Source organism: Sphingomonas japonica (assembly GCF_006346325.1).
Lineage (GTDB): Bacteria > Pseudomonadota > Alphaproteobacteria > Sphingomonadales > Sphingomonadaceae > Sphingomonas > Sphingomonas japonica.
Genome location: NZ_VDYR01000001.1, coordinates 1,582,886 through 1,639,279 on the forward strand (window position 1 = coordinate 1,582,886; position 56,394 = coordinate 1,639,279).

The following is a 56,394-nucleotide window of genomic DNA, read 5'->3' on the forward strand; positions in this document are numbered from 1 at the left end:
CGGTTGAGGACGAAGCCGAACAGCGCGAAGCTGCACAGCATCACCCAGATCGGATAGTTGAGCCCGAGAAACGCGCCCGATCCCAGTTCGTAGAAGCGCTCTGCCGGGATCGCGACCGATTCCCCGCCCGACGCGAGGAAGGCCAGCCCGCGCACGATCTCCATCATCGCCAGCGTCACGATCAGCGAATTGACCTGCAGCCGGGCGACGACGACGCCGTTGACGAAGCCGACCGCCGCGCCCCCGAGCAGTCCCGCGACCACGCCAAGCAGCACGCTGCCGCTATTCGCGATCACCACTGCCGCCAGCACGCCCGACAAGGCCACCGTCGATCCGACCGACAGATCGACTTCACGCATCGCCAGTACCAGCATCATCGTCGCCGCGATCGTCCCGACCAGCGTAACCGACAGCAGCAGGCCGCGCAGGTTCCGGGGTCCGAGAAAATCGGGAACGAACAGCGACAGTGCGAAGACCAGGACGAGCAACGCGGCAAGCGGCGCGAGCCGGCGCAGGAGAGCGGACGAGGTCATAAAGCGTTCTCGATCGATCGTACGGGTTCGGGAAGCGCCAGCCGCAGCACACGGTCTGGCGACAAGTCGGCGCGCGCGACGACGCCGGAGATCGCACCGTCGCGCATGACGATGACGCGGTCGGCGAGACCCAGCACTTCGGCGAGGTCGCTCGACGCGAAGACGACGGTGCCGCCGCGCTCGGCAAAGCCGAACAGCTGGTCGTACAGTTCACTGCGCGCGCCGACGTCGATTCCGCGCGTCGGTTCGTCGAGCAGCAGGATATCGGACCCGGCGAACAGCCAGCGCGCCAGGATCGCCTTTTGCTGGTTGCCTCCCGACAGGCTGGCGATTGCGGTTTCGGCGCTGGCGGTTCGGATCCCAAGCTCGGCGATCTGCGCCGCCGCAGCTTCGCGTTCCGCGCGGGGGCTTGTCCATGCCGAACCGCTGCCAAGGTTGCGCCACGCGAGCGCGATATTTTCGCACACCGACGCGCGTGGGACGATCGCCTGGTCCTTGCGGTCCTCGGGCGCGAGTGCCAGCCCGGCGGCGATCGCGGCGCGCGGATCGCCCGGGGCGATGGCGTTCCCGTGTGCCGACACGGTCCCGGCGGTGGGATGCTCGGCGCCGAAGAGAAGGCGGAACAGCTCGGTCCGCCCCGCCCCCACCAGTCCGAACAGCCCGACGACCTCGCCGCGATGCACCGACAGCGTAGCCGGTGCCGATAGGCCCTTCCCCGTCAGGCCATCGACCCGAAGTGCGGCTCTGCCGGTCGTGCGCGGGCGATAACGATAGATATCGGCAACCTCGCGCCCGGCCATCGCGGTGATGAGCCGCGCCTCATCGGCCGGACCGACATTCGCAGCATCAAGCACATGCCGCCCGTCGCGCAGCACCGTCGCGGTGTCGGCGAGTGCGAACACTTCCTCCATGCGGTGGCTGACGTAAAGGATCGCGCAGCCCTGATCGCGCAGTTCGCGGATGATCGCCATCAGCCGCTCGGTCTCGCGCGTGCTCAGCGAACTGGTCGGCTCGTCGAAGGCGAGGATGCGCGCGTTGCGCAGCAAGGCGCGGCCGATCTCGATCATCTGGCGCTGGCCGATCGACAGGTCGCGCACGCGCGTCGCTGGATCGATCGCCTCGCCGAGCCGATCGAGCACGGCGCGTGCGCGATCGTGGAGCGCCCGGCGGTCGAGCAGTCCCCCGCGTACCGGCAACGCGCCGAGCATCAGGTTCTCCGCGACGCTCAGGTCGGGGGCGAGCTGCAGTTCCTGGTGAATGATCGCGACGCCCGCCGCCTGGCTGTCGCGCGGCGAGGCGAACTCGGCGGGGCGACCATCGATGGCGATGCCGCCCGAATCGGGGCGATATTCGCCGGCGAGAATCTTGAGCAGCGTCGATTTGCCCGCACCATTCTCGCCGATCAGCGCGCGGACCTCGCCTGCGCCGACGGCAAAATCGATGCGGTCGAGCGCCAGCACGCCGGGAAAGCGCTTGGTGACGCCGCGATATTCGATCAGCGCGGTCATGCCGCTTCCCGCGCGAGCACGGCGCGGAAATTGCCGCGATCGATCAGGATGCCGGGGGTCAGCGTTTCCGCCGGAGGGCGCAGGCCTTGCGTGATCCAGCGATACATCGCGGCGCTGGTATCATATCCGTGGCGCCGCGCGCTCAGCAGCACTGACGCGAGAAAACCGGTCGGGTGCGGGCGTTCGAGCTCGGCGATCGCCGCCTGCGACCCGCCGATGCCGACCCCGATCACCTGGCGGGCGCCCAGCCGCAATCCCTCGGCTGCGCGCACTCCGCCGACTACGGTCTCGTCGTTCAACCCCAGGATGATCCAGTTGGTAACGCCGCCCGAGCGAGTCAGCACCGGCGCCGCCGCAGTGAACGCGCCCTCGGTATCCGTCGTGCGCTGCGGCGCGTCGAAGATGCGCGCTTGCGGCACGCCGCCCGCGACCAGCGCGCGCACCGCACCCATCGTGCGGTCGCGCCCGGTCTCGAGACTGTCGTGCGCGATCCGCAGAACGCCAAGCGTGTCGAGACTCCAGCCGCGCCGCTTCGCCTCGGCCAGCGCCGCCTCCCCTGCGGTCGCACCGATCGCGACGGCGGAGATGCCGACATGCGGAATACTCGCGATCGGTGCCCCTCTGGGACCGGTCAGGCGATCGTCGACCGACAGGATCTTCATCCCGGTGCGCGCCCCGAAGCCGGCAATCGCCGGCCCAAGCCGCGGATCGGGCGCGCAGATCACCAGGCCTTGCGCATAACGGGCGTAGAGCGTGCCCAACGCCGCCAGCACGCGGTCGCCATCCTCGCCACCGATCCGCAGCAAATCGAAACCGAGCGCGTGCGCCGCGCGTCCGGCGAACGCCCATTCGTCCTGGAACCACTGCACTTCGGGCATTTTCACGACGAAGCCGATGCGGATGCCGTCGGCGGCGCCCGCGCAGCCGCCGAGCATGGCAATGCTGGAGAGCGACGTGCCGATCAGCACGCCCCGCCGCGTCACGCCCATTCGAGAATCCTCCCCTTTCTTGATCGCCATCATGCGGGATCGATCGACATTCGTCAATTTATATCATATTTATTATCGGATAGAAGATGCTGGAGGCGGGTGATCGTACGGGCTACCGTCGCAGCGCCCGGCCGGGTAGGACAGACGCGATGGATGTTGCAACCAAGGCGACGCGCCCGACGCCCCCCGACGACGGCCGCAACCTGACCGGGCGGATCGTCGAGGATCTCGGCCGCTCGATCGTGACCGAGACATTTCGGCCCGGCGTCGCTTTTCCGACCGAGGCCGAGCTGTGCCTGCGCTATCAGGCCAGCCGTCCGGTGGTGCGCGAAGCCGTCAAGATGCTGACCGCCAAGGGCCTGCTGCTCGCCCGCAAGCGTGCCGGGACGGTGGTGCAGCCCGAGGACAGCTGGAACCTGTTCGATCCCGACGTACTCAGCTGGATGCTGCAACGCGATTTCTCTATCGACCTGCTGATCGACTTTACCGAGATCCGTATGTCGATCGAGCCGCGCGCCGCCACCCTCGCCGCACACAGCGCCGACGGGCCGCAGCGCCGCGCGATCCTCGAGGCGATCGATCGCATGGTCGAGGCCGAACATGCCGATACCGATGCGCTCGACGCCGACATCGCGTTCCATATCGCCGTGCTCAATGCCAGCAACAACCGCTTCATGCGGCAGTTCACCGACCTGATCGAAACGACGCTGCGCTACTCGATCCGGCGAACCAACGAATATAAGGGCGTGTCGCGGGCGAGCGCGCGCGATCACAAGAAAGTCGCCGACGCGATTATCGGCGGCAATGCCGACGGCGCGGCGACGACGATGCGCGACCTGATCCAGGGCGCGCTCGAACTGTTGCTCGCTGCCGGTCGCCACCCGCCGCGGCCCTAAAGCTCAAGGCTCGCCGCAGCGCGTCGTCGGCTCGGGAACGTGTGCGACGGGTATCGATGCGGGGCGCTTCTCGCCCGGACGATAGCTCGGCAGCTTCGCGACTTCGGCGGCATCGAGCAGCACCGGGCGCATCTGTCCGGCAGCGTACAGCGCGGCCTGGTCATCGAAATGCGGCGAGGCCGGGTCGCCGCTCTCGCCGCCTGCCGACACCGCCCAGGCGCGGGTCTTGGCGCCGAACTCGACCACGGCGACGAAGCTGTTGCCGCTGGTGCCATAGGCGCAGCGCTGCCCCTGCGGCCACTCTACCCCGAACGCGGCGAGCGAGCCGAAATTGCCCGAGGTGAAGCCGACCGGAAAGCTGGGCCGGCCGTCGTCGAACCGCGGTGCGATCGCCCCGTCCAACCGCTGGAAGCGATTGACCCGTCCCCAGGCGACGCGCCACCCGCCCCAGTCGCGCTGTATCCGCGCGAGCGCGGTATCGAGCGCGTCGAGCCGCGCCGCATCGGTGGTGCGCTCGTCCCAATATTGGAACAGCGGCATCGATGCCGCCGCCGCCTTCGGCCCTTCCTGCTCCCACAATGCCTCGCCCCACATCACCGCCAGCGTGGTCGCCTCCGAAGTCGTCGACCAGCGCTTGTCCCAGCTATCGAGCATCGCGACCGGGCCGGCCAGCCGCGCGCGGCGCGGATCGGCGGCGGGCAGCGCATCGAACCCGCGCTTGAGCCATGGCACCTGCGTTTCGAACAGCGGCAGCGCCGGATCATAGGCGAGGCGCTGCAACCCGCCGGGCGTCAGCGCGTCGTCGGCGGCGAGCATCCGCGTCGCGTGGATACCGCGCGGATTTTCCCCCTCCTGATCCATGTAGCGCGGATAGGCGCTGGCATTTGGGCTGGAGCGGCCAGCTACCGACCACGGCCAGTTGTTCGAATTGGCGACCCAGCCCGATGCCGGCCGCACGACGCTTGGCAGCGTGTTCAGCGGATGCAGTCCCTTCCAGTCGGTCGCCGGATCGCTGCCGTCGACCGGCTTGCGATAGTCGAAGCGGTCGTCGCGCACCGGCACGAACTGCGGATGCAGATAGCCAATCGATCCATCGGCGGCGGCGACAATGGTGTTGTTCGAGGAGTTGGCCTTGCGATCCGATATGTCGACGAACGCATCGATCGTCGCCGCCTTGGTACGCAGGAACGATTGCTCGAGCGCGGCACGCGGCGAATCGAGCATCGCCACCGCGATCAGCTTGCCGCCCTCGCGCCGGATGATCGGCCCGTGATGCGTCGCCAGCGTCGTGAAGCTGCGCTGAGCCAGCGAACCGTCGGATTGCCGCACGCGCACCACGATCGGGCGCTCCTCGACGCCGCGCCATTCGCTGCCATAGCGATATTCGAGCCGACCGCCGCGGTGTGCCACCGTCTCTGTGAACTCGTCGATATTGTCGACGCCGCTCGACGTGTGCATCCAGCCGAGCCGCGGATTGAACCCCTGATAGACGAAGAACTGCCCCCAGGTCGATGCGCCATAGACGTCGAGGCCGGCGTCGCTCGTCACCTGCGCTTCGGAGCGGAAATAGAAGGACGTGTGCGGGTTGATCAGCAGCAGCGCCTTGCCGTCGCGGGTGCGCGGCGCAGCGATGGCGATGCCGTTCGACCCCTGCGGCTCGCGCATCCGCCAGCGATCGGCCGACGCGACCTGCACGCGGCCATCACCGTACAACTCCGCTAGCGCCCTGAGGTCGATGCCGCGTTCGATATCGCCGCCGATGCTGCCTTCGGAGAAGGCCAGCGCCATCCACGGCTCGAACCGTGTCAGCACGCGGGGGCGCACGTCGCGGTGCGTCGCCAGATAGTGGTTCAGGCCGCCTGCCCATGCGTCCATCAGCGTGCGCAGCCACGGCGGCGATGCGGCATAGTCGCGGCGCAGATCGGCTTCGTCGATATACAGCCGCTGGCGCACGTCCTGCCACAAAGCGGTCTCGCCCTCGGCCTCGGCCAGCCGCCCCAGCGCGACCAGATAGTTGCGTTCGATCCGGGGAAAATCGTCCTCCGCCTGGGCATAGATCATCCCGAACACCGCATCGGCGTCGCTCTGCCCGTGGACATGTGCGATGCCGCGTGCGTCGCGTGCGATCGTCACGCGCGCGGCATGGTCGGGGGTTTGCGGAGCGGCGGCGAGCGGCGGCGCGACCGCGCCCAGCAGCACGATCACGGCACCGGCATTGCTTCGAAACCCCATCGCACGCTCCCCTTCCAGCTTGCCACCCGTTTAAGTCATATATATTCGATCGCGCAACGCCAGGATTGGAGAAAGCCATGCGCGTCGTTCATCGCCCGATCGCCATTCCCGACTTCGGGGTGATCGATCCGCCGCCCGCACTGAACGCGAGCATCTATCGCGAGCGTTGTCGCCGTGCGTTCGCCGCGGCGCAAGCCGATTGGCTGATAGTCTATGCCGATCGCGAGCATTTCGCGAACATCCTGTTCCTGTCGGGATTCGAACCGCGGTTCGAAGAGGCGTTGCTGCTGCTCGGCAAGGACGATCGCACCATTCTGATCACCGGCAACGAATGCGTGCCCTACGCAGACGTCTCGCCGCTGCCGGAACTCGAGGTGTGGCTGGCGCAGACGATGAGCCTGCTCGGCCAGGATCGCAGCCAGGCGCCGCGCCTGACCGACGTGCTGCGCGACTGCGGCATTTCGGGAAGCGACAGTGTCGCGCTGGTCGGCTGGAAATATCTCGGCGCCGATGAATGGGAGGAAGGCCCGGCGCCGTCGTTCGTCCCCGCCGCCTATGTCGCCGCGCTCGATCGGGTGGCAGGCAGCGTCATCGACCGCAGCGACATCCTGCTCCATCCCGAGACCGGGCAGCGCTCGATCATCGACGCCGACCAGATCGCAGTGTTCGAAGCCGCCGCCGCGCGCGGCTCTGAAATGGTCTGGGCGATCGTGACGGGCACGCAGCCGGGCGAGCGCGAGAGCGATGCCGCCGCACGGTTCGGCTATCGCGGCATGCCGTTCAACGTCCACACCATGCTGACCAGCGGCGGCCCGCGCGAAGGCAGCGTCAACGGCCTGAAAAGTCCGGGACAGCGCCGCATCGCCAGGGGCGACGGCATTTCCACCGCGGTGGGACTATGCGGCGGGCTGACCGCGCGCGCCGGACTGGTGACCGACGAGGATGCCGAATTCGTCACCGTCGCCAGCGGCTATTTCGCCGCGATCGCTCAATGGTATGCGGCCGCCGATATCGATGTTCCGGGCGGCGAGATCCACGATCGCGTCACCGGCCATCTCGCCGACGCCGGGCTGCGCTCGCTGCTCAATCCCGGCCATCTGACCGGACATGAGGAATGGTCGCACACGCCAATCCGGCCCGGTTCCTCCGATCGTATCCGATCGGGAATGCATATGCAGGTCGACATCATCCCGACGCCGATGCGCGACGGCTGGGCGCTCAATTGCGAAGACAGCGTGGTGTTCGCCGACGCCGCATTGCGCAGCGAGCTTGCCGAGCGGCATCCGCAGATGTGGGGCCGGATGCAGGCGCGCCGCAGCTTCATGCGCGATACGCTGGGGATCGCCGTGTCCGAATCGGTATTGCCGCTGTCGTCGGTGCCGGCATGCCTCGCGCCGCTGTGGCTGAGGAGCGATTGCCTGCTGGCGGTGGAATAAGCGCTACTCCAGCCCCCGCTCCGTTCGTTTCGAGCGGAGCTTTGGCTCGGCGGTACCCGCCACCCTACACGCCGCCGGCGACCACCTCGCGTCCCTGCCCTTCCAGCGCCTTCGTCACCGCGGCGACGCACGCATCGGCCTTGTCCGGATCGGTCGAGCGCACCACGAAGTTCGCGCCGACCTTGCCGTCACGAAAGAACGGATAGCTGCCGATCGATACGCCCTCCTGCGCGCGTTCGGCATCGCGCAGCAGGTCGGCGACCTCGCTTTCGGCGACCCAGCAGCCGATCGTGCGGCTGACTACCGGCAACCCGCCCTCGAGCGTACCGGTCAGCGCGTCGAGCATGCCGGCGGTGATGTGCGGAACCCCCGCCAGAATGAACAGATTGCCGATGCGGATGCCCGGCGCACCCGACAGGCGATTCTCGATCAGGTCGGCGCCTGCAGGCACCCGCGCCATGCGCAGCCGCGCCTCGGTCAGCCCGCCGCGCGTCTCGTAGTGGCGTTCGAGGATGGCGCGCGCCTGCGGATGCACCACGACCTCGACACCAAGCGCCGCGGCGATCGCATCGACGGTGATGTCGTCATGCGTCGGCCCGATCCCGCCCGTGGTGAAGCAATAGTCGTTGCGCGCCCGCAGCGCGTCCACCGCCTCGACGATCGCCTCCTGCCGGTCGGCCACCACCCGCACTTCGGCGAGGCGGATGCCCTGGACGTTGAGCCAGCTCGCGAGCTGCGCGACATTCTTGTCCTGCGTGCGCCCGGACAGGATTTCGTCGCCGATGACGACAAGCGCGGCGGTCCAGATGCGATCGGTCATGCCTGCTGCGATAGCCCAAGGCACGGCCCTCGCAAAGCCGCCCTTCGCACGTTATATCGGCCATCATGACCGATTATGTGACCGTGACTTCCGACGCGCCGACCACTCGCACCGGCGCAATCAAGCTGCATCCGCGCGCCGATTTCGAGGGTATGCATCGCGCGGGCAGGCTGGCGGCCGAAGTGCTCGACGCGCTGGTCCCACATGTCGTCCCCGGCGTGACCACCGGCGAGCTCGACGCGATCGCATTCGGCGTGATGCAGTCGGCAGGCGCGGTTCCGGCGACGCTCGGCTATCGCGGCTATACCCACGCCAGCTGCATCTCGATCAACCATGTCGTGTGCCACGGTATCCCGTCCGAGCGCACGCTTAAGGACGGCGACATCGTCAATATCGACGTGACCCCGTTGCTCGACGGCTGGCACGGCGATTCGAGCCGGATGTATCTGGTCGGCGATGTCAGCATCAAGGCGCGGCGGCTGGTCGACGTCACGTATGAATGCCTGATGCTCGGCATCGAACAGGCGCGGCCGGGCAACACGATGGGCGACGTCGCGCATGCGATCCAGCGCCATGCCGAGAAGCATCGCTATGGCGTGGTCCGCGATTTCTGCGGGCATGGCCTGGGGCGGCTGTTTCACGACGCGCCCGAAGTCGTGCATGTCGGCAAGCCGGGCACCGGCCCCGAGCTCAAGCCCGGCATGTTCTTCACGATCGAACCGATGGTCAATATCGGGCGGCCCGACGTCAAGCTGCTCGACGATGGCTGGACGGCGGTGACGCGCGACCGGTCGCTGTCGGCGCAGTTCGAGCATTCGGTGGGGATCACCGAGGATGGCTGCGAGATTTTCACGCTCAGTCCCGGCGGGTTCGATCGGCCCCCTTACGCCGCCTGACCGCCGGGATACGAGGGGGCTTCCGCTGCGCCTGATTGGCGCTACCATCGCGACCGGGAAGAAGAGGGTCGCGTATCATGGGGTATCAATTTTTCATCCTGCCCGTGCTGGCAGTGCTGGCTGTCGGCTGCGCCAAACAGCCGGGCCCGCTACCGATCGAAAGCGCCAGCGGCGTCGACAGCCCCGCCCCCGACTGGCGCAGCGTCGCGACGCAGACCGACCGCGACCGCTTGCGACGCTGGCGCGATGCCTGGATGACGGCGCTGCCCGCCGCGCGTTCCGCGAACAGCGGTGCAGTCGCCCGCGAGGGTGCGCTTTTCCAGCCAGACAACGCGTTGCCCGGCGCGATGCCGCCCGCCGGCGACTATCGCTGCCGCGTGTTCAAGCTAGGCGGCGCAGGCACGGCGATGCGCGATTTCACCGCCTATCCGTATTTCGATTGCCGCGTCGATGACGAGGGCGACGTCAAGAGCTTCTACAAGCTGACCGGGTCGCAACGGCCGATCGGGCATCTGTTCAGCGACGGCGGATCGCGCGCGGTGTTCCTCGGCACGCTGATGCTCGGCGACGAACAGACCGCGCTCGAATATGGCCGCGACGACCAGCGCGACATGGCGGGCTTCGTCGAGCGCGTCGGCGAGCGGCGCTGGCGCATGGCGCTGCCCTGGCCCAAGTTCGAATCCCAGCTCGACGTGGTGGAGCTGGTGCCGGCGGCATGATCAACGCCGCCCTGCTAGCCTCCGCGCTCCTGATCGCCACTCCGGCCAGCGCCGACCCGGTGCGCGATGCTACGGTTGCGAGGTTGCCCGAGCTGATCGAGCTGTACCGTCATCTCCATGCACACCCCGAGCTTAGCGGCGCCGAAGTCGAGACCGCCAAGCGGATGGCCAGCGAAGCCAGGACATTGGGATTCTCGATCACCGAAAAGGTCGGCGGCACCGGCGTCGTCGCGGTGCTGGAGAACGGCCCGGGGCCCGTCCTGCTGATCCGCGCCGACATGGATGCGCTGCCGGTGACCGAGGACACGGGGCTGCCGTTCGCTTCCAAAGTCCGCGCGACGACCGAGGAGGGGATCGAAAGCGGGGTGATGCACGCCTGCGGTCACGACACCCATATGGCGAGCTGGGTGGGGACGCTCGCCAACCTTGCGGCGATGAAAGACCGCTGGTCAGGGACGATCGTGGCGATCGCGCAGCCCGCCGAGGAACGCGGCAAGGGCGCCAAGGCGATGCTCGACGACGGCCTCTACTCGCGCTTCCCCAAGCCCACGCACGCCCTCGCCTTTCACGACAGCGCCGGGCTGCCGGCTGGGACGATCGGGGTGCATGCCGGCTACACGCTGGCCAACGTCGATTCGGTCGATATCGTCGTGCGCGGCGTCGGCGGGCACGGCGCGTATCCGGCGACCACCAAGGATCCGGTAGTGCTGGGCGCCAGGATCGTTATGGCGCTGCAGACGCTGGTTTCGCGTGAGGTCGATCCGCAATCGCCAGCGGTCGTCACCGTCGGCAGCTTTCGCGCCGGATCGAAGCACAATATCATCGCCGACGAGGCTGTGCTGCTGCTGACCGTGCGCAGCTATACCGACGCGGTGCGCAAGCAGTTGCTCGACGGCATCGCCCGGATCGCGCGCGGCGAGGCGATCGCGGCCGGCATTCCCGAAGACCGCATGCCGGTAGTGACCGTCAAGGACGAGTTCACGCCATCGACGTACAACACGCCGCAGCTGAGCGAGACGATGCGGGCGGTGTTCGCTGCGCGCTTCGGCGACGCGCGCGTGGTCGATCCGGGGGCGGTGATGGGCGGCGAGGATTTCGGCCGCTTCCATCTTGCCGACCCGTCGATCGAGAGCCTGATGCTGTGGGTCGGCGGCGTGCCGCAAGCCAAGTGGCAGACTGCACAGAAAGACGGCTCAGCGCTGCCGTCGCTGCATAGTGCGAAGTGGGCCCCCGACGCCGAAACGGTGGTTGCCACAGCTACCGAGGCGATGACCGCCGCAGCGCTCGAGGTCCTGAAACGATAGAGGCGGCGAGGTCACCCCTGCGACGTGCCGGGGTGACGATCCGCGTCAAGCGTCCTGCTGACGTTCGCTTTCCTCGTGATAGCCCGAGGAGGGGTGCGGCTCGTCGCCACCCGGGCGCGTGTTCGACGGCGGATCGGATGCATCCATCGATTCGTCGAGCGCGCGGTCGAGCACCGCGTCCTCGTCGTCCGGATCGCGCTCCACTCGCTTCTCGATCCTGCGATCGGTACCGGCGTCGCCTGCGGGATCGGGCGGGGCCACGGAAAGGCTGTCCATCGCCCTGTCGTCGATTGGGTTGGTGTCGGTCATGGCAAAACTCCTCATCCGCGATCAACGGGCGATCGCGTGCGCCGTTCCCAAACGAAAAAGGGCCCGGCGATCAGACGCCGGGCCCTTCGATCTCGGGATTGCGAGACGCGATCAGTCGCGGCTGCCGAGGAACGACAGCAGGAACTGAAACATGTTGACGAAGTCGAGATACAGCGACAACGCGCCCATGATCACGGCCTTGCCCATCATGTCGGTACCGGCGACGTGGCTGTACATCAGCTTGATCCGCTGCGTGTCATAGGCGGTTAGCCCCGCGAACAGCAGCACGCCAATCGCGCTGATCACCAGGCTCATCGTTCCCGACTGGAACCACAGGTTGAGCAGGCTGGCGACGATGATACCGACCAGGCCCATGATCAGGAAGGTGCCGAACGCCTGCAGGTTGCGCTTGGTGGTGTAGCCATAGAGCGACAGCGACAGGAACGCTGCGGCGGTCGCGAAGAAGGTGATCGCGATCGACGACCCGGTATAGACCAGGAAGATCGTCGACATCGACAGGCCCATCACACCGGCAAAAGCCCAGAAGATCATCTGCGCCGCGCCGGTCGACAGGCGGTTGATGCCAAAGCTCAGCACCATAACGAACGCCAGCGGCGACAGCATGATGATGTATTTGAGGATGCCGCCGCTCATGAACACGGCCGCGGCCGGCGACGAGGTGCCGCCCATCGAGAACAGCAGCGCAACGATGCCCGTCAGCAGCACGCCCGACGCCATATAGTTGTAGACAGAAAGCATGTAGGACCGGAGCCCCGCGTCATACGCGACCGAGCGCGTATCGGCGCCCGTCGCAAAGGGCGCGGCGGTCGTCCGGGGGTCTGACCAGTTAGCCATCGAAAACTCCTTTGCCCGGCACTTCGCCGGATAGGCCGAATATCGCCCCTGCCCCCCGGTTTTTCAAGCGAAACCGGTGGGCAGTCTTTGTAACAAAGGGTAACGCGGCATTGACATGCATCGCCTGTTCGTCGCGCTTCGGCCTCCGCCCGACATCCGCGCCCGCCTGATCGCGGCAATGGGCGACGTGCCCGGCGCGCGCTGGCAGGACGACGAGCAGCTTCACATCACGCTGCGCTTCGTCGGCGAAGTCGATGCGCGGACAGCCGACGATATAACGGTTGCGCTGGCGGCAGTTCGGTTTCCGAAAATCGTCGTCGCGCTTAATGGCGTCGGCACCTTTACCAAGCGCAGCCGCGTCAACGCGATCTGGGCAGGCGTGGCGCCGCACGACGCGCTGGCGGCGCTGCACCGCAAGATCGATCATGCGATCGTGCGAGCCGGCCAGCCGCCCGAGCGGCGCGCCTACCTCCCGCACATCACGCTCGCCCGGCTCGGCGCGAGCGCAGGACCGAGCGAGCGCTTCGTCGCCGAGCACACTGCGATGACCAGCGCGCCGTTCGCGCTCGAACATTTCACGCTGTTCGAAAGCCATCTTGGCAGCGACGGCGCACGATATGTCCCGATCGAGCGCTATCCGCTGGGTTGAGCCGCATCCGCGCGCTCGGGCACGCGCCACAGATAGATCTTGCCGAGCAGCGACCCGCCGATCACCGCCTCGGGCTCCCATCCGTCGATATCGTGATAATAGCCGACGACGCGCGATCCCGGCGCCAATTCCGCGCGCAGCTTGGGCGCGAGCCGGTCGTTGATCGATGGCCACAGGAACAGCGTGACGACGCTGACACCGGACAGGTCGGCGTTGAAGATGTCGCCCTCTTCGAAGGTCACTCGATCGGCGACCCCGGCGGCGGCGGCATTGGCGCGTGCGACCGCGACCAGCCGGGGTTCGAGTTCGATACCGCGCCCGCGCGCGCCGTAGCGGCGCGCCGCGGCGATCGGCACGCGGCCGTCGCCCGAGCCGAGATCGAGCACGGTGTCCGCCGCCGTCACCTTGGCAAGGTCGAGCATCTTGACGACGACGCCCTCCGGCGTCGGCTGGTAGCCGATATCGGGCTTGCGTTCGGGCCGCGCGGACGCATCGGCGCCGGGCGGAAGCGCCGGCAGCGGCCAGGCGCAATTTGCGAGCAACAGCGCGCACGCCAGTATCGCCATGTGTCGCATCCGCAATCCCCAGCCGCCAATGGATCACAATACCCGCCGATATGGCGCCGTCCCGATCCGTGGATCGAGGATGAGCGATTTCACAAGGCGTTGAAAGACCCGAGCTACGGAATCAAAAAAGGGGACCGACATTGCTGTCGGTCCCCGTGTCGCCAGCTCCCGGTCGCGCACATCCTTGCGGATCATCGCGCCCTGGTGTCGGCGGCAGCACCCGGGTCGCACCGGCGAGGGCGACGATCCGAATGTTCGGTCACCGGGATGGACGGCTCGGCGCGGTGACGCGCGGCGCATTCCATCCTCGGCGGCCAGCAGTTCCGGGCAAGCCCTTCGCTGCCTTGTGGCCGCGACGCGAATCCGGTCTTCCGAAGAAAAGCGCATTCCGCCCGATCGGCCACCCGATACACGCCGAAGCGCCGATCGGTCTGGGCTCCGTCCCTGCTCCACCATCCCGCCACTGTCCTTGCAGAGCAGCGGCGATCGGCGGTGGCAGTTCCTTCGCCCGAACTGTCCCGACGCGGTTTCCATATAGGCGCCACCGTCCGAACAATCCTGTATCCCGCGGATTTCCTCAACTTTCGCCGGATCCGTCCGCCGTCTACAGATAGGATGGTGTCACCATCGACGAGTCGCGCCAAGCACGAAATCGACCCCGCGGCCTGTGGATAGCGTGAATATCGGGGACGAACCCCGTCGCTGGTCGTGCGTCGCCGCCGGATATATCCGGCGATGCGGGCGCGAGCTAAATCTTCGGTCTGCTCACCGCCTTTTCCCCATGCGCTCTCAATAGCTTGCGCGGCACGACCCGAGCCTGTCGGTTCGTTCATGCAACCCGCGGGCAGGATGCTCGTTACGCTTCCGACGATTCAACCGAGTGAATGGAGTATATCATGCGTAACCTCATGTTGATGGCGGCAGCAGCGTCGCTCGCGGTGCCGGTCGCAATGGCCGTACCGACCGACAAGGCGGAAGCAGCTGCGCAGAAGCACAAGCGCTATAAATACCGCGAGTGGAAAGGGCGCGACGGCCGTCGCTATTGCCGCAAGCCCGACGGAACCACCGGCTTGGTGGTAGGCGGCGTCGCAGGCGCGCTTGCCGGACGGGCGATCGACACCCGCGGCGATCGCACCTTGGGTACGCTGCTGGGTGCCGGTGCCGGCGCGCTCGCCGGACGCACGATCGAGCGCGAAGGCAGCGGCTGCCGCTGACGACAATGGGGCGGGTCGCTGATCCGCCCCTTTTCACAGGTTCAACAGGAGGAAGATGATGCGTAAGGCAGCAATGATTCTCGGCGCGACGGCGATGCTGTCGCTGGGTGCATGTTCGCAATATGGCGGTGCCGGCGGCGGCTTGTTCGGCGGTCTCGGCGGCGGTGGCGATCCGTATTATGCCGACCAATATTATCGCGACGGGCCGAACTACCAGACGCGCCGTCTCGGCCGCAACGACCAGGTCTTCCGCGGTCGCGACAACCGCTATTACTGCAAGCGCGACGACGGGTCGACCGGCCTGATCGTCGGTGCGATCGCCGGCGGCGTGCTCGGCAACATCATCGCGCCGGGCGGATCGAAGACGCTCGGGTCGCTGATCGGCGGCGCTGGTGGCGCGATCGCGGGCGAGCAGATCGACAGGGGTGATGTGCAGTGCCGGTAAACACCGGGTCGGCGCGGTATGAAGGGCTGGGCAAGGCCGGGGTCGGTCATGTCTCGACAGGGTCGGGCGCGTTATCCGACCAGCCTTATGGATTTGGGACCCGGTTCGGCGACGAACCGGGGACCAATCCCGAGGAGCTGATCGCCGCGGCCCACGCATCGTGCTTCACGATGGCACTGAGCTTCGCGCTCGATGCGGCCGGGTACAAGGACGGCACGCTCGACACGAGCGCAAAGGTGACGCTCGACAAGGACGGAGACGGGTTCAAGGTGACGCGCTCCGCATTGACGCTGAAAGCTCGGGTCGCCGGGATCGATGCGGCTGAATTCGAGAAGATCGCGCTCGATGCCAAGGCGAACTGCCCGATCTCCAAACTGCTCAACACCGACATCACGCTCGAGCATAGCCTCGAGACGTAACGTCGAAAATGCGGCGTTAACCGGGAGCGTGTAGGCGCGAAGCATGCTTCGTGTCCTCACGCTCTCGACGCTGTTCCCGGACGCGACGCGGCCCAATTTCGGGATCTTCGTCGAGCGGCAAACAAAGGGCCTGGCGGCACGCCCGGATGTCGAGCTGCGCGTGGTCGCGCCGGTCGGATTGCCGCCCTTCCCGCTCTCGCTCGGACACCGACATCGCATTCTCGCCAGTCTGCCGTTTGCCGAGCAGTGGCGCGGCTTGACCGTGACACGGCCGCGCTTCGCCGCCATCCCCGCCACTGCGGGGCGATTTCACACGGCGATGCTGGTGCGGGCATTGCTCCCGCATCTGGAACGTCTGCGGGGTTCGTTCGCATTCGACATCATCGATGCCGAGTTCTTCTTTCCCGACGGGCCCGCCGCGATCGCGCTGGGGCGGCATTTCGGTGTGCCGGTATCGATCAAGGCGCGCGGCGCCGACATCCATTATTGGGGAACCCGTCCTGCGACTGCCCCGCAAGTCCGGAACGCCGCGCGGGCAGCCGGCGGAGTGCTTGCGGTATCGGAGGCATTGCGCGCCGATATCGCTGCGCTCGGCGTCGATGCAGCCGGTATCCGCGTCCACCGCACCGGAGTCGATCTCGACCGGTTCGCGCCGGGGAACCGCACGGCGCTCAAGGAAGCAATCGGCGTCTCCGGTCCGCTCGTGGCGTCGATCGGCGCGCTGATCCCGCGCAAGGGTCACGCGATCGTCATCGACGCGGTCGCCAAACTGCCGGGCGTGCAGCTTCACATCGCCGGCGAAGGCCCGGAGCGCGGCAAATTGGCGGCGCAGATCGCTTGGCTCGGCATCGGAGATCGCGTGCGGCTGCTGGGATCGGTGGCGCACGAGGCGCTGCCGACGCTGCTCGCCGCGGCCGACGTGATGGCGCTGGCATCGGCGTCGGAAGGTCTCGCCAACGCCTGGGTCGAGGCGCTGGCGTGCGGAACGCCGATCGTGATCACCGCGGCCGGCGGCGCTGCCGAACTGGTCGATCGCCCTGCCGCCGGGCGGATCGTGGCGCGCGATGCCGGGGCGTTTGCGGATGCGATCGGCGCGTTGCTGTCAGCACCGCCCGCCGCCGCCGATGTCCGGGAGGCGGCGATGCCCTTCACCTGGCAGGCCAATAGCGACGCGCTGTTCGCGCATCTGAGCTCGATCGTCGCGAACGCTCAGTCTAGCGGGTAAAGTGCGGCGGCGATCCAGCGCAGTTCGGCGCGCAGCACACCCCAGGCGCGCGCAGCGGCGCGGCTGTCCATGAATTCGAGCCCGATGCCGCGCGCGTCGAGCGCCTCGATAAGCGCGCGCGGCGGACGACGCATACTGCTGCCGGTTCCGAGCAGGATGAACTCGGGCGCAGGATCGATCGCGAGCAGCGGCGCCAGTGCCTCGATACCGAGCTCGGCAAGCGGCGGCGGACTCCACGCATCGGCGCGGAGAGGCGTGATCGTCAGCCCTTCATAGACGCCGTCATCGACTTTGAACCCCCGCCCGACGATCGCGGCGATCAGCGGGCCTTCGCTCGGCCCCGCCTTATCGATCCGCATCAGGGAAGATCTTTGGCCGCCACGCGCTCGGCGCCATGCGGGTTGACGTCCTTCGGCACGAAGCTGTCGGGCTTCAGCTTCAGCCAAAGCAGGATCGCCGCGGAGACATAGACCGACGAGAAGGTGCCGATAACGATGCCGAGGAGCATCGCCGCGGTGAAACCGAAGATCACTTCCGGCCCCAGTACCAGCAGGATCGCCAGAGTGATGCCGATCGACAGCGACGTGACGACGGTGCGCGACAGCGTTTCGTTGATCGACAGGTCGAGGATCGAAACGATGTCCATCTTACGGTATTTGCGCAGATTCTCGCGGATGCGGTCATAGACGACGATGGTGTCGTTCAAGGAATAGCCGATGATCGTCAGGATCGCGGCGACGATGTTGAGATCGAATTCGAGTTGGGTGATCGCGAAGAACCCCAGCGTCAGCACGACATCGTGGAATAGCGCGAAGAGCGCGCCAACGCCGAACTGCCATTCGAACCGGAACCAGACGTACAGTGCGATCGCCGCCATCGCCAGCGCGAGGCTGATCGCGCCGGTGCGGAACAGTTCCTCGCTGACCTTGCTCGAGACGCTCTGGACGCCGCCGATGGTCGCGCCGGGATAAGTCGTCTCGATCATCGAACGCAGCTTGACCGCGGCCTGGTTGGCGGCATCGACGCCGCCCTCAGGCACCGGCGTGCGGATGCCGATTTCCTGCGGCGAGCCGAATTGCTGAATCGTCGCTTCGCCGAAGCCCAGCGCCTCGACGCGTTCGCGCACTTCGTCCTGCGACACCGGCTGCGCGAAGGTCACGCGCAGGCTCTGCCCGCCGACGAAATCGATGCCGAGGTTGAACCCCATCACGAAGCACAAAACTATGCTGGCGCCGAGCATCAGCAGCGACGTGACCATCGCCACCACCCGATATTTGAGGAACGGGATGTTGGTATGGTCGGGAACCAGTTTCAGCGGACGCATGGATCAGGGCCTCAGATGTGCAGCGTCTTGGGACGGCTGCGCTTGAGATAGTCGGCGACCAGCAGGCGCGTGAAGGTGACGCCGGTGAATACCGAGGTGACGATGCCGATCGCCAGCACTACCGCAAAGCCGCGGATCGGACCGGAGCCGAACACGAACATGATCGCCGCCGAGATGACGTTGGTGATGTTAGCGTCGAAGATCGCGGTCGACGCTTCCTTGTAGCCGAACTCGACCGCCTGGATCGCACCGCGCGGTCTGCGCAATTCCTCCCGGATGCGTTCGTTGATGAGCACGTTCGCATCGACCGCCGCGCCGATCGTCAACACGAAGCCGGCAATGCCGGGCAGAGTCAGTGTCGCGTTGAAGAAGCCCATGATGCCAAGGATCATCACCGCGTTCACCAGCAGCGCCAGCGTCGTGTAGACCCCGAATCGCAGATAGGTGACGATCATGAAGACCATCAGCGCGACCGATGCTACCACGCCGGCGAGCACGCCCGATTGGATCGATTCGGCGCCGAGTTCGGCGGAGATCGAACTTTCCTGAACCACCTTGAGCGCAACCGGCAGCTTGCCCGAGCGCAGTGCGATCGCGAGGCTGTTGGCGCTCTCGACGGTGAAGCCGCCCTGGATGGTGGCGGCGCCGCCGAGGATCGGTTCGTTGATATTGGGGGCCGAGATGACCTCGTCATCGACGATGATCGCGAACGGGCGACCGGCATTTTCCTGCGTCACGCGTGCAAACCGCCGACCGCCTTCGGAGTTGAAGGTGATCGCGACCATCGGCTGGCCGTTCTGCGGATCGAATTCCTGACGCGCGTCGGTAAGCTGGTCGCCCGACAGGATCGTCGCGCGCTTGACCGCGATCGGCCCGCCGCCCTCGGCATAGGGCAGGATCTGGCTGCCGATCGGCGCGCGGCCGGCAGCGACTTCCTGCGGATTGGCATTGACGTCGACCAGCTTGAATTCAAGCCGTGCGGTGCGGCCGAGCAGTGCCTTCAAGGCTTCGGGATCTTCGAGCCCCGGCACCTGCACGACAATGCGGTTGCCGCCTTCGCGGATGATCGTCGGTTCGCGCGTGCCGAGTTCGTCGATGCGATTGCGCACCACCTCGGTCGCATCGCCCATCGCCTGCTCGATCGCCTGGTTGATCCCGGCCTCGGTCTGGGTCAGCACGAAGCGCGTCGAATCGACGACCTCGATATTCCATTCGCGCTGGCCGGTCAGACCGGCGCCGCTGCCGGTTACCGACAGCAGCCGTTCGCGAGCGGCATCGACCTGCGCGGCGTCGCGCACCAGAAAGCTCAGGCGTCCGCCGCGGGTCGAGATGTCGCCGATGGCGATGCGCGGCGTGGCGCGGCGCATTTCCGACGCGACCGTCTCGCGCATCGCTTCCAGCCGGGTTTCGGCGACGTCGGCGGTGTCGGCTTCGAGCAGGATGTAGCTGCCCCCGGCGAGATCGAGGCCGAGGTTGATCTTTGGCGCGGTAACCCACGCCGGCAGCTGGCGCGTGACCGAGGCAGGCAGGAAGCTGGGGATCGCGAGCAGGAAGCAGGCGGCGATCGTGAGCCAGACCGCCCAGACCTTCCAGCGGGGAAAGTCGAGCATCAGTCGTTCGCTGGCTTGCCGCCGCCGAGCGGCGTCACTTCGGACACGGTGCCCTTGAGCACCTTGACCTTGACGTTGGGGGCCAGCTCGACCTCGAACACCGTATCCTCAACGCGCGAAATCTTGCCGACCAGCCCGCCGCCGGTGACGACGCTGTCGCCCTTCTTGGCATTGGCGATAGCGTTCTGAAGCGTCTTCATCCGCTTCGACTGCGGCCGGATCATCAGGAAGTAGAAGGCGACGAAGATGAGGACGAGCGGCGCGATCGAGATGATCGAGGCGAGGCCGCTATCGGCGCTCGCGGCCCCTGCGGTCTGGGCGAAAGCTGTGCTGATCATGGTTCCCGGATGCCTGAAATGGCGGGGCGGAGCGCCCCATCGTTCAAGCCGGGCGCGCTATCACGCGCTGGCCAAGGGTGCAACCATAGCGCTGGCGCGGCACACGCCCCCTTGCCTCCCCCGCCCGATCGCCGTACACGCGCGCCCTTGGTCGGGGCGTAGCGCAGCCTGGTAGCGCATCACACTGGGGGTGTGGGGGTCGCAGGTTCGAATCCTGTCGCCCCGACCAGATTTTCCATTCTTTAGAGATGTTTTGGCGAGGGCTGCTGGCCCCGTCGGCGATTGGCGCGCCGTTGCCGGATTAGAACATACCGCAAACAAACGCTTTCCTACAGCTAACCTTATAGGTTATCTGCTCGTTGCGAGTCGGGGAGAGTGGCATGAATATCGACGAACTGATCGACGAGGTGATCGATCGCGAAGGCGGGTTTGTTGATCATCCGGCGGACCGTGGCGGCGCGACGCGCTTCGGCATCACGCAGGCGGTCGCAAGGGCGCACGGCTTTGTTGGGTCGATGCCGGCATTTCCGCGCGAGGCGGCGGTGGCGATCTATCGGCAGCGCTATTGGATCGCGCCCCGCTTTTACCAGGTCGCCGAACAGGCGCCCGACATCGCCGCAGAACTGTTCGATACCGGCATCAACATGGGCCCGTCGGTCGCGACCGGTTTCCTGCAGAGGGCGCTCAACGCGCTCAATCGCGGCGCGCGCGATTATCCCGACCTGACGCTCGATGGCGTGATCGGCCCGCGAACGCTGGCTGCACTCGGCGGGTTCCTGGCGACCCGGGGGGATGCCGGCGAGACGGTGCTGCTCAAGGCGATCGAAGCGCTGCAAGGCGAGCGCTATCTTCGCCTTGCCGAACAGCGGCCGGCCAACGAGGCGTTTCTCTACGGCTGGCTCGCCAACCGGATCGGTTAGGTGCGTCGTCCCAGTTTGTGCAACTTCCTACCGGCGAAGGACACCGTATGAGCATCATCGAAGGCATAGTCGGACCGATCGCCGGACTGATCGACAAGATCATCCCCGATCCCAAGGCGCGCGACGCCGCCAAGCTGGAATTGCTCAAGCTGCAGGGCAGCCAGGAAATGGAGGGGCTTCGCACGCAGTTGTCGGCGATCGTCGCCGAGGCGCAGTCGGCCGATCCGTGGACCAGCCGGGCGCGGCCGAGTTTCCTGTACGTGATGTACGCCCTGCTGCTGTGGTCGATCCCGATGGGGCTGATCGGCGCGGCGTCGCCCGACATGGGCGCGGCGATCGCGCGCGGTATGACCGCATATCTGCGCGGCATTCCCGAAGAGCTCTACGCGCTCTTCGGGACGGGGTATCTCGGCTATACCGCGGCGCGGGCGTGGGGGAAGGCGAAGGGCGTCGAGCGGTAGGGTTCAATCCGCCGCATCGAGCCAGCCGCCAGCGAATCCCAGCCTCCTGAGCCCGCGCACGACATGCGGGTTCCTGCGCATCACCTTCCACACCAGTTCGCTGCGGTGATTCTCGAGCATCAGCAGGATCGGGCCCTGGTCGATGCCGAGATGGTCGTTCGCCACCCAGCCGGTCCGCGGATCGACGGTGCCGTCGCGATTGGGGGTGTCGGCGAAGGTGAAGCTGGGGTTGAACGCGTCCTTGAAGCCATATCGCGTGTAGAGCCGCTCGCCATATTGCGCCCGCATCGCCATCAGCGCGGACAGCGTCTCCTGCGGCGCGAAAGGGATCGAGCCGCCGGGCGCGGTGGGCACGATGGTGCCGTCGTCGATGACGTCGAACGGGCTGACCCCGCGCGCCGAATAGCCCATGAAGGTGCGTTCGCGGCCATTGACGGTTGCCTTGCGATAGCCGGGGCCATCGGATGCGGTCCAGCCCCAGATGCTGCCCGAATAGCCGGTCCAGCGGTTGGGATTGTCGGCGCCATATGCCTGTTGCGACAGCGTGGCGCGGCGGCTGTTCTCGAAATAATCGATGCCCTTGGCAGCCATATAGGCGTCCTGGATGCCGCGGAAATCGACCCAGACGTGCGAATATTGATGCCCGAAAAGCGGCTCGAACGTCAGATGTTCCTGCCGGTAATAGGTGCCCCAGTCGCTTTCCAGCCGCTGTGCCCAGCCGCGATCCCATGCCGCCTTGTCGATCGCATGGCTCGGCGATCCCGCGGCGAGGATATAGACCAGCATGCCTTCATTATAGCCGACCCAGTCGTGCGTCTCGAAGCCGCGCTCCGGCTTCCAGCCCATCGTGATCGCCTCGCCATTCTCGGAATTGCGCGACGGCTCGCCGGTATTCTTGCGCTGGGCCCAGGTCCAGTCGACGCGCGCGTAGATCGCCTCGGCAAGGGCGCGGATGCGTGCCTCGGTCGGGGTGTCGGCGTCGTAGAAGCTCTGTGCGAACAGGATGCCGCCGAGCAGCAGCGTGGTGTCGACGGTCGACAGCTCGGTGTTCTTGTAGCGGCGGCCTTTGTTGTCGAGGAAGTGGTAGAAAAAGCCCTTGTGCCCGCCCATCCCGGTCTCGGCCCCGCCCTGGGGCAGGTCGTGATAGAATTGCATGCAGGCAAGCGTGCGCTTCGCGGCCTCGTCGCGCGTGACATAGCCGCGATCGACGCCGACGCCGTAGGCGGTGAGCGCGAAGCCGGTCGCGGCGATGCTGGAAAACGGATTGGACGGCCAGCGATCGGGCGCGAGGCAGGTGTCCGGGGTGGTGGTGTCCCAGAAATAGGCAAAGGTGCGGCGCGAGAGATCGTCGGCGAAGGCGTCTTGCTGCGCGGGGGAGTAGGTCGTCGTGCCGGCGGTTGGTTCGGAGCGCAGCGTTGGCGTGCAACTGGCAAGGGTGACGCTGGCCAGCGCCGCGGCGGCAATCGAACGGAACTTCACGCAGACATCTCCCGGGTGACTGCGAGAAGCGATGGCGCTGCCCGCCGGTCACCCGGGCGACGGGCAGCGCTCTCGATATGGCTAGAAGCTGAACCCGGCCGACACCTTGATCGTACGCGGCGGATTGCCGCCAGTATCGAAGCCGTTCTGCTCGCCGAAGATTGTTGGCGAACCGTCGTCGCGTGAATCGTCGGCGGGGTTGCCATTGTAATTGATGTAATTGCGATCGTTGAACAGGTTGATGATGTCGACGCGGAAGCGGATCTGGGTTTCGTCGGAGATGAAGCCCAATGGAATGTACTTCGTGACGGCCAGATCCATTTGGCGGCGGCCCCAGCGATCGCCGTTACCCTCTGCCTCGGTGCCGACCAGTATGCGTTCGAACGGAGCAAAGCCCTGGTTGATAAAACCCTTGAGGAACGGCGGCGATTCGAGGGTGAACTTGGCAGACAGCGACAAGTCGATCGGCAGATCAACGCTGCCTGCAGCAACGAAGCGATGCCGCGGCACGCCCGACGAACGCAGCACCGGATAATCCTCGATCGACGGGAAATCGAGCGAGAAGGTCTCGCCAAATGCCCGGTTCTCCTCGGCTTGGGTATAGGTGTAGGTCGCGTCGATGCTCCACGGCGAAGCCACGGTGTACCGCTTGACGAGCTTTACGTAAGCGGCGTCGGAACTCGTTTCCAACCCGTTGTCGCCGATGATGATCGAACCGAACCCCGGAGGCGCGAAGCCGAACGGCGAATTGGGAGCCGCGCCCGGTTCGAAGAAATTGCCATCGGGCCGGCGATTCCCGAGCAGATAGACGAAGCCGTCGCGGCTTTCGATGTGGGTGTAGCCGACTTCCAGATCGACCGGATCGAACCGGGTTTTCAGCCCCAGGCTGAACTGATCCGAATAGGGCACCTTGAGGTCGTTGTTGATGAAGCGCAGCTCGCGACCGCCGCCCGACGCATTGGCGGCAAGCTGGTCGCGGCCTTCCTGGGTCAGATAGATCGGATCGAACGGAAGGCAGGTCGCACCGGGGTCGCATTCGTTGAGCGGATCGTCGGTGATGAAGTTGAACGTCCGGGTCGGAAACGCGCCGGTGCTGGTTTCCTGCTGGAGGAAATCGAACTGGTTGCGATCGTACGAGCGGCCATAGCCGCCGAACACGATGAAACGGGCATCCGCGTCGAGTTCGTAGCTGAACCCGATGCGCGGCTGGAACGCGCCCAGGAACACCTCGCGCTCGTTGCCGGTCGAGATATAGTCGTTGATGTCGTAATCGGCATTGACGAGGTTCGGGTAGTTTTCCGGCGAGACCGCGGCAAGCGCGTCGGCGGGGTGCGCGTAATTGAGGAATGCCGGAGTGCGTTCGTAATCCCAGCGGATGCCGAGGTTGAGCGTCAGCCGTTCGGTGACGTCCCAGTCATCCTGAACATAGACGCCGAACTGGAAATTGTCGGACCGTACCACCGGGCTGCCCGATGGCCCGAGCGCGCCGAACTGCACGCGGTATGGGATCGTGTCGTTGAACGTGCCGTCGCCGAACAGGTCGCTGTTGTAGGTGTAGAGCGGGTTGAAGTTGTTCTGTTCGACCGAATTGAGCTGGATCCAGCTGGCCTTGGCGCCCAACTTGATCGTGTGACCATCGAACCCGGTATAGGTGAAATCGTCCTGGACGGTGGTGCCCTTTTGCCCCTTGTCCTGGAAATTGCTGCTGCCGCCGATGCGGAACAGATCAGCGCGGGTGATGACGAGATTGCCCTCGTCGTTGATGTTCGACCGGGTCGTTTGAAACAGCGACGCATTGCCGAATTCGGCCGGGGTCGGGTTCCATTTCACATCCTGGTACGAAACCTTGAGGTCGTTGACCCAGGTCTCTCCAGTATGCTCCCAGCGGAACGTGCCGCGCAGTTCCTCGGTATCGACCAGCGAGCGGGTCGAGGCGGCGGCGATGCCGTTGTTGAGATTTTCGCCGGTTTCCTTGCGGTACTTCACCGACACTTCGAACAGGTCGTTGTCGGTCGGCACAAGGTCGATCTTGCCGAAATACAGGTCTTCGTTGAAGCTGCGGTTGGTGCTGCCGAAGATGCCCTGATATTCAGCCGGGATCGAGGCGACGGTGCGGTTGTCGCCGGGGAAGATGTCGACAGGCACCTGCTGGCGCTTGCCTTCGTAGGTGACGAAGAAATGGGCGAGATCGCGGATGATCGGCCCGCCGAGCGCGCCGCCGAACTGCATGTCCTGCGTCTCGATCTTGCTCGCGCCGGGCTGGAACTCGCTGGGGCGCAGCGCACGGAAATCCTGGTTGGTGAAGTCGATGAAGCCTTCGCCGTGGAATTCGTTGGTGCCCGATTTGGTGACGGCGGTGATCGCCACCGACGACACCTGATCGAACTCGGCCTTGTAGTTCGAGCTGATGACCTTGTACTCGCCGACCGCGAGCTGCGGGAACGGATTGCCCTGCGTCGAGTCCTGTCCGGTGATGCCGTTTTGAAGGACGTAATCCTTCTGGCTGACACCATCGATGAACACGTTGACCGAGTTGGAACGCTGCGCGCCGCCCTGGATGCGCGAATTACCGTTCGAGGCGGTAACAAACGCTACCCCCGGTGCCAGGTCGGCGAAGGCGAGGAAGTTGCGGTTGTTCTGCGGCAACTGCTCGATCAGGCGCTGTGAGATGGTGGTGCCGACCTCGCCGCCGTCGAGCGTGACGAGGCGGTTGGCGGTGACGATGATCTCGCCCTCGGCAGCGACGTCCGTGACGCTCGCTTCGGAAGCGGCCTCGGCTGCGGCATCGAGGTCGGCGTCGCTGGTCGCGGGAGCCGGCGTAGCGGCCGCGGAGAAATCGAAATCGAGCTGCGCTGCCTGGCCAACGGTAAGCGTGATGACGTCGGTCTGGCGGCTGCCGGTGGGAAGCACGATCTCGAGGCGGTACTGGCCGGGGCGCAGCGACGCGAAGTTATAGCTGCCGTCGGCGCCGACGGAGGACGTGCGGCGGATGCCCGAATTCTGATCGACGGCGATGACCTGCGTCGCCTGGCCGCCCTCGCCTGCGGTGATCGTGCCCCGGATCGAAGCAGTCGATTGCTGGGCGGCAGCGGGCGTGATCGCGACCGCGCCGATCGCGGTGCCGAGCAGCAGCGCGGCGGCGGCGCGGATCGTGCGGCGAGTGCGACGGAGCTGGAGTTGGTGAGCCATTTCAGTGGATTCCCCTGGGAAAAACGGCACCTTGGCGGTGCTCGCAGTCGTGAAGGACGGCGATATGCCCCGCGTCAAGCACATCGATGTAACCGGTTCAATCGCCAGTCGGCCCCCTGCCCGATATTGATCGGGCGACGTTGCCGATCGGCAACAGGCGCGGTTACGTAGCGGAAATGCCCCGCCTACCCGATTGTTTCAGGACAGGATCGATCTGCGCACGAAGTTGTGCGGGCTGTGGCTATTGCGCAACTATTGTCGTGCGTGAGGACTGTTTCAGCGCTGATAGGCCTTGGGCAGCGCGCCTTCCTTGGGATCGAGGTAGCGCTGACGCAGCCGGGTCTGGCGGTTCTCGAGCGGTTGTTCGACGCCGTCGATGAATACCGCCGTCGCCGCCGTGCCGATCTCGAGCGGGTCCCCGTCCCAGATCACCACGTCGCCGCGACGTCCCGGCGCCAGAGAGCCGAATTCGGCGCCCATCCCCATCACCTGCGCGGGAAGGGAAGTGATCGCCGCAAACGCTTCGCCCCAACTGAGACCGGCAGCGCCGGGGATGCGCCCGAGCGCAACGAGGTTGCCGGCATATTGCTTGGCATAGCGTGCCTGGCGCGCATCCTCGTCGTTGATCATGCCAAGCGCGGTCGTGACGCCCGCCGCCTTGAGGCGGCCCATGTTCGATTGCGTCGCTGCGAGTTGTTCGAAACTGGCGGGCAGATCGGCGAGCGCGCTGGCGATCACCGGGACACCCGCGGCGGCGATCTGCGGCGCCACCGTCCACGCTTCGGTAGCGCCGACCAGTACCGGCTCGATCGCGTCGAATTCGCGCATCAGGTCGAGCAGGCTGAGGATGTCGGCGGCGCGCTCGACATGGACGAGCAGCGGAACGCGGCCTTCGAGCACCGGTACCAGCGCCTCGGCATCGGCGCGGGTGAGCAGCGCCTGCTTGCCGCGATCAAGGAACGACGCCGGATCGCGCGCATAGGCCTGCGCCTCGAACAGGGCATTGCGCAGCTGGACGATCAGCGCGGCGCGGCTGCCGCCGGCCTCGCGCGCGCCATCCTCGCCGAACTCGAGAAACTGGAAGGCGCGCGGCATCGTCACCGCGGCCATGTCGTCGCCAAGATCGATCACCGCCCCCTGCCCGGCGAAGATCGAACTTCCGACCTGCGGCGCGACGATCGCGCGGGTCACGCCCTCTGCGCGGTTGATCGCGATCGGGGTCGCGCGCGGATTGACCACCGGCGCGACGTCGATCGCGGCATTGAACGGCGATCCGTTGGCGAAGGCGTCGTTGGTGGGATTGACCGCGTCGACCTCGACGATGCCGAGCCGCGAGAAACCGGCGACGATGCCCGGCGACACCCATTTGCCCGCGGCATCGATCGTGCGCATCCCGGTCGGCACCGCCACGCCGGTCCCCGCAGCGACGACACGTCCGCCGCGGATGACGACGGTGCCGCCATCGACCGGACCGGAGCCGTCGCCAACGACCAGCCGGGCATTGGTGATCGCAACGTCCTGTGCAGAAGCCGGGACGGAAGCAAGCGACGCCGCGCCCAAGAACGCAAACGGGGCGAGCAGCAATCGCTTCACTTCACATCCCCTTCGCCGGGCTGGCCAAGTTCGAAATCGGACACCGGCCGTAAGCGCGGATCATTGGCGTCGTAAAGCAACGCGCCGTCGATCCAGACGCGTTCGGGGCGGGTATAGACGCTGAACGGATCGCCGTTCCACAGCACGACATCGGCCATCTTGCCAGGCTTGAGGCTGCCGGTCTGTGCTTCGATGCCCAGCGCGCGCGCCGGGTTGATCGCCAGCCAGCGCCACGCCTGTTGTTTCGTCATGGCCATCCCGGCGCGATTGGCGGCGGCAAGCACCTTGGCCACTTCCTGGTTCAAGCGCTGGATACCGTTGGCGTCGTCGGAATGGATCATCGCGCACGCGCCCTCCTTTTCGAGGATGGCGAGATTCTCGGTGATCGCGTCGTAGCTTTCCATCTTGAAGCCGTACCAGTCGGCCCACACCGCCGAGCACACGCCGTTGGCCTTCAAAAGGTCCGCGATCTTGTAGCTTTCGACGGCGTGGTGGAAGGCGGTGACCTTGTAGCCGAACTCCTTGGCCATATCCATGACGACCGCCATCTCGTCGGCGCGATAGCAGTGGTTGTGGACGAGGATGTCGCCCGCCAGCACGCCGCGCAGCGTGTCCATGCCGATGTCGCGCGATGGGGCGCTGCCCTCGCCATCCTCTTCATATTTGTCCCATTTGGACTTGTATTCCTGTGCCTTGGCCCAGGTCGCGCGATCGACCGCGACATTGCCCATCCGCGTCGAGGGCTGGCGTCCCTTGCTGCCATAGACGCGCTTGGGATTCTCGCCGCACGCCATCTTGAGGCCGTACGGCGCGCCGGGGAACTTCATGCCCTGCATCGTGCGCGCATAGACGTTCTTGAGCGTCACCGAGCGTCCGCCCATCAGGTTCGCCGACCCCGGCAGGATCTGAAGCGTCGTCACGCCGCCATTGGTCAGCGCGCGCGCGAAGCCGGGATCCTGCGGCCAGACGCTGTGCTCGGCCCAGACATCGGCGGTGATCGGCGAGGTCGCTTCGTTACCGTCGGACAGCGCATCGACGCCGGGCGACGGATAGTCGCCGAGATGACTGTGGACGTCGATGATACCGGGCGTCACCCATTTGCCCTGGCCGTCGATCACGTCGGCACCGTCGGCGGCGATCGCCTGGCCCACCTCGACGATGCGGCCGTCGCGGAACAGCACCGCGCCGTTGTCGATGCGCGCGCCCTCGCCATCGAGGATGGTGACGTTGGTGATCAGTGTGGGACGGCCCGGATAGGGCTTGTAGGTCGAGGGATAGGGATTGCGATCGTAGCGGCGATCCGCGGCGTCGCTGCTCGATGAACGCGCGTCGGTGGTAGCTCCTGCGCTGGCGGAGGCAGGCTCAACGTCGCTGGTGGCGCACCCGGCCAATGCTGCGGCAAAAGCCGCGAACAACATGCAATTTCGGATCACCCTGTCCCCCGATCGATTCGCCCCGATCCTACCCGGTGCAAGCGACGGCGCAATCGACGATCACATGTCCTTGCGTCAGGGGTGCTTGACATGGCAATGCGTCCATGACATTTGGTCATGGAAACATGACATGATGAGATAGTGGAAAACCGGCTGAAGATACTGCGCGCCGAGCGCGACTGGAGCCAGGCCGAGCTGGGCGGGCATCTCGGCGTGTCGCGCCAGGCGGTTAACGCGATCGAGACGGGAAAATACGATCCGTCGCTGCCGCTCGCTTTCCGCATCGCGCGCTTGTTCGGTCAGCCGATCGAGGAGATTTTCGATGATGGGGGCAGCGATGGAACGGCCTGAAGTCAGCGATGGCGAGCGCGCATTCATCGCCAAGCGACGGCGGTTGCGGATCATCATCGGCGCGCTGCTCGGGCTTGGCCTCGTATTGGGCATCGCCACGGGGATCGACAGCGCGCGGATCGGCAGCGGCGGCGCGATCTCGCCGGGTGTAGCGGTGATTGGGGTGATCGTGATGCTGGCAGGGGTGCTTGGCGGATCCTGGTTCTATTTCCGCGAGATCGACGAACTCGACCTGCGCGACAACCTGATCGCGGCGACCGTCGGCCTGTATTTCTACGCGCTGGTCTATCCCTGCTGGTACGCCTTGTCGCGCGGCGGGATCGCGCCGAAGACGAATCCCGAGATGATTTTCGTCGCGACGCTGGTCGTCGTCACCCTGACCTATTTCTGGAAGCGCTGGCGACCGTGATCGCAGCCATTCGAAAGGAAGCTGACATGAAGACGTTCTTGCTGACCGCCTTTGCCGCGCTCGCGCTGGCCGGACCGCCCGCCGCGATCGCGCAAACCGCGCCCGCGCCGACACCGGCCCCGGCGGCCGTCGATGCCGATCCTGCCCTGTGGGTAGTCAAGGACGACGACACGACGATCTATCTGTTCGGCACCGTCCATGTGCTCAAGCCCGGCTTGAGCTGGTTCGACGAGGGGGTGAAAAAGGCATTCGACGCGAGCGATCAACTGGTGCTCGAAATGGTGCCGCCGCCCGATGCCGTAGCGGGCCCGGCGATGATGAAGATCGCCAGCAACCCGACCGGGCCCGCGCTGAGCGACAAACTCCCCGCCGACCTCAAGGCGAAATATGAAAAGGCGATGACCGACAACGGCGTACCGGTCGCTGCGTTCGAGCGGATGGATCCATGGTTCCCGGGCCTCATGCTGTCGCTTATCCCGCTGCAGAAGCTGGGCTATTCCCCCGACACCGGGGCCGAGCGCGTGCTGATGAAGGCAGCCGAGGCGGCCAACAAGCCGATCTCGGGCGTCGAGACGTTCGACGAGCAGCTGGGCTTTTTCGACACGCTACCCGAACCCGCGCAGATCGGCTTCCTGCGCTCGACGATCGATAGCCTGCCGCGCGTGCAAAGCGTGTTCGATTCGATGGTCGTTCACTGGAGCGCGGGCGATCCCGACGCCCTGGGCAAGGTGATGAACGAGGAACTGCGCGAGACGCCCGAGGTCGGCAAAGTGCTGTTGTCCGATCGCAACGCGCGCTGGGCCGACTGGATCGACACGCGGCTCGACACGCCGGGCAAGGTGTTCATGGCGGTCGGCGCGGGGCATCTTGCCGGACCGGATTCGGTGCAGGTGTGGCTCGGCAAGCGCGACCTGAAAGCGACCCGGGTCGCCTATTGAGCGGTCAGGCGAAGCGGCCCGGAGCGTAGGGCTCCGGGTCAATATGCGCGACCGGTGTTTCGGGCGCACGGCTGAGCAGCAGGGCAGCGGCCAGCTTGGCGGCGGCGGGCGCGGTCTGGATGCCGAACCCGCCCTGCCCCGCGCACCAGAAGAAGCCGGGGGCGCGTCTGTCGAAGCCATAGACCGGCAGGCGGTCGGGCGCGAAGCTGCGCAGGCCGGCCCAGCGCCGCTCGACCGCCTCGATCCGCCAATCGACGACGCGCTCGAGCCGGTCGATCGCGATCGCGACGTCGATCTCTTCGGCCGCGACATCGCCGGGCGCCACCGGTGTCTCGTCGTGCGGCGACAGCCATAGCCGGCCACCCGCGTCCGGCTTGAAGTAGAAGCCGCCGCGCGCATCGATCACCAGCGGCAGATCGGCGGGGACGGGCGGCGACACGCGCAGTTGCACCATCGTGCGACGCAGCGGCGCGATCGCGATCGGCTGCGCGCCCGCCATCGCGGCGACCGGGCCTGCCCAGGCTCCCGCAGCATCAACGATCGTGTCGGCGACGATCATCCCGGCGCGGGTCGAAAGATGCCAGGCACCGTCGCGGCGATCGAGGGCGGTGACCGTAGCGTCGCTCATCACCTGCGCGCCGCGGCGCCTGGCCAGCGCCAGATAGGCGGCGTGGAGCCGCGCGACGTCGATGTCGCTGCAGCTTGGGCCGAGCACGCCGCGCTGCCATTCGCCGTGGATGCCGGGGACGTGGTCCGCAGGCGCCACGCGGTCCAGCCGAACGCTCGATCCCGCAAATTCGGCGACGAACGCATCGAGCAGGCCGGCGTCCTCGGCACGGCCGATCAGCAATTCGCCGCGCGGCGACAGGAACCCCTCCTCACCCAGCTCGGGCGGCGGGGAGGCCAGGATCGGCCCCGAGGCGCTGGTCAACGGCTGGATGCCGGGGCCGCCATAGGTTTCCGACCAGAAAGCGGCCGAGCGACCGGTAGCGTGCATGCCCGGCGCGGTCTCTGCCTCGACCAGCACGACCTGCGCCCCGGCCGCGATCTCGGCGGCTAGGCTGGCTCCGGCCATGCCCGCGCCGATGATGGCGATGTCGGCGCGGATCATCCAGCCGACCACGCTGGCGCGCGTTCGGCGAGGAAGGCGTCGATCTCTGCTAGCGCGCGGTCGCGGACGGCATCGACTTCGCGCAGGATCTCGTGTGCCGATTCATTGCCGAACCGGACAAGGCGCGCATCGGGCAGCCGCGCGAGCATCGCCAGCGCGGCGGCGGGATCGACCAGCCCGTCGGCATCGGCGATCAGCGCGAGCAGCGGCGTTCGCATCTTCGCCAGCCGGGGGTCGGTGCGCAGTTGGCGCGTCGAGGCGAACGCCTGGGTCAGCCAGCGCCAGCTCGGCGGACCGGTCATCAGCGCGGGATCGCTCGCCTGCCAGAACAGCTCGTCCTCATAGCGCGCGGTGTGATGCGTCAGCAGCGACTGGCGAGTCTCGGTGGTGTGCGGCTTCTCATTGCCTTTCCATGCGGGGCGATCGGGTTTGCCGAACGCTGCGAGGATGCGCGCGAGCCGCTCCCCGAACGCCGCGCTGATCGGCGCCTTGAGCCCGAGCATCGGGACGACGAGAATGGCTGCGTCGCAGGCAAGCCGCGCCTCGACCAGCGCGCGCAGGATCAGGTGACCTCCCATCGAGTGCCCGATGGCGACGTGCGGTCCCGGCGATGCTGCCCGCCATTCGCGGCCGAACGCGTCGATATCGCGCAGATAATCCTCGAACGAGTCGATGTGGCCGCAATGCGGGCGCGGTGTCAGGCGCCCCGACCCGCCCTGCCCCCGCCAGTCGAGCGAACTGACGTTCCAGCCGGCGGCGTGCCAGTGCGCGAAACTCTCGAGATATTTTTCGGGGATGTCGCCGCGCCCGCCCTGGAACAGGATCGATCCGCGCGCGGCGCCTGCCACGGGCCAGTCGAATCGACGTAGAGCCCAGCCATCGGCAGCGGTCCAGCGGGTGAATACGGCGCCTGAGGGAACGGCGCGGCGATCGAACATCGGGTCCATGGCCGCTGGTTACGTTTTGGCAAGCCGCCGCGTCTAGGGAATAGCGCGATGGGGGATTTTTCGGTTCTGGTCCTGTTCGGCCTGCTCGGCCTGCTGCTCGTGTCCGCGGGCATCGAGGATGTGCGCATTCGCGAGATCGCCGACTGGAAGAACGGTGCGATCGCGCTGCTGGCACCGCTGTTCTGGTTGGCGATCGGGCTGCCGCTATGGCCCGGCATGGCGCTCCAGCTCGCGCTGGGCATCGGCGTGTTCGCGTTGTTCGCGGTCGCGTTCCACTTCGGGATGATGGGCGGCGGCGACGTCAAGATGCTCGGCGCGCTGGCGCTGTGGCTGCCGTTCGACGTGCTGATGTTCGTGCTGATCGTGATGTCGTTGCTGGGCGGAGCGATCACGCTGGCAATGCTGATCGAAGGAAAACTGCGCCGCTGCAAGAACGCTCCGGAAATTCCCTACGGCGTCGCAATCGCGCTCGCCGGCCTCATGGTTCTTGGCGAACCGATTCTTAACCAGTTTCCGCGATGAACGGATGCGGGATCACCTGGCCCGCACTTGGAAAGGCCTGAAGCGTCATGGATGGACGGAAAATCATTCTGCTGGTCGGCGCGCTGTTCGTCGCTGCGATCACTGCGTTCATGGCGCACAGCCTGATGCGCGGATCGACCGCGCCTGCCGCCGATGCGGCCGCGGCGCCGGTTCCAACCGGCCCCGAGGTCATGGTCGCGACCAAGGCGCTGCCGGTCGGCACGATCATCGACGCGACCGCGCTTAAGTTCCAGCCATGGCCCGAAGAACTGATCGAGGGCGCGTACTTCCTCAAGAAGGACAATCCCGATCTCGCCAAGCTGCAGGGCACGGTGGTGCGCTTCGCGATCCCGGCGGGTCAGCCGCTGACGCAGGGCGCGCTGGTCAAGCCGGGCGACCGCGGCTTCCTGGCGGCGGCGCTGGGCGCAGGCATGCGCGCCGTGACCGTTCCGGTTTCGACGCAGAGCGCCGTGGCAGGGTTCGTGTTTCCGGGTGACCGCATCGACCTGATCCTGACGCAGTCGGTGGCAGGCGGCGGCGACGGCCCGCCGCTCAAGGTGTCGGAGACGGTGCTGCGCAACCTGCGCGTGCTCGCCACCGACCAGAAGACCGACAAGGGCGTCGACGAGAACGGCAACACGGTGGTGTCGACCTATTCGACGGTCACCGTCGAGGCGACGCCGCGCATCGCCGAGAAGATCGCGGTCGCGCAGACCATCGGGTCGCTGTCGCTGTCGCTGCGATCGATCGCCGACAATGCGTCGGAGCTCGAGGAAGCGATCGCCAACGGCACCGTCGAGGTGCCCGAGGGGAGCGATCCGGCCGCCGAAAAAGCGATGCTGGCGCGTGCTGCGGCAAGCCCGATCGAAGGCGTCTCCAGTATTTCGACCGGCGCGGATGTGTCGCGGTTCCAGCGGCGCAGCGTGCCCGGCAAGGCAGCGGACAGCAATGTCCCGCCGCAGAATATGGCACCGGGCACGAGCCAGGTCGCCGAAGTCAACGGCTCGGTCGCGCCGGTCCGCATCGCCGGACCCTCGGTCCGGGTGGCAAGGGGCAATGCCGTGACCGAAGTCGCGGTTGGGGGGAAGAACTGACATGCGCATGATCCAGATGCTGCGGAGGTCGCTGGGTGCGACGGTGGCGACGGCACTCGCCGTCACCTCGCCCGCAACCGCGTTCGCCGGGGCCGGTCCGCAGACGCAGCGTGCCCGCGTGGCGCCGCTGCCGCCGGGCACGCAGCGGCCGACTACCGAGGTCCAGCTGTCGATCGGCCAAGGCGAGATGATCTCGTTGCCCGCCGCCGTCAGCGAGGTCTGGACGTCGAACCCCGAGGTCGCGGACGTGCATATCAGCAGCGCGCGCCAGATCTATCTGTTCGGCAAGGCGTTCGGCGAGGCGACGATCTATGCGACCACGGCGAACGGCACCGTCGCCTATTCCTCGAACGTCCGCGTCAGCCAGAACATCACCTCGCTCGACCGGATGCTCAAGCAGGCGATGCCCGAGGCCGATATCCGCGTGACCACGATCGGCCAGATCGCGGTGATGAACGGAGTGGTAGCGTCGCCAGAAGAGAGCGCGCAGGCGCAGCAGCTCGTGACCGCCCTCCTCAACCCCGGCATCAATCCGGACGCTGAGGAAGCGCTCAAGATCGGCGTGATCAACCGGTTGAAGACGGCCAGCCCGCTGCAGGTCAATCTGCAGGTGCGGATCGCCGAAGTCAGCCGCAGCTTCGTCAAGAATATCGGCGTCAATTTGCAGACCCGCGACCGCACCGGCGGGTTCCAGTTCGGCGTTTCGTCGGGCCGCAGCGCCGGATCGATCGGATCGGTCGACACTTCGTCGCTGCCCCAGCTCGACGCATCGTCGCAATTCGGGTTTCCGGCGGGCACGATCTCGCTGCCCTTCGATCCGCAGCGCGGCACCTTCGTCTATCCCAACACCGGCACCGCATTCCAGTTCGGCAACAAGCCCGACGGCACGCGCACCGCGCTCAACCTGGCGGGCAAGCTGTTCGGGCTGGACGTCCTGTCGGCAATCGACCTGGGCGAAACCATCGGACAGGTCACCACGCTCGCCAATCCCAACCTGACCGCGCTGTCGGGCGAGACCGCGACGTTCCTGGCGGGCGGCGAAATCCCGATCCCGATCAACCAGGGTCTGGGCGCGATCTCGGTCCAGTACAAGCAATATGGCGTCAGCCTCGCCTATACCCCGACCGTGCTGTCGGACGGCCGCATCTCGCTGAGGGTGCGTCCCGAAGTGTCGCAGCTGTCCGCCGCGGGCGCCGTCGTGATCGGCAACACGCAGGTTCCCGCACTGACCACTCGCCGCGCGGAGACGACGGTCGAGCTCGGCTCGGGCCAGAGCTTCATGATCGCGGGGCTGCTGTCGAACGACAATGACAACCAGATCGAAAAGGCGCCCGGGCTGGGCGACCTTCCGATCCTGGGCGCGCTGTTCCGTTCGAACGGTTTCCAGCGCAGCGAGACCGAACTGGTGATCGTGGTGACGCCGTATCTGGTGAAACCGGTCAATGCCAACGACATCGTGCTGCCGACCGACGGCTATAAATCGCCGACCGATATCGAGCGCGTACTGCTCGGCAAGCTGTCGAGCGGCGACACCGGCGGCGACCGACCCAAGCCTGTCATGGCCCCGGCGCCCGGCGTGAACCCGGCATTCGGGGCGGCGGCGACGCCGCTTCCCGCAGGACCGTCCTTCCCGGAGCAGGCGCCTGAAAACGCTGCGGCGCTGCCGGCGCCGGCGACGCCGCGCAAGCCGGCCGACAAGGGCAAGGACGACGTCGTCGCCGCGCCCGGCTTCAGCTCCAACTGATCGCGAGGATGACCGACATGACCAACTATGCTCCCATCGCCGCGATCCTGGGCAGCGCGCTGCTGCTGGCATCGTGCGGCGGCACGGCCAATCGCGGGCTCGAATCGGTGCACCAGCCGGTAGTGAGCCGCGGCGATTACGCGTTCGACCTGCGCACCGACGGCGGCGGGCTGGCAGCCGGCGAGGCCGAGAGACTGGCGGGATGGATGGCTTCGATGCGGCTCGGCTATGGCGACCGCGTGGCGATCGACGATGGCGGCGCCTATAGCGAATTGACGCGCGAAGCCGTTGCCGGAGAGGCGGCGCGCTATGGCCTGCTGCTCGCCGAGGCAGCGCCGGTGACGCCGGGGGCGATCGCGCCGGGTACTGCACGGGTCGTCGTCACCCGGATGACCGCTACGGTTCCAGGCTGTCCCGACTTCAGCCGGATCAACGGTCCCAATTTCGATTCGCACACCTATTCCAACCAGGGCTGTTCGGTGAACTCCAACTTCGCGGCGATGGTAGCCCGGCCCGAGGATCTGGTCCGCGGCCAGCCCGGCGCCGATGCCATCGACCCGGCAACCGCGGTCAAGGCGATCCGCAGCTATCGCGCGGCGGCGCCGACCGGCCAGGGCGGCCAGGCCGCCGAAGCGGTCAGCACCACGCAGGGAGGCCAGTGACATGAATGCGCCGTGGACGCCTGCAAAGGCCACCAATCGCGATGCATTCGTCGCGTTCGTGTGCGACGAGACCACTGCCGAAGCGCTGCGCCCGATCGCCAGCGAATTCGGCTGGCCGGCGGAAAAGATCAACAAGGGCGGGCTGCGCAACGCGGTACAGACGCTGTCGGTGTCGACCAGCCCGCACGTCCTGTTCGTCGATCTGTCCGAATCGGGCGATCCCCTGAACGACATCAACGCGCTGGCCGAAGTGTGCGAGCCCGGCACGGTGGTGATCGCCGCGGGCCAGGTCAACGACGTCCGGCTCTACCGCGACCTCGTCGCCAGCGGCATCCAGGATTATCTCCTCAAACCGCTCAGCCCCGACATGCTGCGCGAGAGCTTCACCCATGCGCAGGCGATGCTGACCGCGCCCAAGCATGTCGAAGCCGCCGTCGAGCGCCCGCATTGCTCGGTCGCAGTGATCGGCACGCGCGGCGGCGTCGGCGCCTCGACCATCGCCACGTCGCTCGCCTGGCTGCTAAGCGACAAGGGCAAGCGCACCACGGCACTGCTCGACCTCGACGTGCATTTCGGCACCGGCGCGCTGGCGCTCGACCTCGAGCCGGGACGCGGACTGACCGATGCGATCGAGAATCCCAGCCGCATCGACGGGCTGTTCATCGAACGCGCGATGGTGCGCGCTTCGGACAAGCTGGCGGTGCTGTCGGCCGAGGCCCCGATCCACACGCCGCTGATGACCGACGGCGCGGCCTTCTATCAGCTGCAGGAAGAGATGCGCTCGGCATTCGAATGCACCGTCGTCGACCTGCCGCGCGGCATGCTGGTCCAGCATCCGCACCTCGTCGCCGACCTGCAGACCGCGGTGATCGTCAGCGAACTGACGCTGGCGGCGGCGCGCGATGCGATCCGGCTGCTGTCGTGGTTCAAGTCCAACGCCCCCAATACGCGCGTCATCACCGTCGCGAACCGGGTACCGGCGTCGAGCACGATCGAGATCGGGCGCAAGGATTTCGAAGCCTCGATCGAGCGCAAGATCGACTATCTGGTTCCCTACGATCAGAAATTGTGCGCGCAGGCCGCCAAGCTCGGCAAGCCGCTCGCCGAGGCCGGGAAAGCATCGAAAACGGTGGCGCCGATTGGCGACCTGGCCTCTCAGATCCTGAGCGCCAGCGACGATGCCGATGCGGCAGCACCTGGCAAGACCACAAAGGGTGGATCGCTGTTCGACCGGCTCGGCGGGTTCAAGGCGAAGCTGCCCGGCAAGGGCGGCAAGTGACGACCGGCACTCCGCCGGTCTGAAGGAAGGGCGCACGCGTAATGGAATTGCTGCCGATCCTGGCCATCGCTTTCGGTGCGTTCTGCGTGCTGGGAATGATGGTGTTCGCCTTTGCCGGCCCCTCGCCCGCCCGCGCCGGCACCCGTCGGCTGACGGCGGTACGCGCCCGGCACAGCGCTTCGAGCGACATTGTGGCCGAGGCCCAGTTGCGTCGCATCTCGACCAACCGCAATACCAAGATGGACGACGCGGCCACGCGCTTCCTGCCCAATCCGGCTTTGCTCAAGAAGCGGCTGGCGATGACCGGCAAGAGCTGGACGATGGGCCAGTATCTGATGGCGTCGGTCGGCCTGTTCGTCGTCGCCGCAATGCTGCTGTGGCTGCGCGGTGCGCCGGTGCTGCTGGCGGCGACGCTCGGACTGTTCGTCGGCGCCGGCTTGCCGCATTTCGTGGTGGGATGGAACATCAAGCGCCGGATCACGCAGTTCAACACCAAATTCCCCGACGCGATCGAGTTGCTGGTGCGCGGGCTGCGCTCGGGCCTGCCGATCACCGAGACGATCGGCGTCGTCGGGCATGAGGTCAAAGGCCCGGTCGGGGAGGAATTTCGAGCGATCGCCGACAAGATGAAGATCGGCCGGACGATGGACGCCGCGCTTCAGGAGACCGCCGATCGGCTGGGCACCGCCGAATTCCAGTTCTTCGTCATCACCATCGCCATCCAGCGCGAGACCGGCGGCAACCTCGCCGAGACGCTCGCCAACCTGGCCGACGTGCTGCGCAAGCGCATGCAGATGAAGCTCAAGATCAAGGCGATGTCGTCCGAATCCAAGGCCTCTGCGTACATCATCGGCTCGCTGCCGTTCATCGTGTTCGGGATAATCTGGTACATCTCCGGCGATTACATGCAGAATTTCTTCATCGACGAACGCCTGATCATCGCCGGTCTCGGCGGGCTGGTGTGGATGAGCATCGGCGCGTTCATCATGTCACGCATGATCAACTTCGAAATCTGAGGGCAGGCGAACCATGCAACCCAGCGACGGCCCTACCCTGCTCGGCGTCGATGTCCTGTTCGTCGCGACGTTGCTGTCGGGCGTCGCCGCCTTTGCGGTGCTGCTCGCGGTCTATGCGATCATGACCGTGCGGGATCCCATGGCCAAGCGCGTCAAGGCCCTCAACGACCGGCGCGAACAGCTCAAGGCCGGGATCACCGCGTCGACCAGCAAGCGCCGCGCGAAGCTCGTCCAGAAGAGCGAGACCGCCGACAAGATGCGCGACTTCCTGTCGTCGCTCAAGGTGTTGCAGGACGAGCAGCTCAAGGCGGCGCAGATCAAGTTGCTTCAGGCCGGCATCCGCTCCAAGGACTGGGCGGTCGCGGTGATCTTCGGTCGGATGATGCTGCCGATCTTCATAGGCGGGCCGGTCCTGTACTTGGTGTACGGCACCGATGCGTTCGCCGACTGGTCGCCGCTCAAGGCCTATGGCCTCGTCGCGATGACCTTCATCGCCTGTTACAAGGCACCCGACATCTACCTCAAGAACAAGATCGCCAAGCGAAGCGACGCGATCCGCAAGGGTCTTCCCGACGCACTCGACCTGCTGGTGATCTGCGCCGAGGCCGGGCTGACCGTCGATGCCGCGTTCCACCGCGTCGCGCGCGAACTGGGCCGCGCCTATCCCGAACTGGGCGACGAGTTCGGCCTGACCGCGATCGAGCTGGGCTTCCTCACCGATCGCCGCGCCGCGTTCGAGAACCTGGCGATGCGCATCGACCTCGAAGCGGTGCGCGGGGTCGTCACGACGATGATCCAGACCGAGAAATACGGCACGCCGCTGGCATCGGCGCTGCGCGTCCTGTCGGCGGAATTCCGCAACGAACGCATGATGCGCGCCGAGGAAAAGGCCGCGCGCCTGCCCGCGATCATGACCGTGCCGCTGATCCTGTTCATCCTGCCGGTGCTGTTCATCGTCATCCTCGGCCCGGCGGCCTGCTCGATCAACGACGCGCTGTTGTCCTAGTCGGGAGCCGCACCGGCCCGCTCCCCCACCCCGACGCCCATCCAGGATATTCTGAATGGGCGGCCGTGGTGCCGCCATCCGAATATGCCGATCGGACGCCGGGAACGCGGATCGCGGGATGATCGTTATGCCCTCGAAACAGGAGGCATGCGCATGTTGTTCTCGACCCCGACCCAATTCGCGGTGCTCGCCGTCTGTCTGATCGCCGGGTGGTTGTTCGGGCTTGCCAGCGCGCCCGGCGGAAAGAAGTGGAAGGAACGCCTGCGCGCAGAGGAAGCCGCGCATCGCGAGACCCGCGCCGAGATCGCGACACGCGACGCGCGATTGCGGGAGATCGAGCGCGAACGCGATGCCGCCCTTCAAAATCGTGACCGCGCCGCGCCGGTGGCGGCGGCCAGCGCGGCGACGGCGGCAACGGCCACCAGCCATCGCGGCGGCGGGTTCTTCGGCTGGGGTCGAGACAATCTGTCGCGCATCCGCGGAATCGACGACACTACCGAAAAGGCGCTCAACGCCGATGGGATCAAGACCTATGCCGCGATCGAGGCGCTGACCGCCGACGAGGAAGCCGCGCTCGAGGACCGGCTCGGCATGGGACGCGGCCGCATCGCCGAGCAGCAGTGGCGCGAACAAGCGGCGATGCTGCGCGACGGGCATGACGAGGACCACGGACGGCGCTTCGTCTGAGCCGCTAGGCCTTGCCCAGCGCCGCCTGCGCCGCAGCCAACCGGGCGATCGGGACACGGTACGGGCTGGCAGACACGTAATCGAGGCCGATCGTTTCGCAAAAGGCAATGCTGGCCGGATCGCCGCCATGTTCGCCGCAGATGCCGAGCTTGATGTCGGGCCGCGTGCCCCGGCCCCGCTCTGCGGCCATTTCGATCAGTTCGCCGACCCCCTCGACGTCGAGGCTGACGAACGGGTCGCGGGCATAGATTCCCTTTTCGACATAGACCGACAGGAAGCGCGCGGCGTCGTCGCGGCTGACGCCCAGGGTGGTCTGCGTCAGGTCGTTGGTGCCGAAGCTGAAGAACTCGGCCTGATCGGCAATATCCCCGGCGCGCAGGGCGGCGCGCGGCAATTCGATCATCGTTCCAACTAGATAGTCAATAGTACTCCCATGCTCTGCGAACACCGCTGCAGCAGCACGATCGACCACCGCCTTCATCAGTTCGAGTTCGCGCCGCGTGGCAACCAGCGGAACCATCACTTCGGGAACAGGCGCTTTTCCGGATCGATCGGCAACGATGCACGCGGCTTCGAAGATCGCGCGCGCCTGCATCTCGTAGATTTCGGGATAGGTCACGCCCAGCCGGCATCCACGATGGCCAAGCATCGGGTTGAACTCGTGCAGTTCGGCGGCGCGGCGCTTGAGCTTGTCGACGGTGATGCCCGTCGCGGCGGCGACATCCTCGAACTCGGCTTCCTGGTGCGGAAGGAATTCGTGCAGCGGCGGATCGAGCAGCCGGATCGTGCAGGGCAGCCCGACCATCACTTCGAAAATCTCGACGAAGTCGGCGCGCTGTTCGGGAAGCAGCTTGGCCAGCGCCGCGCGGCGCCCCGCCTCACTGTCGGCGAGGATCATCTCGCGCACCGCGGTGATGCGCGATCCTTCGAAGAACATGTGCTCGGTGCGGCACAACCCGATGCCCTCCGCCCCGAATTCGCGCGCGGTGCGGCAATCGGCGGGTGTCTCGGCATTCGCGCGCACGCGCAGGCGGCGGACCGCATCGGCCCATTTCATCAGCGCAGCGAAGTCGCCGCTCAGTTCGGGCTGCACCGTCGGCACCGCGCCCAGCATCACTTCGCCGGTTGAGCCGTCGATGGTGAGGATGTCTCCCTCGCGCACTTCGCGCCAGGAATCGCCGGCCCCGACGCGCATCACTTTGTCGGCCGCCTTGATCGACAGCGCCCCCGCCCCCGACACGCACGGCCGCCCCATGCCGCGCGCGACCACCGCGGCGTGGCTGGTCATCCCGCCGCGTGCGGTGAGGATGCCCTTGGCCGCATGCATGCCATGGATATCCTCGGGTGAGGTTTCGGTGCGCACCAGGATCACGCTGTCGCCGTTCGCAGCGGCACGCTCTGCGCTGTCGGCGTCGAACACAACCTTGCCCGATGCCGCGCCCGGCGAGGCGGGCAGCCCCTTGGTCAGCACGTCGCGCGGCGCTTCGGGATCGAGAGTCGGGTGGAGCAGTTGGTCGAGCGCCGACGGATCGACGCGCGCGATCGCCTGTTGCTGCGTGATGAGGCCGTCATTGGCCATGTCGACTGCGATCTTGAGCGCGGCCTTGGCCGTGCGCTTGCCCGAGCGGGTCTGCAGCATCCATAATTTGCCGCGCTCGACGGTGAATTCGATGTCCTGCATGTCGCGGTAATGGCGTTCGAGCAGGTCGAACACGCGCGCCAGCTCGCCGTACACTTCCGGCATCGCCTCTTCCATCGACGCCGGCTTCGCGTTCGCCGCCTCACGCGCGGCGCGGGTCAGATATTGCGGGGTGCGGATGCCGGCGACGACATCCTCGCCCTGCGCATTGATGAGGAACTCGCCATAATAGGCATTGGCCCCGGTCGAGGGGTCGCGGGTGAACGCGACGCCGGTCGCCGAGGTTTCGCCCATGTTGCCGAACACCATCGCCTGGACGTTGACCGCGGTGCCCCAGTCGCCTGGAATGTCGTTGAGGCGGCGATAGACCTTGGCGCGTTCGGCCTGCCACGATCCGAACACCGCCGCGACCGCGCCCCATAGCTGGTCGTGGACGTCCTGCGGGAACGGCTTGCCCCATAATTCCTCAACCAGCGCCTTGTACTCAACGACCAGCTTCTTGAGGTCGTCGGCGGTGAGTTCAGTGTCGAGGTAGAAGCCCTGGTCTTCCTTGGCGATCTCCAGCGCTTCCTCGAACCGGCCATGGTCGAGTTCGAGCACGACGTCGGCGTACATCTGGATGAAGCGGCGATAGCTGTCCCAGGCGAAGCGCGGGTCGCCCGCAACTTGCGCCAGCCCCTCGACCGTGGCGTCGTTGAGGCCGAGGTTGAGGACGGTATCCATCATCCCCGGCATCGACACGCGCGCGCCGGAACGGACCGAGACGAGCAGCGGGTCCGCCGCGTCGCCGAATGCCTTTCCAGTGATCCCCTCAATATGCGCGATGCCGCCTGCAACTTCGGTGCGCAGGCTGTCAGGGAACGCTTCACCTTCCTCGTAATATCGGGTGCACATCTCGGTGCTGATCGTGAAGCCGGGTGGCACCGGCAGGCCGATCGACGCCATTTCGGCAAGGTTCGCGCCCTTGCCGCCGAGCAGATTCTTGTCCCCCTTCCCCCCATCGGACACGCCGCCGCCGAAGCGGAATACGTACTGCGTCATGGTTGCTCCCTGTCTTGTGTCGTGGCCCTGGGGAGGGGTGAAGTGGAGAAAGTGGAGAGTCTCGGACGGTTTCGATCAGCCCTCGATCTTCGAGAAATCGGCGACGGCGTGGACCGCATCGCGCATCCGGGCGAGCAGCGCCAGCCGCGCGGCACGCCTGGCGGGATCGGGATCGTTGACGGTCACGGTTTCAAAGAACGCATCGATCGGGGCACGCAGCGACGCGAGCGCCGCCATCGCCCCTTCGAAATCCTCGCGCCCGATCGCGGCGGCGGCCTGCGGCTCGGCCGAATCAAGTGCGGTAATCAGCGCATCTTCCGCAGGTTCGGGGGTGTAGGACAGCGTTTTCTTCGGCTGCGATGCGGCGAACTCGGCGACCACCGGGGCAAAGCGGGCGCGATCGGTATCGACCTCGACCAGCGGGTCCTCCTCACCGGTCTGGGGTATGGCGGCGTCGCCGGCGTCGTGATCGGCGGCAAGCACGCGGCGTTCCTCGGGCGGGCGGCCGGTTTCGGTTCCGAACGGGGCGGAGCGCGCGGCGGCGGCGGCGAGTGCGGCGGTGGTATCCGCCGGGACTCCCCCAAGATCGTCATTCCCGCGAAGGCGGGAATCCATAGCCGCAGCGCCTGCGTCTCCATCGTGGCGCTCGCCACTATGGACCCCCGCCTGCGCGGGGGTGACGGAAGTTGGGGCGGTGGACGTCTCCCATCCCTCCTTCTTGAGGATATTCGACGCCCGCTTGTACCCGGCGAGCAAGTTGGCGCCCTCGTGCGTGGTCACGAACGCCTGCAGCGCATGGACGCGCGCGAGCAGGCGGACGAGATCGTCCTCATTGCCGAGCGCGAACACCGCGTCGATCAGGTCGTGACGGACTCCGGCCTCGCGTTGCTGGACTTTGAGGCGATCGATCGCAAACGATACTATCTCATCCGCGACTTTCTCTTGATCATGCGCACGGTTTGTTGTGAGTTCGTGAGACCTCAGGCCGTAAGCGTGATCTTCGTAACCGCTGAGAACTAGCTTGCGCAGCGACGCCTTGAGATCGTTCTGCAAGACGATCGCTGCCAAACCCAAAATCGCGCGCCGCAATGCGAAGGGGTCTTTGGAACCGGTCGGCTTCTCGTTGATCGCAAAAAAACCAGTGATAGTATCCAGCTTGTCCGCCAGCGATACCGCCACGGTCACCGGCGCGGTCGGGACTTCGTCGCCCTGCCCGACCGGCTTGTAATGGTCGCGGACCGCTTCCCACACTTCGCGGGGCTCGCCTTGTGCGCGGGCGTAATAGCCGCCCATCAAGCCCTGCAATTCGGGGAACTCGCCGACCATGCCGGTGACGAGGTCGGCCTTGGCTAGGCGGGCGGCGCGTTCGGCGAGATCGGCCAACGCCGCACGATCCGCCCCCTCTCCGTTCGTCCCGAGCGAAGTCGAGGCACGTGATCGAGCGGAGCCGAGATCGTCCGCAGGTGCCTCGGCTTCGCTCGGCAATGTGTCTCGACTTCGCTCGACACGAACGGAAAGGGGGGTGCCTGCTCCGACAATCCCCTCCTCGACCAGCCACCGCGCCAGCTTCGCCACGCGATCGACCTTGTCCGCCACGGTCCCCAGCTTTTCGTGGAAGACGATCTTCTCGAGCTTCTTCGCCTGCTCCTCGAGCGCGACCTTCAGGTCGGTTTCGTAGAAGAAGCGCGCGTCGGACAGGCGCGCCGCCAGCACCTTCCGGTTGCCCTCGACGATGCGCGCGCCGCCGTCCTTCGCCGCGATGTTGGCGACACAGACGAACGCGTCGGCAAGCGTGCCATCCGCGCCTTGGCACACGAAATATTTCTGGTTCACCCGCGCGGTCAGCTGGATGACCTCGGGCGGGACGTCGAGGAACGCGGCGTCGAAGCGACCCATCAGCGGCACCGGCCATTCGGTCAGACCGGCATTCTCCGCCACCAGCCCCTCGTCCTCGATCAGCGCGAGGCCCGCGTCGGCGGCGAGCGCGGCGGCGCGGTCGCGGATGATCGCGCGGCGCTCGTCCTGATCGACAATGACGTGGCACGCACGCAGCTTTTCGACATAGTCGTGCGCGCCGCCGATGGTGATCGCGTGCGGGCTGTGGAAACGGTGGCCGACCGTCGCATATCCCGACCCGATCCCGGCGATCTCGCACGGCACCAGTTCCTCGCCGAGGATCGCGACGATACCCTGCAACGGGCGGACCCAGCGCAGGCTCTCGGTCGACAGCGACGCGTCGCCCCAGCGCATCGATTTCGGCCAGGGGAAGGCGCGGACGATTCCGGGGATCGCGGCGGCGAGCACGTCCGCGGTGGCGCGGCCGGGCTTTTCGATCACCGCGAACCACACGCCGTCGCGGTCGGTCAGCTGATCCTGGGACAGCCCGGTCTTGCGCAGGAAGCCCTCGAGCGCCTGTGGCGGTGCGGAGGTGCGCGGCCCCTTTATTTCCTCGGACACCGCCTGCGTTTCGAGCGGCAGATCGCGCGCGATCAAGGCGAGGCGGCGCGGCGTCGCGTAGGTCGTGAGGGCACCGGATTCGAGCCCGTCCTTGTTGAGTTCGGCAGCGAACAGCCGTTCGAGATCGGCGCGCGCCTTGTCCTGCATCCGCGCGGGGATTTCTTCGGAGCGCAGCTCGAGGAGGAAATCGGCCATCACGCCGTCCAGCCGTTCTTGGTCATATACGCTGCGCACGAACCCTTCGCGAGGTCTCGGACGCGGCCCATATAGGCCTGGCGCTCGGCGACCGAGATCACGCCGCGCGCCTGCAGCAGGTTGAAGATGTGGCTGGCCTTGATCGCCTGTTCATAGGCCGGGATCGGCAAGTCGCGCGCCAGTGCGTTCTCGCATTCGGCGGTGTGCTTCTTGAACTGGTCGAACAGGCTGTCGGTGTCGGCGACCTCGAAATTCCATTCCGACATCTGGCGCTCGTTATCGAGGAACACGTCGCCGTACGTCACGGCTTCATCGTTGAATGCCAGGTCGTACACGCTGTCGACATTCTGGATGTACATCGCCAGCCGCTCGAGCCCGTAGGTCAGCTCGCCCGCGACGGGCTTGCAGTCGAACCCGCCCATCTGCTGGAAATAGGTGAACTGGGTGACTTCCATGCCGTCGCACCACACTTCCCAGCCGAGCCCCCAAGCGCCCAGCGTCGGCGATTCCCAGTCGTCCTCGACGAAGCGGATGTCGTGCGACAGCATGTCGATGCCGATCGCCGCGAGGCTGCCGAGATACAGTTCCTGCAAGTCCGCGGGCGAAGGCTTCAGGATCACCTGATATTGGTAGTAATGCTGAAGTCGGTTGGGGTTTTCGCCATAGCGGCCGTCGGTCGGGCGGCGGCACGGCTGGACGAAGGCGGCGTTCCACGGGTTCGGCCCGAGCGCGCGCAAGGTGGTCGCGGTGTGGAAGGTGCCCGCGCCCATTTCCATGTCATAGGGCTGCAGGATCAGGCAGCCGCGCGCGCTCCAATAGTCGTGGAGCGTCAGGATCATGCGCTGGAAACTCAAGGGTTCGACGTCGGACACCGGCTGGCCTTCGCACCTGCAATAGCGAGGCGGACGCTTTGGCGCAGCCTCCCGCGAGCGTCAATGGCAGCGGCGGGGCGGCGGCAGGCGCTCAGCGGGTCACAGGAAGAAGGTGTAGAAACACACGAAAAAGGCGGTGAAACTGACCACGAACAGCTTGAGGTCGCTGTCGTCGGAGACCGGGCCGGCGCCACGCGCGATGCGTCCCGTCATCTCCCGGCGCAGCGGATGCGGGGATGCGCGGACAGCTGAAATCGAGCGCGCGGCGAGCGGGCGGAGGGGATGCGATGCCATGCCCGAATTAACGTCTTGTTAGGGATTTGGATCAACGCCGATGTTCAATCCCGAGTCTCAGCGCGGGACGCCGTTCGCAATACCAATGGACGCCAGGGCAAGTTGAAAGCTTCTTGATATTGAGTTTGACTCGCATTAGTCGAACCCCAGCAAAGGGGTTCATTCATGCTTTCGACCAAGCCGGTACTAATATCGATATCCGCATTGGCCGCGGCGCTGGCTGCCGCGCCGGCATATGCGCAGACCGCCCGGCCCGCGCAGGGCGATGCCGACATCATCGTCATCGGCCAGAACAGCTCGGGCGGCGATGCTACCAAGACCGACACCCCGGCGATCGAGGTGCCGCAGCCGGTGACGATCATCCCCGCCGAACTGTACGAGGCGCAGGGTGCGGTCTCGATTTCGGACACATTGAACTACGTCGCCGGGGTGCAGGCGAACCCGTACGGCCCTGACAGCCGCGTCGATGGTGCCTTTATCCGCGGGCTCGACGCGCTCCAGTTCCGCGACGGCATGCGCGACATCTTCAGCTTCTATGCCAGCATCCGCGCCGACCCGTATAATTTCGACAGCGTCCAGGTGCTGCGCGGCCCGTCGTCGATGCTGTTCGGACAAGGCGCGCTCGGCGGCCTGATCAACCTCAACTCCAAGTTGCCATCGTCGGTCGCGTCGGGCGAGGTCTCGCTGCGCTACGGCGCGTTCGATCGCAAGGAAGCGCTCGCCGATTTCACCGGCCCGATCACCCAGGGGCTGAGCGCGCGGATCGTCGCGCGGGTACGCGACGCCGACACCCAGACCGATTTCGTCCCCGACGACCGCGTGATGGTGTCGCCGTCGGTTACCTGGTCGCCCGGCGCCGATACCGACCTGACGCTGCTCGGCCTGTATCAGGAGGATGACGGCGGTTCGACCGCGCAGTTCCTGCCGCTGGTGGGCAGCATCCTGCCCAATCCCAACGGCCAGCTGCCCAACGACCGGTTCGTCGGCAAGCCCGGCTGGGACCGCTATGACGGCCGCCTGCTGCAAGGCACCGCGCTGCTCGAGCATCGCTTCTCCCCGCGCGCCAAGCTGAGCCTGAAGGCGCGCTACATCGACAGCGACCTGAGCTATTTCACGCATTATCCCGACAGCTATTCGAACCCGGCCAATCCGTACGTCCTGCTCGACCCGGTGACCGGCACGCCAGTGGTCGATCCCGAGACGGGGGCGGCGCTGCCCGATCCCGACCAGCGCACGATCGGCCTGTACGTCGACGGCAGCACGGCGCGGATGGAAATCTTCTCGACCGACAACAATGTTCAGATCGGCTTCGACACCGGCGCTGCGGTCGAGCATGTGCTGCTCGCCGGGGTCGACTATAGCTGGAACCATGTCCGCAAGACGGGCGGCTTCGGGATCGAATATATCGACATCTACGACATCGATTATGATGCGCTGTCCGATTTCGGCGGCGGTCTGCCGCCCGGCGCGGCGCCCTCGGAGGATGTCGAGCAGACCCAGCTCGGCGTCTATGTGCAGGACCAGATCCGGCTGTGGGACCGGGTATCGGTGGTGCTCGGCGCGCGGCGCGACCATGTCTCCAGCCGGTCGTTCGCCGGTACCCCGGTCGAACACGACGCCACCACCTTTCGGGCGGGCGTGATCGGCGATCTGGCGGCCGGCCTCTCGCCCTTCTTCAGCTATACCGAGAGCTTCGAGCCGATCGCGGGCGTCGCCAGCAACGGCGATCCGTTCGTGCCCAAACAGGGCCATCAGTACGAGCTAGGCATCAAGTACCAGCTCAATGCCGCCAGCATCGTCACGCTGACCGGCTATCGCATCAAGGAGAATAACCGCCCGGTCGACGATCCCGCCACGCCCGACCCGTTCGACCAGCGCCAGGCCGGATCGCTGACGTCGAAGGGCATCGAATTCGAGGCGCGGACCGTGCTGCCGGGGCAGGTCCAGCTGATCGCCAACTACAGCTATAACGAGGCCGAGATCGACGGCACCGACCGGCAGATCGACAATGTCCCCAAGCATAACGCCTCGCTATGGGCGGCGCGGGCGTTCTCGCTGCCGAACGGCGTCGGGCTTCGGCTCGGCGCGGGCGCGCGCCATGCCGGGGAGAATATCTCCTATGGCCCCGCCTTTACCGACGGCATCGTCACGCCCGATTACACCCTGGTCGATGCGTTCGCCGAGCTCAGCTGGCGGCGCTGGAGCTTCGCGATCAACGCCACCAACCTGCTCGGCGAGGATTATTATTCGGCGTGTCTGGCGCGCGGCGACTGCTTCGTGGGCGCGGAACGCAACGTGTTCGGCACGCTGAGCCTGAAGTTGTGACGCAAGGCAGCGCTTTGCTGCTGTGGCTCGCCGCAGCACTCGGCGTCGCCGGCGTCGCCGCGCTCCGGTATGCCTGGACACTCCCCCGGCGCAGTACCGGGTGGAACGCGGTCGCATGGCTGCTGATTGCCGCATCGGTCGCCTGCGGCTGGCGGATGGGAGGAGCATGGGGGGTTTCGGTGGCGGCACTTGCCACCACCGCCGCCGCGTTCGCGATGCTGGCAGCAGCAGGAATCGGCGCGCCGCCAGGGCGGACCGCAGCGTCGGTGCGGTGGGCGGGCATGCTGCCGCAGGCGGGAGAGCCGCGCCGCATCGGTCGCCGCATCGCGACGTTCCTGATCGTCATACCCGGCGGCTTTGTCATAGCGATCGTGCTCGGCATCGCGATGCGCGGGGTGGCAACGGCGTCGGGATGGGGTGAGGCCAATGCCAATGTCGCGGCGCTGTTCACCGTGCCGCTGGGCTGGGCCGTGCTCGTCACCACATTGCTAATGCAGGGCGAGCGGCGCGGACAGCTGCTGACCTTGTCGGCCTGCGCCGCGGCCGGAGCGCCGTTCCTCTTGACGGGATTGGGATCATGAAGCTGGCACCGAACGCCGCCACGGTGAAACGCGCGCTGTCGGCACACGCCGCGATCGGACTGCTCGCAGGCGCCCTGCTGTATCTGGTGTGCCTGAGCGGCACCGCGCTCGTCTTCTACGAGGAATGGCAGCGGGCCGAACAGGGCGATGCACCCGAAATGACCACGATCGACCCGCAGGCCGTGCAGCGCGGCGTTGCAGCGGTGCTGGCCAGCGAGAGGGGCAAGCCGCCGACGACGCACCTCTACGTGCATCTTCCGGTCCCCGAACTGCCGCGCACGACGATCACCACCGATACGCAGGCGGTGCACCTCGACGCCGACGGCCGCGTCGCCGCGCCCGAGGAGAATGCCTGGTCCGAGTTCCTGTACGGTTTGCACTACACGCTGCACCTGCCCGGCGTGGTCGGCATTACCATCGTCGGCATCCTGGGCATGTTGATGGTGGCGCTGTCGATCTCGGGACTGATCGCACATCCCCGGATATTCCGCGACGCCTTTCGCTTTCGCACGCGGCACAGCGGCGGCGTCGCACTGTCGGACTGGCACAATCGGCTGAGCGTATGGACGCTGCCGTTCGGGCTGGCGATCGCCATCACCGGCGCGGCGATCGGGCTGGCCAGCGTCACCGCCTATGCCCTGGCGAACCGCTATTACGACAACGACCTCGAAGCCGTGTACGCCCCGATCTTCGGCGACGAGGGCAAGCCCGACGCCGCCCCCGCGCCGGTCCCCGCCGTGGCGACCGCGCTGGAAACGATGGCGCAGCGCTTTCCCGAGGTGGCGATCACCTATGTGACGCTGCACGATCCGATGACTGCCGGCCAGCATGTCCAGATCGTCGCGAGTCCGCCGCGCCGCCTGATCTTCGGCGAATATTACGCATTCGACGCCGCGGGTCGGTTCAAGGGTACTGCCGGGCTGTCCGACGGCGCGATCGGCCAGCAGGCGGCGGCGTCCAACTACAACCTGCATTTCGGCAACTATGGCGGGCTCCCGGTCAAAATCGCCTATTGCCTGTTCGGGTTCGCGCTCACCATCGTCTGCGCGACCGGCGTCTATATCTGGCTGGGCAAGCGCCGCCGCCGCGGCGTGCACGAGCCACGCCTGCTCGGCGCGTGGCACGGCGTGGTGTGGGGAGCGCCCGCCGCGCTGGCGATCACGCTTGCCGCGCGCTTCGCGCTGGGCAACGCCGCCTGGTTCACCGCGATCTTCTGGACCGCGCTGGCACTGGCCATCGTCGCCGCGATCGCGGCAGCGCACCGGGCGGCGGCCGCCCGAAATCGAAGCGGCAACGATATCGCGCCGAGTGCCCGCGAACAGCCGGCCGGCTAGCGCTTTTCAGGGAATGGTGGAGCCGAGGGGGATCGAACCCCTGACCTCTGCAATGCCATTGCAGCGCTCTCCCAGCTGAGCTACGGCCCCACGTTTTTCCGGCCCGGGACCGCGCTCAACCGCGCGGCGCTGGCCTGGAAGGCGTCGCCATTAGTCAAGCGACGCGGGGTTGGCAAGCGGCGACTTCGCCGCCTGCCCCCGGGCAGGATCAGTTATTGTCGTCGTCGTCCTTGCTCGCCTCGACGCCGAGATCGTCGTCGCCGCCCAGGTCGACATCGTCGTCGGCGTTAGGCTCTTCATCCTCGATGTCGATGTCGTCGTCGCCGAGATCGCTGTCCTTTTCCTTCGCCTTGGGCTCGGCGACCTTGGCCGCCTCGAAGGGCAAGGGCTGCTTCGACTTGAGGATCGGCTCGGGATTCCAGGCATAGCCGCATTCGATGCAGGTGACCGGGTCTTCCTTTTGCAGATCGTAGAACCGCGTCGCGCATTTGGGACAGGTCCGCTTGGTGCCCAGTTCAGGCTTCACCATGCCGTATTTCACCTTTTGAACTTTATGGATTTCGCGAGGAGCGAGGCCCCGCAAAGTGGGGCGCGCCTTGCCATAGCGCAAGCGCGCTGTCAAAAGCCCGCGCCTGACGATGTCGAGCGCCGCCCCCCGCCCCTTTGCCGCCGCCCCGCGCGGTCCGCTGACCGGCAGCGCCCGCGTGCCCGGCGACAAGTCGATCAGCCACCGTGCGATCATGTTCGCTTCGCTGGCGATCGGCACCAGCCGGATCGAGGGACTGCTCGAGGGCGAAGACGTGCTTGCCACCGCTGCGGCGATGCGCGCGATGGGCGCGACGATCGCGCGCGGTGACGACGGCGTGTGGAGCGTGGACGGGGTCGGCGTCGGCGGATTGCTCGAGCCCGAGGCCGCGCTCGACATGGGCAATTCTGGAACCTCGACCCGGCTGCTGATGGGACTGGTCGCCAGCCATCCGATCCGGGCGACGTTCGTCGGCGACGCGTCGCTCAGCAAGCGTCCGATGGGCCGGGTGATCGCGCCGCTGTCGGACATGGGCGCCGAGTTCACCGCAACCGGCAACGGGCGGCTGCCGCTGATGGTGCGCGGGATCGCGCCCGCGGTGCCGATCGCCTACACGCTTCCGGTCGCATCGGCGCAGGTCAAGTCGGCGGTGCTGCTTGCCGGACTGAACACTCCCGGCATCACCACGGTGATCGAACCGGTGGCGACGCGCGACCATAGCGAGCGGATGCTGGCCGGGTTCGGCGCCGATCTGACCGTCACCGACAGCCCGGCGGGGCGCGTCATCGCGCTGCGCGGCGAGGCCGAATTGCGGCCGCAGCATATCGTCGTGCCGGGCGATCCGTCGTCGGCGGCATTCTGGCTGGTCGCGGCGTCTGTCGTGCCGGGATCGGACATCGTCATCGCCAATGTCGGCATGAACCCGACGCGCACCGGGCTGATCGCGGCGCTTCGCCTGATGGGCGCCGACATTGCCGAGCAGGACGCGCGCAGCGTCGGCGGCGAGCCGGTCGCCGACCTTCGCGTGCGGCACGCGCCGCTGACCGCGATCACGGTGCCGCCCGAGCTGACGCCGAGCATGATCGACGAATATCCGGTGTTGTTCGTCGCTGCGGCGTTTGCCAGCGGCACCACCGTCGCGCGCGGCGCGCACGAACTGCGCGTCAAGGAATCGGACCGGATCGCGGCGATGGCCGAGGCGCTGACGGCGTGCGGCGTCACGGTCGCCGAGCATGACGACGGCCTGTCGATCACCGGTTCGGGCGGGGCACCGATCGCTGGCGGCGCACGGGTCGCCTCGAAACTCGACCATCGTATCGCGATGAGCATGATCGTGGCTGGACTTCACGCCCGCGAAACGATCACGATCGACGACGCGGCCCCGGTCGCTACCAGCTATCCCGATTTCTTCGACACCCTCCAATCGTTCACGAATTAGGGCGTTTGCAGTCTAGGCGTATATCAGAGTCATGATCATTGCAGTCGATGGCCCCGCAGCGTCGGGCAAGGGCACGATCGCCCGTGCGCTCGCCCGCCATTACGCCCTTCCCCATCTCGACACCGGCCTGCTGTACCGCGCGGTCGCGGCCAAGCTGCTGCGCGACGAGCTCAATCCGGAGCGCGAGGCGGACGCCGTGTCGGCGTGCGATTTCGACGATGCGCTGCTCGACGATCCGTATCTGCGCAGCGATGCGGTTGGCAAGGCGGCGTCTCAGGCATCGGCGCACCCGCTGGTGCGATCGGCGTTGCTGCAGCGCCAGCGCCGCTTTGCCCAGCAGCCCGGCGGCGCGGTGCTCGACGGGCGCGACATCGGCACGGTGATCGTGCCCGAGGCGGACGCGAAATTGTTCGTCAAGGCGACGCCGATGATCCGCGCGCGCCGGCGTCACGCGGAACTGGCGCGGCATGGCAGCGCACCCAGCCTCGACAAGGTGCTTGCCGACATCCGCGCGCGCGACGACCGCGATGCCACCCGCAAGCAGGCGCCGATGCGGCAGGCGGCCGATGCCGCGCTGCTCGACACCAGCTTCCTATCGATCGACGCGGCGATCCAGCGCGCGATCGCGCTGGTCGAAGCGCGCATGGCGCGCCACCAGTCGGTCGCCTGAGCCCGGCTTCGGCCTTGCAAAATCGCGCGGATGGCGCTATCGGGCGCGGGTTCGGCGAACGTGCGTTCGCGGCAGGGAAGGCGTGAGGGTAAGCCCTTGCGCCGTTTTCGCATTTGATCGCGTCTCTATCCCCGGCCGACTGCGCATGCATGGCGAACGCCGTATCCGGCATCCGGCCGCTGCGGCATATCGGCCTAAAGACCGCCGGACCCAACCGGCTGGCCGGAAATGACTATACAGGAAACGACAGCTTTTATGGCAACCCAGCCCACGCCTACCCGCGATGATTTCGCGGCAATGCTCGACGACATGTTCGGCGGCTCCGACAGCTTCGAAGGCCGCGTCGTCGTCGGCACCGTCACCGGGATCGAGAACGACCTGGCCGTCATCGACGTCGGCCTCAAGAGCGAAGGCCGCGTTCCGCTGCGCGAATTCGCTGCTCCCGGCCAGAAGGCCGAGCTGAAGGTCGGTGACGAAGTCCAGGTCTATGTCGACCGCGTCGAGAACGCCAATGGCGAAGCAATGCTCAGCCGCGACCGCGCCCGCCGCGAAGCCGCCTGGGACACGCTGGAAACCGAATTCGCCAAGACCGCGCGCGTCGAGGGCGTGATCTTCGGCCGCGTGAAGGGCGGCTTCACCGTCGATCTGTCGGGCGCCGTGGCGTTCCTGCCCGGTTCGCAGGTCGACATCCGTCCAGTGCGCGACGTCACCCCGCTGATGGACATCCCGCAGCCGTTCCAGATCCTCAAGATGGACCGCAAGCGCGGCAACATCGTCGTGTCACGCCGCGCGATCCTCGAGGAAACCCGCGCCGAGCAGCGTTCGGGCCTGATCCTCAGCCTCGCCGAGGGCCAGATCATCGACGGCATCGTCAAGAACATCACCGACTACGGCGCGTTCGTCGACCTCGGCGGCATCGACGGCCTGCTCCATGTCACCGACCTCAGCTACAAGCGCGTCGGCCATCCGAGCGAGATGCTGGGCATCGGCGACACGGTGAAGGTGCAGATCATCCGCATCAACCGCGACACGCAGCGCATCTCGCTGGGCATGAAGCAGCTCGAGAGCGATCCGTGGGATGGCGCGAGCGCGAAGTATCCGGTCGGCGCCAAGCTGTCGGGCCGCGTCACCAACATCACCGAATATGGTGCGTTCGTCGAGCTGGAAGCCGGCATCGAAGGCCTGGTCCATGTGTCGGAGATGAGCTGGACCAAGAAGAACGTCCATCCCGGCAAGATCGTGTCGACCAGCCAGGAAGTCGAAGTCGTCGTGCTCGAGGTCGACGAGGACAAGCGCCGCATCTCGCTGGGCCTCAAGCAGGCGCAGTCGAACCCGTGGGACAAGTTCGCCGAGGATCATCCGGTCGGCTCGACGGTCGAGGGCGAAGTCAAGAACGCCACCGAATTCGGCCTGTTCATCGGGCTGGACGGCGACGTCGACGGCATGGTCCACATGTCGGACATCGCCTGGGGCATTTCCGGCGAGGACGCGCTCAACCTGCATCGCAAGGGCGAGACCGTCCAGGCGATCGTGCTGGCGATCGAGCCCGACAAGGAGCGTATCTCGCTCGGCATGAAGCAGCTCGAGCGCGGCGCCCCCGTGGTCGGCGCGCCGACCTCGGGTGATCGCCTCAACAAGAATGCGATCGTCACGGTCACCGTCCTCGAAGTCCGCGACGCGGGCCTCGAGGTGCAGGCGGGCGACGATGGCGCGACCGGCTTCATCAAGCGTACCGATCTGGGACGCGACCGCGACGAGCAGCGCCCCGAGCGCTTCCAGGTCGGCCAGAAGTTCGACGCGATGGTCACCGGTTTCGACCGGTCCAAGAAGCCGACCTTCTCGATCAAGGCGATGCAGATCTCCGAAGAGAAGCAGGCAGTTGCGCAATATGGTT

Annotated in this window: 52 protein-coding genes and 2 tRNA genes (2 of these 54 only partly in view); 30 read left to right on the forward strand and 24 right to left on the reverse strand. The window is 66.5% G+C overall.

What is annotated here, in order from left to right; translation table 11 throughout:
* The 3 genes in view from araH to FHY50_RS07845 are tightly spaced (each overlapping or abutting the next) and all read right to left on the reverse strand, a layout consistent with a single transcriptional unit that may run on beyond the window.
* Positions 1–533, reverse strand: partial view of an L-arabinose ABC transporter permease AraH gene (gene araH, locus FHY50_RS07835; RefSeq protein WP_140047927.1) — the 5' portion only. The gene continues 478 nt to the left of window position 1, outside the view; 533 of the gene's 1,011 nt are visible here — the first part of the coding sequence; it begins with the start codon at positions 531–533; the stop codon falls past the left edge of the window.
* The gene (locus tag FHY50_RS07840) at positions 530–2,041 is read right to left on the reverse strand and encodes a sugar ABC transporter ATP-binding protein (RefSeq protein ID WP_140047928.1); all 1,512 of its coding nucleotides are present in this window, start codon (positions 2,039–2,041) and stop codon (positions 530–532) included. The genes araH and FHY50_RS07840 overlap by 4 nt, the downstream gene beginning before the upstream one ends.
* Positions 2,038–3,063 (reverse strand): type 1 periplasmic-binding domain-containing protein, encoded by a 1,026-nt coding sequence (locus tag FHY50_RS07845; protein WP_244935312.1) that lies wholly within the window; start codon positions 3,061–3,063, stop codon positions 2,038–2,040. Before FHY50_RS07845 ends, FHY50_RS07840 begins: the two co-directional genes overlap by 4 nt.
* 116 nt (positions 3,064–3,179) lie before the next feature.
* On the opposite strand from FHY50_RS07845, the gene FHY50_RS07850 reads away from it, so the two are divergent.
* Positions 3,180–3,926 (forward strand): FadR/GntR family transcriptional regulator, encoded by a 747-nt coding sequence (locus tag FHY50_RS07850; protein ID WP_140047929.1) that lies wholly within the window; start codon positions 3,180–3,182, stop codon positions 3,924–3,926.
* 3 nt (positions 3,927–3,929) lie between these two features.
* On the opposite strand, the gene FHY50_RS07855 is transcribed toward FHY50_RS07850, so the two are convergent.
* Positions 3,930–6,158, reverse strand: a complete 2,229-nt coding sequence (locus tag FHY50_RS07855; protein ID WP_140047930.1) for a penicillin acylase family protein — start codon at positions 6,156–6,158, stop codon at positions 3,930–3,932.
* Between the two features lie 77 nt (positions 6,159–6,235).
* On the opposite strand from FHY50_RS07855, the gene FHY50_RS07860 reads away from it, so the two are divergent.
* Positions 6,236–7,594: a M24 family metallopeptidase gene (locus FHY50_RS07860; RefSeq protein ID WP_140047931.1), complete on the forward strand. Its 1,359-nt coding sequence runs from the start codon at positions 6,236–6,238 to the stop codon at positions 7,592–7,594.
* A gap of 64 nt (positions 7,595–7,658) precedes the next feature.
* Here the strand turns inward: FHY50_RS07860 and FHY50_RS07865 are convergent, their stop codons facing one another.
* Entirely contained in the window at positions 7,659–8,414 is a 756-nt protein-coding gene (locus tag FHY50_RS07865; RefSeq protein WP_140047932.1) for a competence/damage-inducible protein A, read from the reverse strand.
* 65 nt (positions 8,415–8,479) lie between these two features.
* Here FHY50_RS07865 and map point away from each other — a divergent pair, with 65 nt between their 5' ends.
* The 3 genes from map to FHY50_RS07880 all read left to right on the forward strand — a co-directional run bounded on the left by map (position 8,480) and on the right by FHY50_RS07880 (position 11,333).
* Positions 8,480–9,310, forward strand: coding sequence for a type I methionyl aminopeptidase (map, locus tag FHY50_RS07870; protein WP_140047933.1), 831 nt, complete (start codon positions 8,480–8,482; stop codon positions 9,308–9,310).
* Between the two features lie 77 nt (positions 9,311–9,387).
* Positions 9,388–10,029 carry a DUF4893 domain-containing protein gene (locus tag FHY50_RS07875; protein WP_180345098.1) on the forward strand — a complete coding sequence of 214 codons (642 nt, stop codon included), beginning with the start codon at positions 9,388–9,390 and terminating at the stop codon, positions 10,027–10,029.
* Positions 10,026–11,333: an amidohydrolase gene (locus FHY50_RS07880; RefSeq protein ID WP_140047934.1), complete on the forward strand. Its 1,308-nt coding sequence runs from the start codon at positions 10,026–10,028 to the stop codon at positions 11,331–11,333. Before FHY50_RS07875 ends, FHY50_RS07880 begins: the two co-directional genes overlap by 4 nt.
* A 45-nt stretch (positions 11,334–11,378) precedes the next feature.
* On the opposite strand, the gene FHY50_RS07885 is transcribed toward FHY50_RS07880, so the two are convergent.
* Together FHY50_RS07885 and FHY50_RS07890 are read right to left on the reverse strand one after the other, a co-directional pair.
* Positions 11,379–11,642 (reverse strand): hypothetical protein, encoded by a 264-nt coding sequence (locus FHY50_RS07885; RefSeq protein ID WP_140047935.1) that lies wholly within the window; start codon positions 11,640–11,642, stop codon positions 11,379–11,381.
* A 111-nt stretch (positions 11,643–11,753) separates the two neighbouring features.
* Positions 11,754–12,497, reverse strand: a complete 744-nt coding sequence (locus tag FHY50_RS07890; RefSeq protein ID WP_140047936.1) for a Bax inhibitor-1/YccA family protein — start codon at positions 12,495–12,497, stop codon at positions 11,754–11,756.
* A 115-nt stretch (positions 12,498–12,612) separates the two neighbouring features.
* Here FHY50_RS07890 and thpR point away from each other — a divergent pair, with 115 nt between their 5' ends.
* Positions 12,613–13,146 carry an RNA 2',3'-cyclic phosphodiesterase gene (gene thpR, locus FHY50_RS07895; protein WP_140047937.1) on the forward strand — a complete coding sequence of 178 codons (534 nt, stop codon included), beginning with the start codon at positions 12,613–12,615 and terminating at the stop codon, positions 13,144–13,146.
* On the opposite strand, the gene FHY50_RS07900 is transcribed toward thpR, so the two are convergent.
* Positions 13,131–13,712, reverse strand: coding sequence for an SAM-dependent methyltransferase (locus FHY50_RS07900; protein ID WP_208402816.1), 582 nt, complete (start codon positions 13,710–13,712; stop codon positions 13,131–13,133). The two genes, thpR and FHY50_RS07900, sit on opposite strands and share 16 nt — an antisense overlap.
* Before the next feature lie 896 nt (positions 13,713–14,608).
* Between FHY50_RS07900 and FHY50_RS07905 the strand changes: the two genes are divergently transcribed.
* The 4 genes from FHY50_RS07905 to FHY50_RS07920 are packed head-to-tail and all read left to right on the forward strand — an operon-like array spanning position 14,609 to position 17,015.
* On the forward strand, positions 14,609–14,926 hold the full coding sequence (locus tag FHY50_RS07905) for a glycine zipper 2TM domain-containing protein (protein ID WP_140047939.1): 318 nt from the start codon (positions 14,609–14,611) through the stop codon (positions 14,924–14,926).
* Positions 14,927–14,984: 58 nt separating this feature from the next.
* Positions 14,985–15,371 (forward strand): glycine zipper 2TM domain-containing protein, encoded by a 387-nt coding sequence (locus tag FHY50_RS07910; protein ID WP_180345099.1) that lies wholly within the window; start codon positions 14,985–14,987, stop codon positions 15,369–15,371.
* The gene (locus tag FHY50_RS07915) at positions 15,362–15,790 is read left to right on the forward strand and encodes an OsmC family protein (protein WP_140047940.1); all 429 of its coding nucleotides are present in this window, start codon (positions 15,362–15,364) and stop codon (positions 15,788–15,790) included. Before FHY50_RS07910 ends, FHY50_RS07915 begins: the two co-directional genes overlap by 10 nt.
* A gap of 43 nt (positions 15,791–15,833) precedes the next feature.
* Complete coding sequence (locus FHY50_RS07920; protein WP_140047941.1) at positions 15,834–17,015, forward strand: glycosyltransferase; 1,182 nt, start codon at positions 15,834–15,836, stop codon at positions 17,013–17,015.
* Here the strand turns inward: FHY50_RS07920 and FHY50_RS07925 are convergent.
* From FHY50_RS07925 to yajC, 4 genes are read right to left on the reverse strand one after another with little or no spacing between them, the layout of a single operon-like run.
* Positions 17,000–17,374, reverse strand: a complete 375-nt coding sequence (locus tag FHY50_RS07925; RefSeq protein ID WP_140047942.1) for an Mth938-like domain-containing protein — start codon at positions 17,372–17,374, stop codon at positions 17,000–17,002. The two genes, FHY50_RS07920 and FHY50_RS07925, sit on opposite strands and share 16 nt — an antisense overlap.
* Positions 17,374–18,339, reverse strand: coding sequence for a protein translocase subunit SecF (gene secF / locus FHY50_RS07930; RefSeq protein ID WP_140047943.1), 966 nt, complete (start codon positions 18,337–18,339; stop codon positions 17,374–17,376). Before secF ends, FHY50_RS07925 begins: the two co-directional genes overlap by 1 nt.
* Positions 18,340–18,350: 11 nt before the next feature.
* The gene (gene secD / locus FHY50_RS07935; protein WP_140047944.1) at positions 18,351–19,949 is read right to left on the reverse strand and encodes a protein translocase subunit SecD; all 1,599 of its coding nucleotides are present in this window, start codon (positions 19,947–19,949) and stop codon (positions 18,351–18,353) included.
* Positions 19,949–20,287: a preprotein translocase subunit YajC gene (gene yajC, locus FHY50_RS07940; RefSeq protein ID WP_140047945.1), complete on the reverse strand. Its 339-nt coding sequence runs from the start codon at positions 20,285–20,287 to the stop codon at positions 19,949–19,951. Before yajC ends, secD begins: the two co-directional genes overlap by 1 nt.
* Before the next feature lie 152 nt (positions 20,288–20,439).
* Between yajC and FHY50_RS07945 the strand changes: the two genes are divergently transcribed.
* The 3 genes from FHY50_RS07945 (at position 20,440) to FHY50_RS07955 (ending at position 21,668) form a co-directional block, all read left to right on the forward strand.
* A tRNA-Pro gene (locus FHY50_RS07945) sits at positions 20,440–20,516 on the forward strand.
* Between the two features lie 151 nt (positions 20,517–20,667).
* On the forward strand, positions 20,668–21,207 hold the full coding sequence (locus FHY50_RS07950; protein WP_140047946.1) for a glycoside hydrolase family 108 protein: 540 nt from the start codon (positions 20,668–20,670) through the stop codon (positions 21,205–21,207).
* 47 nt (positions 21,208–21,254) lie between these two features.
* Positions 21,255–21,668 (forward strand): holin family protein, encoded by a 414-nt coding sequence (locus FHY50_RS07955; protein WP_140047947.1) that lies wholly within the window; start codon positions 21,255–21,257, stop codon positions 21,666–21,668.
* 3 nt (positions 21,669–21,671) lie between these two features.
* Here the strand turns inward: FHY50_RS07955 and FHY50_RS07960 are convergent, their stop codons facing one another.
* From FHY50_RS07960 to FHY50_RS07975, 4 genes are all read right to left on the reverse strand, one after another.
* Positions 21,672–23,147 carry a glucoamylase family protein gene (locus tag FHY50_RS07960; RefSeq protein WP_140047948.1) on the reverse strand — a complete coding sequence of 492 codons (1,476 nt, stop codon included), beginning with the start codon at positions 23,145–23,147 and terminating at the stop codon, positions 21,672–21,674.
* An 81-nt stretch (positions 23,148–23,228) separates the two neighbouring features.
* Positions 23,229–26,336 carry a TonB-dependent receptor gene (locus FHY50_RS07965; RefSeq protein WP_140047949.1) on the reverse strand — a complete coding sequence of 1,036 codons (3,108 nt, stop codon included), beginning with the start codon at positions 26,334–26,336 and terminating at the stop codon, positions 23,229–23,231.
* 276 nt (positions 26,337–26,612) lie between these two features.
* On the reverse strand, positions 26,613–27,929 hold the full coding sequence (locus FHY50_RS07970) for an amidohydrolase family protein (RefSeq protein ID WP_140047950.1): 1,317 nt from the start codon (positions 27,927–27,929) through the stop codon (positions 26,613–26,615).
* Positions 27,926–29,347, reverse strand: a complete 1,422-nt coding sequence (locus FHY50_RS07975; protein ID WP_140047951.1) for an amidohydrolase — start codon at positions 29,345–29,347, stop codon at positions 27,926–27,928. The genes FHY50_RS07970 and FHY50_RS07975 overlap by 4 nt, the downstream gene beginning before the upstream one ends.
* 156 nt (positions 29,348–29,503) lie before the next feature.
* Between FHY50_RS07975 and FHY50_RS07980 the strand changes: the two genes are divergently transcribed.
* The 3 genes from FHY50_RS07980 to FHY50_RS07990 are packed head-to-tail and all read left to right on the forward strand — an operon-like array spanning position 29,504 to position 31,060.
* Positions 29,504–29,713, forward strand: coding sequence for a helix-turn-helix transcriptional regulator (locus FHY50_RS07980; protein WP_140047952.1), 210 nt, complete (start codon positions 29,504–29,506; stop codon positions 29,711–29,713).
* A complete protein-coding gene (locus tag FHY50_RS07985) occupies positions 29,700–30,122 on the forward strand; it encodes a hypothetical protein (RefSeq protein ID WP_140047953.1) in 423 nt (140 codons plus the stop codon). Before FHY50_RS07980 ends, FHY50_RS07985 begins: the two co-directional genes overlap by 14 nt.
* Positions 30,123–30,148: 26 nt before the next feature.
* Entirely contained in the window at positions 30,149–31,060 is a 912-nt protein-coding gene (locus tag FHY50_RS07990) for a TraB/GumN family protein (protein ID WP_140047954.1), read from the forward strand.
* A 4-nt stretch (positions 31,061–31,064) separates the two neighbouring features.
* Here the strand turns inward: FHY50_RS07990 and FHY50_RS07995 are convergent, their stop codons facing one another.
* Both FHY50_RS07995 and FHY50_RS08000 read right to left on the reverse strand, forming a co-directional pair.
* Positions 31,065–32,171: an NAD(P)/FAD-dependent oxidoreductase gene (locus FHY50_RS07995; protein WP_140231093.1), complete on the reverse strand. Its 1,107-nt coding sequence runs from the start codon at positions 32,169–32,171 to the stop codon at positions 31,065–31,067.
* A complete protein-coding gene (locus tag FHY50_RS08000; protein ID WP_140047955.1) occupies positions 32,168–33,118 on the reverse strand; it encodes an alpha/beta fold hydrolase in 951 nt (316 codons plus the stop codon). Before FHY50_RS08000 ends, FHY50_RS07995 begins: the two co-directional genes overlap by 4 nt.
* A gap of 48 nt (positions 33,119–33,166) precedes the next feature.
* On the opposite strand from FHY50_RS08000, the gene FHY50_RS08005 reads away from it, so the two are divergent.
* From FHY50_RS08005 to FHY50_RS08040, 8 genes are all read left to right on the forward strand, one after another.
* A complete protein-coding gene (locus tag FHY50_RS08005; protein ID WP_140047956.1) occupies positions 33,167–33,640 on the forward strand; it encodes an A24 family peptidase in 474 nt (157 codons plus the stop codon).
* Between the two features lie 47 nt (positions 33,641–33,687).
* Positions 33,688–34,734 carry a Flp pilus assembly protein CpaB gene (cpaB, locus tag FHY50_RS08010; RefSeq protein WP_140047957.1) on the forward strand — a complete coding sequence of 349 codons (1,047 nt, stop codon included), beginning with the start codon at positions 33,688–33,690 and terminating at the stop codon, positions 34,732–34,734.
* Between the two features lies 1 nt (position 34,735).
* Positions 34,736–36,478: a type II and III secretion system protein family protein gene (locus FHY50_RS08015; RefSeq protein ID WP_140047958.1), complete on the forward strand. Its 1,743-nt coding sequence runs from the start codon at positions 34,736–34,738 to the stop codon at positions 36,476–36,478.
* Between the two features lie 17 nt (positions 36,479–36,495).
* The gene (locus FHY50_RS08020) at positions 36,496–37,140 is read left to right on the forward strand and encodes a CpaD family pilus assembly protein (protein ID WP_140231094.1); all 645 of its coding nucleotides are present in this window, start codon (positions 36,496–36,498) and stop codon (positions 37,138–37,140) included.
* 1 nt (position 37,141) lies between these two features.
* Complete coding sequence (locus tag FHY50_RS08025) at positions 37,142–38,419, forward strand: CpaE/TadZ family protein (RefSeq protein WP_140047959.1); 1,278 nt, start codon at positions 37,142–37,144, stop codon at positions 38,417–38,419.
* Between the two features lie 41 nt (positions 38,420–38,460).
* Entirely contained in the window at positions 38,461–39,435 is a 975-nt protein-coding gene (locus FHY50_RS08030; RefSeq protein ID WP_140047960.1) for a type II secretion system F family protein, read from the forward strand.
* 13 nt (positions 39,436–39,448) lie between these two features.
* The gene (locus FHY50_RS08035) at positions 39,449–40,441 is read left to right on the forward strand and encodes a type II secretion system F family protein (protein WP_140047961.1); all 993 of its coding nucleotides are present in this window, start codon (positions 39,449–39,451) and stop codon (positions 40,439–40,441) included.
* A gap of 147 nt (positions 40,442–40,588) precedes the next feature.
* A complete protein-coding gene (locus FHY50_RS08040) occupies positions 40,589–41,128 on the forward strand; it encodes a hypothetical protein (RefSeq protein WP_140047962.1) in 540 nt (179 codons plus the stop codon).
* 4 nt (positions 41,129–41,132) lie between these two features.
* On the opposite strand, the gene ppdK is transcribed toward FHY50_RS08040, so the two are convergent.
* The 4 genes from ppdK to FHY50_RS08065 form a co-directional block, all read right to left on the reverse strand.
* On the reverse strand, positions 41,133–43,808 hold the full coding sequence (gene ppdK, locus FHY50_RS08045; protein WP_140047963.1) for a pyruvate, phosphate dikinase: 2,676 nt from the start codon (positions 43,806–43,808) through the stop codon (positions 41,133–41,135).
* 75 nt (positions 43,809–43,883) lie between these two features.
* Positions 43,884–46,460 (reverse strand): glycine--tRNA ligase subunit beta, encoded by a 2,577-nt coding sequence (glyS, locus tag FHY50_RS08055; RefSeq protein WP_243846779.1) that lies wholly within the window; start codon positions 46,458–46,460, stop codon positions 43,884–43,886.
* Entirely contained in the window at positions 46,460–47,299 is an 840-nt protein-coding gene (locus FHY50_RS08060) for a glycine--tRNA ligase subunit alpha (protein WP_140231095.1), read from the reverse strand. The genes glyS and FHY50_RS08060 overlap by 1 nt, the downstream gene beginning before the upstream one ends.
* A gap of 132 nt (positions 47,300–47,431) precedes the next feature.
* On the reverse strand, positions 47,432–47,626 hold the full coding sequence (locus FHY50_RS08065; RefSeq protein WP_140047964.1) for a hypothetical protein: 195 nt from the start codon (positions 47,624–47,626) through the stop codon (positions 47,432–47,434).
* Between the two features lie 165 nt (positions 47,627–47,791).
* Between FHY50_RS08065 and FHY50_RS08070 the strand changes: the two genes are divergently transcribed.
* From FHY50_RS08070 to FHY50_RS08080, 3 genes are read left to right on the forward strand one after another with little or no spacing between them, the layout of a single operon-like run.
* Positions 47,792–49,951, forward strand: coding sequence for a TonB-dependent siderophore receptor (locus FHY50_RS08070; RefSeq protein WP_140047965.1), 2,160 nt, complete (start codon positions 47,792–47,794; stop codon positions 49,949–49,951).
* 14 nt (positions 49,952–49,965) lie between these two features.
* Positions 49,966–50,532 carry a hypothetical protein gene (locus tag FHY50_RS08075; RefSeq protein ID WP_140047966.1) on the forward strand — a complete coding sequence of 189 codons (567 nt, stop codon included), beginning with the start codon at positions 49,966–49,968 and terminating at the stop codon, positions 50,530–50,532.
* Entirely contained in the window at positions 50,529–51,866 is a 1,338-nt protein-coding gene (locus FHY50_RS08080) for a PepSY-associated TM helix domain-containing protein (RefSeq protein WP_140047967.1), read from the forward strand. The genes FHY50_RS08075 and FHY50_RS08080 overlap by 4 nt, the downstream gene beginning before the upstream one ends.
* A gap of 14 nt (positions 51,867–51,880) precedes the next feature.
* On the opposite strand, the gene FHY50_RS08085 is transcribed toward FHY50_RS08080, so the two are convergent.
* Positions 51,881–51,956 (reverse strand) — tRNA-Ala (locus FHY50_RS08085).
* A gap of 118 nt (positions 51,957–52,074) precedes the next feature.
* Positions 52,075–52,395: a TIGR02300 family protein gene (locus tag FHY50_RS08090; RefSeq protein ID WP_140047968.1), complete on the reverse strand. Its 321-nt coding sequence runs from the start codon at positions 52,393–52,395 to the stop codon at positions 52,075–52,077.
* 109 nt (positions 52,396–52,504) lie between these two features.
* On the opposite strand from FHY50_RS08090, the gene aroA reads away from it, so the two are divergent.
* The 3 genes from aroA to rpsA all read left to right on the forward strand — a co-directional run.
* The gene (gene aroA / locus FHY50_RS08095) at positions 52,505–53,830 is read left to right on the forward strand and encodes a 3-phosphoshikimate 1-carboxyvinyltransferase (RefSeq protein WP_140047969.1); all 1,326 of its coding nucleotides are present in this window, start codon (positions 52,505–52,507) and stop codon (positions 53,828–53,830) included.
* Positions 53,831–53,861: 31 nt separating this feature from the next.
* Entirely contained in the window at positions 53,862–54,500 is a 639-nt protein-coding gene (gene cmk, locus FHY50_RS08100; protein ID WP_140047970.1) for a (d)CMP kinase, read from the forward strand.
* A 255-nt stretch (positions 54,501–54,755) separates the two neighbouring features.
* A protein-coding gene (gene rpsA / locus FHY50_RS08105; protein ID WP_140047971.1) for a 30S ribosomal protein S1 crosses the window boundary here: on the forward strand, positions 54,756–56,394 show its 5' portion. Its footprint extends 71 nt past the window's final position; only the first 1,639 of its 1,710 coding nucleotides appear in the window; the start codon lies at positions 54,756–54,758; its stop codon lies off the right edge, out of view.

Coding starts and splice junctions, on each gene's coding strand:
- FHY50_RS07975 (WP_140047951.1), bottom strand. CDS start 29,347: ATGTTGTTCGCGGCTTTTGCCGCAGCATTGGCCGGGTGCGCCACCAGC.
- cmk (WP_140047970.1), top strand. CDS start 53,862: ATGATCATTGCAGTCGATGGCCCCGCAGCGTCGGGCAAGGGCACGATC.
- aroA (WP_140047969.1), top strand. CDS start 52,505: ATGTCGAGCGCCGCCCCCCGCCCCTTTGCCGCCGCCCCGCGCGGTCCG.
- FHY50_RS07880 (WP_140047934.1), top strand. CDS start 10,026: ATGATCAACGCCGCCCTGCTAGCCTCCGCGCTCCTGATCGCCACTCCG.
- FHY50_RS07875 (WP_180345098.1), top strand. CDS start 9,388: ATGGGGTATCAATTTTTCATCCTGCCCGTGCTGGCAGTGCTGGCTGTC.
- FHY50_RS08030 (WP_140047960.1), top strand. CDS start 38,461: ATGGAATTGCTGCCGATCCTGGCCATCGCTTTCGGTGCGTTCTGCGTG.
- FHY50_RS07855 (WP_140047930.1), bottom strand. CDS start 6,158: ATGGGGTTTCGAAGCAATGCCGGTGCCGTGATCGTGCTGCTGGGCGCG.
- FHY50_RS07910 (WP_180345099.1), top strand. CDS start 14,985: ATGCGTAAGGCAGCAATGATTCTCGGCGCGACGGCGATGCTGTCGCTG.
- cpaB (WP_140047957.1), top strand. CDS start 33,688: ATGGATGGACGGAAAATCATTCTGCTGGTCGGCGCGCTGTTCGTCGCT.
- FHY50_RS07905 (WP_140047939.1), top strand. CDS start 14,609: ATGCGTAACCTCATGTTGATGGCGGCAGCAGCGTCGCTCGCGGTGCCG.
- FHY50_RS08080 (WP_140047967.1), top strand. CDS start 50,529: ATGAAGCTGGCACCGAACGCCGCCACGGTGAAACGCGCGCTGTCGGCA.
- FHY50_RS07890 (WP_140047936.1), bottom strand. CDS start 12,497: ATGGCTAACTGGTCAGACCCCCGGACGACCGCCGCGCCCTTTGCGACG.
- FHY50_RS08040 (WP_140047962.1), top strand. CDS start 40,589: ATGCGCATGTTGTTCTCGACCCCGACCCAATTCGCGGTGCTCGCCGTC.
- FHY50_RS07850 (WP_140047929.1), top strand. CDS start 3,180: ATGGATGTTGCAACCAAGGCGACGCGCCCGACGCCCCCCGACGACGGC.
- FHY50_RS07865 (WP_140047932.1), bottom strand. CDS start 8,414: ATGACCGATCGCATCTGGACCGCCGCGCTTGTCGTCATCGGCGACGAA.
- FHY50_RS07950 (WP_140047946.1), top strand. CDS start 20,668: ATGAATATCGACGAACTGATCGACGAGGTGATCGATCGCGAAGGCGGG.
- yajC (WP_140047945.1), bottom strand. CDS start 20,287: ATGATCAGCACAGCTTTCGCCCAGACCGCAGGGGCCGCGAGCGCCGAT.
- map (WP_140047933.1), top strand. CDS start 8,480: ATGACCGATTATGTGACCGTGACTTCCGACGCGCCGACCACTCGCACC.
- FHY50_RS08060 (WP_140231095.1), bottom strand. CDS start 47,299: ATGATCCTGACGCTCCACGACTATTGGAGCGCGCGCGGCTGCCTGATC.
- FHY50_RS07845 (WP_244935312.1), bottom strand. CDS start 3,063: ATGATGGCGATCAAGAAAGGGGAGGATTCTCGAATGGGCGTGACGCGG.
- FHY50_RS07955 (WP_140047947.1), top strand. CDS start 21,255: ATGAGCATCATCGAAGGCATAGTCGGACCGATCGCCGGACTGATCGAC.
- FHY50_RS08015 (WP_140047958.1), top strand. CDS start 34,736: ATGCGCATGATCCAGATGCTGCGGAGGTCGCTGGGTGCGACGGTGGCG.
- ppdK (WP_140047963.1), bottom strand. CDS start 43,808: ATGACGCAGTACGTATTCCGCTTCGGCGGCGGCGTGTCCGATGGGGGG.
- glyS (WP_243846779.1), bottom strand. CDS start 46,460: ATGGCCGATTTCCTCCTCGAGCTGCGCTCCGAAGAAATCCCCGCGCGG.
- FHY50_RS08000 (WP_140047955.1), bottom strand. CDS start 33,118: ATGGACCCGATGTTCGATCGCCGCGCCGTTCCCTCAGGCGCCGTATTC.
- secD (WP_140047944.1), bottom strand. CDS start 19,949: ATGCTCGACTTTCCCCGCTGGAAGGTCTGGGCGGTCTGGCTCACGATC.
- FHY50_RS07920 (WP_140047941.1), top strand. CDS start 15,834: ATGCTTCGTGTCCTCACGCTCTCGACGCTGTTCCCGGACGCGACGCGG.
- FHY50_RS08035 (WP_140047961.1), top strand. CDS start 39,449: ATGCAACCCAGCGACGGCCCTACCCTGCTCGGCGTCGATGTCCTGTTC.
- FHY50_RS07840 (WP_140047928.1), bottom strand. CDS start 2,041: ATGACCGCGCTGATCGAATATCGCGGCGTCACCAAGCGCTTTCCCGGC.
- FHY50_RS07925 (WP_140047942.1), bottom strand. CDS start 17,374: ATGCGGATCGATAAGGCGGGGCCGAGCGAAGGCCCGCTGATCGCCGCG.
- FHY50_RS07900 (WP_208402816.1), bottom strand. CDS start 13,712: ATGGCGATACTGGCGTGCGCGCTGTTGCTCGCAAATTGCGCCTGGCCG.
- FHY50_RS07860 (WP_140047931.1), top strand. CDS start 6,236: ATGCGCGTCGTTCATCGCCCGATCGCCATTCCCGACTTCGGGGTGATC.
- FHY50_RS08090 (WP_140047968.1), bottom strand. CDS start 52,395: ATGGTGAAGCCTGAACTGGGCACCAAGCGGACCTGTCCCAAATGCGCG.
- FHY50_RS08065 (WP_140047964.1), bottom strand. CDS start 47,626: ATGGCATCGCATCCCCTCCGCCCGCTCGCCGCGCGCTCGATTTCAGCT.
- thpR (WP_140047937.1), top strand. CDS start 12,613: ATGCATCGCCTGTTCGTCGCGCTTCGGCCTCCGCCCGACATCCGCGCC.
- FHY50_RS07965 (WP_140047949.1), bottom strand. CDS start 26,336: ATGGCTCACCAACTCCAGCTCCGTCGCACTCGCCGCACGATCCGCGCC.
- FHY50_RS07990 (WP_140047954.1), top strand. CDS start 30,149: ATGAAGACGTTCTTGCTGACCGCCTTTGCCGCGCTCGCGCTGGCCGGA.
- FHY50_RS08070 (WP_140047965.1), top strand. CDS start 47,792: ATGCTTTCGACCAAGCCGGTACTAATATCGATATCCGCATTGGCCGCG.
- FHY50_RS07885 (WP_140047935.1), bottom strand. CDS start 11,642: ATGACCGACACCAACCCAATCGACGACAGGGCGATGGACAGCCTTTCC.
- FHY50_RS08005 (WP_140047956.1), top strand. CDS start 33,167: ATGGGGGATTTTTCGGTTCTGGTCCTGTTCGGCCTGCTCGGCCTGCTG.
- FHY50_RS07995 (WP_140231093.1), bottom strand. CDS start 32,171: ATGATCCGCGCCGACATCGCCATCATCGGCGCGGGCATGGCCGGAGCC.
- FHY50_RS08020 (WP_140231094.1), top strand. CDS start 36,496: ATGACCAACTATGCTCCCATCGCCGCGATCCTGGGCAGCGCGCTGCTG.
- FHY50_RS07985 (WP_140047953.1), top strand. CDS start 29,700: ATGGAACGGCCTGAAGTCAGCGATGGCGAGCGCGCATTCATCGCCAAG.
- FHY50_RS08025 (WP_140047959.1), top strand. CDS start 37,142: ATGAATGCGCCGTGGACGCCTGCAAAGGCCACCAATCGCGATGCATTC.
- secF (WP_140047943.1), bottom strand. CDS start 18,339: ATGCGTCCGCTGAAACTGGTTCCCGACCATACCAACATCCCGTTCCTC.